Origin of the sequence: Serratia sp. CY47444 (assembly GCF_052168635.1) — a bacterium.
Classification (GTDB): Bacteria; Pseudomonadota; Gammaproteobacteria; order Enterobacterales; family Enterobacteriaceae; genus Serratia; species Serratia bockelmannii.
In genome coordinates this window covers 1-57,671 of the sequence record NZ_JBJNMH010000019.1, presented here as the reverse complement: position 1 = coordinate 57,671, position 57,671 = coordinate 1, and the positions used below count along the sequence as shown (strand labels likewise).

40 protein-coding genes and 1 pseudogene are annotated in these 57,671 nt (G+C 58.2%); 29 read left to right on the top strand and 12 right to left on the bottom strand.

The genetic code is table 11. The features are described 5' to 3' along the window. Positions 1 to 470 precede the first annotated feature (470 nt). The 5 genes from lrp (at position 471) to serS (ending at position 8,316) form a co-directional block, all read left to right on the top strand. A complete protein-coding gene (gene lrp / locus ACJ8IL_RS20555) occupies positions 471 to 965 on the top strand; it encodes a leucine-responsive transcriptional regulator Lrp (RefSeq protein ID WP_004928318.1) in 495 nt (164 codons plus the stop codon). Positions 966 to 1,085: 120 nt separating this feature from the next. After that, positions 1,086 to 4,751, top strand: coding sequence for a DNA translocase FtsK 4TM domain-containing protein (locus ACJ8IL_RS20550; RefSeq protein ID WP_442516799.1), 3,666 nt, complete (start codon positions 1,086 to 1,088; stop codon positions 4,749 to 4,751). 197 nt (positions 4,752 to 4,948) lie between these two features. Continuing rightward, a complete protein-coding gene (gene lolA / locus ACJ8IL_RS20545) occupies positions 4,949 to 5,560 on the top strand; it encodes an outer membrane lipoprotein chaperone LolA (protein ID WP_015377319.1) in 612 nt (203 codons plus the stop codon). Positions 5,561 to 5,627: 67 nt separating this feature from the next. Further along, positions 5,628 to 6,914 (top strand): replication-associated recombination protein A, encoded by a 1,287-nt coding sequence (locus tag ACJ8IL_RS20540; RefSeq protein ID WP_049204286.1) that lies wholly within the window; start codon positions 5,628 to 5,630, stop codon positions 6,912 to 6,914. A gap of 109 nt (positions 6,915 to 7,023) precedes the next feature. Continuing rightward, a complete protein-coding gene (serS, locus tag ACJ8IL_RS20535; RefSeq protein ID WP_025302270.1) occupies positions 7,024 to 8,316 on the top strand; it encodes a serine--tRNA ligase in 1,293 nt (430 codons plus the stop codon). 53 nt (positions 8,317 to 8,369) lie between these two features. Here serS and ACJ8IL_RS20530 read toward each other — a convergent pair whose 3' ends face one another. Next, positions 8,370 to 8,735, bottom strand: a complete 366-nt coding sequence (locus ACJ8IL_RS20530) for a DUF1801 domain-containing protein (protein ID WP_147823326.1) — start codon at positions 8,733 to 8,735, stop codon at positions 8,370 to 8,372. A 163-nt stretch (positions 8,736 to 8,898) separates the two neighbouring features. Here ACJ8IL_RS20530 and ACJ8IL_RS20525 point away from each other — a divergent pair, with 163 nt between their 5' ends. Next, positions 8,899 to 10,050 carry an MFS transporter gene (locus ACJ8IL_RS20525; protein WP_033637849.1) on the top strand — a complete coding sequence of 384 codons (1,152 nt, stop codon included), beginning with the start codon at positions 8,899 to 8,901 and terminating at the stop codon, positions 10,048 to 10,050. A 49-nt stretch (positions 10,051 to 10,099) separates the two neighbouring features. Here the strand turns inward: ACJ8IL_RS20525 and pflA are convergent, their stop codons facing one another. The 4 genes from pflA to ycaO form a co-directional block, all read right to left on the bottom strand. Further along, positions 10,100 to 10,840 (bottom strand): pyruvate formate lyase 1-activating protein, encoded by a 741-nt coding sequence (pflA, locus tag ACJ8IL_RS20520; protein WP_016928325.1) that lies wholly within the window; start codon positions 10,838 to 10,840, stop codon positions 10,100 to 10,102. A 279-nt stretch (positions 10,841 to 11,119) separates the two neighbouring features. After that, the gene (gene pflB, locus ACJ8IL_RS20515; protein ID WP_016928324.1) at positions 11,120 to 13,402 is read right to left on the bottom strand and encodes a formate C-acetyltransferase; all 2,283 of its coding nucleotides are present in this window, start codon (positions 13,400 to 13,402) and stop codon (positions 11,120 to 11,122) included. 54 nt (positions 13,403 to 13,456) lie between these two features. Beyond that, positions 13,457 to 14,317, bottom strand: a complete 861-nt coding sequence (focA, locus tag ACJ8IL_RS20510) for a formate transporter FocA (protein WP_004928284.1) — start codon at positions 14,315 to 14,317, stop codon at positions 13,457 to 13,459. Positions 14,318 to 14,778: 461 nt separating this feature from the next. Next, entirely contained in the window at positions 14,779 to 16,542 is a 1,764-nt protein-coding gene (ycaO, locus tag ACJ8IL_RS20505; protein ID WP_442516798.1) for a 30S ribosomal protein S12 methylthiotransferase accessory factor YcaO, read from the bottom strand. 148 nt (positions 16,543 to 16,690) lie between these two features. Here ycaO and ansB point away from each other — a divergent pair, with 148 nt between their 5' ends. The 9 genes from ansB (at position 16,691) to lpxK (ending at position 28,997) form a co-directional block, all read left to right on the top strand. Continuing rightward, on the top strand, positions 16,691 to 17,737 hold the full coding sequence (gene ansB, locus ACJ8IL_RS20500) for an L-asparaginase 2 (RefSeq protein WP_141969766.1): 1,047 nt from the start codon (positions 16,691 to 16,693) through the stop codon (positions 17,735 to 17,737). 302 nt (positions 17,738 to 18,039) lie between these two features. Then, the gene (serC, locus tag ACJ8IL_RS20495; protein ID WP_141969764.1) at positions 18,040 to 19,125 is read left to right on the top strand and encodes a 3-phosphoserine/phosphohydroxythreonine transaminase; all 1,086 of its coding nucleotides are present in this window, start codon (positions 18,040 to 18,042) and stop codon (positions 19,123 to 19,125) included. 113 nt (positions 19,126 to 19,238) lie between these two features. After that, entirely contained in the window at positions 19,239 to 20,525 is a 1,287-nt protein-coding gene (gene aroA, locus ACJ8IL_RS20490) for a 3-phosphoshikimate 1-carboxyvinyltransferase (RefSeq protein WP_442516797.1), read from the top strand. A 266-nt stretch (positions 20,526 to 20,791) separates the two neighbouring features. Beyond that, entirely contained in the window at positions 20,792 to 21,481 is a 690-nt protein-coding gene (gene cmk, locus ACJ8IL_RS20485; RefSeq protein WP_442516796.1) for a (d)CMP kinase, read from the top strand. Between the two features lie 184 nt (positions 21,482 to 21,665). Then, entirely contained in the window at positions 21,666 to 23,339 is a 1,674-nt protein-coding gene (gene rpsA, locus ACJ8IL_RS20480; protein ID WP_004928267.1) for a 30S ribosomal protein S1, read from the top strand. A gap of 62 nt (positions 23,340 to 23,401) precedes the next feature. Next, positions 23,402 to 23,686 (top strand): integration host factor subunit beta, encoded by a 285-nt coding sequence (gene ihfB, locus ACJ8IL_RS20475; protein ID WP_004928264.1) that lies wholly within the window; start codon positions 23,402 to 23,404, stop codon positions 23,684 to 23,686. Between the two features lie 282 nt (positions 23,687 to 23,968). Beyond that, the gene (locus ACJ8IL_RS20470) at positions 23,969 to 26,233 is read left to right on the top strand and encodes a ComEC family protein (protein ID WP_442516804.1); all 2,265 of its coding nucleotides are present in this window, start codon (positions 23,969 to 23,971) and stop codon (positions 26,231 to 26,233) included. Positions 26,234 to 26,268: 35 nt separating this feature from the next. Beyond that, positions 26,269 to 28,017 carry a lipid A ABC transporter ATP-binding protein/permease MsbA gene (msbA, locus tag ACJ8IL_RS20465; protein ID WP_025302279.1) on the top strand — a complete coding sequence of 583 codons (1,749 nt, stop codon included), beginning with the start codon at positions 26,269 to 26,271 and terminating at the stop codon, positions 28,015 to 28,017. Further along, on the top strand, positions 28,017 to 28,997 hold the full coding sequence (gene lpxK / locus ACJ8IL_RS20460) for a tetraacyldisaccharide 4'-kinase (protein ID WP_442516795.1): 981 nt from the start codon (positions 28,017 to 28,019) through the stop codon (positions 28,995 to 28,997). Before msbA ends, lpxK begins: the two co-directional genes overlap by 1 nt. A gap of 2 nt (positions 28,998 to 28,999) precedes the next feature. Here lpxK and hglS read toward each other — a convergent pair whose 3' ends face one another. Then, a complete protein-coding gene (gene hglS / locus ACJ8IL_RS20455) occupies positions 29,000 to 30,406 on the bottom strand; it encodes a 2-oxoadipate dioxygenase/decarboxylase HglS (RefSeq protein ID WP_025302281.1) in 1,407 nt (468 codons plus the stop codon). A gap of 525 nt (positions 30,407 to 30,931) precedes the next feature. Between hglS and cspE the strand changes: the two genes are divergently transcribed. The 6 genes and pseudogenes from cspE to ACJ8IL_RS20425 all read left to right on the top strand — a co-directional run bounded on the left by cspE (position 30,932) and on the right by ACJ8IL_RS20425 (position 35,197). Continuing rightward, positions 30,932 to 31,141, top strand: a complete 210-nt coding sequence (gene cspE / locus ACJ8IL_RS20450; protein WP_004928244.1) for a transcription antiterminator/RNA stability regulator CspE — start codon at positions 30,932 to 30,934, stop codon at positions 31,139 to 31,141. A gap of 222 nt (positions 31,142 to 31,363) precedes the next feature. Continuing rightward, positions 31,364 to 31,585 (top strand): cold-shock protein, encoded by a 222-nt coding sequence (locus ACJ8IL_RS20445; protein WP_004928241.1) that lies wholly within the window; start codon positions 31,364 to 31,366, stop codon positions 31,583 to 31,585. 113 nt (positions 31,586 to 31,698) lie between these two features. Beyond that, positions 31,699 to 32,925 (top strand): annotated as a pseudogene (locus ACJ8IL_RS20440) (winged helix-turn-helix domain-containing protein). 296 nt (positions 32,926 to 33,221) lie between these two features. Continuing rightward, positions 33,222 to 33,404 (top strand): Trm112 family protein, encoded by a 183-nt coding sequence (locus ACJ8IL_RS20435; RefSeq protein ID WP_004928237.1) that lies wholly within the window; start codon positions 33,222 to 33,224, stop codon positions 33,402 to 33,404. Further along, on the top strand, positions 33,401 to 34,150 hold the full coding sequence (kdsB, locus tag ACJ8IL_RS20430) for a 3-deoxy-manno-octulosonate cytidylyltransferase (RefSeq protein WP_025302283.1): 750 nt from the start codon (positions 33,401 to 33,403) through the stop codon (positions 34,148 to 34,150). The genes ACJ8IL_RS20435 and kdsB overlap by 4 nt, the downstream gene beginning before the upstream one ends. A gap of 150 nt (positions 34,151 to 34,300) precedes the next feature. Beyond that, positions 34,301 to 35,197: a YcbJ family phosphotransferase gene (locus ACJ8IL_RS20425; protein WP_261423680.1), complete on the top strand. Its 897-nt coding sequence runs from the start codon at positions 34,301 to 34,303 to the stop codon at positions 35,195 to 35,197. A gap of 7 nt (positions 35,198 to 35,204) precedes the next feature. On the opposite strand, the gene elyC is transcribed toward ACJ8IL_RS20425, so the two are convergent. Further along, positions 35,205 to 35,978 carry an envelope biogenesis factor ElyC gene (gene elyC / locus ACJ8IL_RS20420; protein ID WP_025302285.1) on the bottom strand — a complete coding sequence of 258 codons (774 nt, stop codon included), beginning with the start codon at positions 35,976 to 35,978 and terminating at the stop codon, positions 35,205 to 35,207. Positions 35,979 to 36,129: 151 nt separating this feature from the next. Here elyC and cmoM point away from each other — a divergent pair, with 151 nt between their 5' ends. The 7 genes from cmoM (at position 36,130) to ACJ8IL_RS20385 (ending at position 46,857) form a co-directional block, all read left to right on the top strand. After that, positions 36,130 to 36,915 (top strand): tRNA uridine 5-oxyacetic acid(34) methyltransferase CmoM, encoded by a 786-nt coding sequence (cmoM, locus tag ACJ8IL_RS20415; protein ID WP_025302286.1) that lies wholly within the window; start codon positions 36,130 to 36,132, stop codon positions 36,913 to 36,915. Further along, positions 36,912 to 38,234 carry a chromosome partition protein MukF gene (mukF, locus tag ACJ8IL_RS20410; RefSeq protein ID WP_004928228.1) on the top strand — a complete coding sequence of 441 codons (1,323 nt, stop codon included), beginning with the start codon at positions 36,912 to 36,914 and terminating at the stop codon, positions 38,232 to 38,234. The genes cmoM and mukF overlap by 4 nt, the downstream gene beginning before the upstream one ends. Further along, positions 38,215 to 38,943: a chromosome partition protein MukE gene (mukE, locus tag ACJ8IL_RS20405; RefSeq protein ID WP_004928226.1), complete on the top strand. Its 729-nt coding sequence runs from the start codon at positions 38,215 to 38,217 to the stop codon at positions 38,941 to 38,943. Before mukF ends, mukE begins: the two co-directional genes overlap by 20 nt. Further along, entirely contained in the window at positions 38,940 to 43,388 is a 4,449-nt protein-coding gene (gene mukB / locus ACJ8IL_RS20400; protein ID WP_043137650.1) for a chromosome partition protein MukB, read from the top strand. Before mukE ends, mukB begins: the two co-directional genes overlap by 4 nt. A gap of 219 nt (positions 43,389 to 43,607) precedes the next feature. Next, positions 43,608 to 45,416: a L,D-transpeptidase gene (gene ldtD, locus ACJ8IL_RS20395; protein ID WP_025302288.1), complete on the top strand. Its 1,809-nt coding sequence runs from the start codon at positions 43,608 to 43,610 to the stop codon at positions 45,414 to 45,416. A gap of 180 nt (positions 45,417 to 45,596) precedes the next feature. Then, positions 45,597 to 46,145, top strand: coding sequence for a YcbK family protein (locus ACJ8IL_RS20390; RefSeq protein ID WP_025302289.1), 549 nt, complete (start codon positions 45,597 to 45,599; stop codon positions 46,143 to 46,145). Positions 46,146 to 46,209: 64 nt separating this feature from the next. Further along, complete coding sequence (locus tag ACJ8IL_RS20385; protein WP_025302290.1) at positions 46,210 to 46,857, top strand: MBL fold metallo-hydrolase; 648 nt, start codon at positions 46,210 to 46,212, stop codon at positions 46,855 to 46,857. Positions 46,858 to 46,934: 77 nt separating this feature from the next. On the opposite strand, the gene ACJ8IL_RS20380 is transcribed toward ACJ8IL_RS20385, so the two are convergent. The 5 genes from ACJ8IL_RS20380 to ACJ8IL_RS20360 all read right to left on the bottom strand — a co-directional run bounded on the left by ACJ8IL_RS20380 (position 46,935) and on the right by ACJ8IL_RS20360 (position 54,557). Then, positions 46,935 to 48,125 (bottom strand): amino acid aminotransferase, encoded by a 1,191-nt coding sequence (locus ACJ8IL_RS20380; RefSeq protein WP_049204255.1) that lies wholly within the window; start codon positions 48,123 to 48,125, stop codon positions 46,935 to 46,937. Between the two features lie 245 nt (positions 48,126 to 48,370). After that, complete coding sequence (gene ompC / locus ACJ8IL_RS20375; RefSeq protein WP_060432824.1) at positions 48,371 to 49,480, bottom strand: porin OmpC; 1,110 nt, start codon at positions 49,478 to 49,480, stop codon at positions 48,371 to 48,373. A gap of 301 nt (positions 49,481 to 49,781) precedes the next feature. Further along, positions 49,782 to 51,182 carry an asparagine--tRNA ligase gene (asnS, locus tag ACJ8IL_RS20370; protein WP_004928205.1) on the bottom strand — a complete coding sequence of 467 codons (1,401 nt, stop codon included), beginning with the start codon at positions 51,180 to 51,182 and terminating at the stop codon, positions 49,782 to 49,784. Between the two features lie 213 nt (positions 51,183 to 51,395). After that, positions 51,396 to 52,601 carry a nicotinate phosphoribosyltransferase gene (gene pncB, locus ACJ8IL_RS20365; protein WP_043137639.1) on the bottom strand — a complete coding sequence of 402 codons (1,206 nt, stop codon included), beginning with the start codon at positions 52,599 to 52,601 and terminating at the stop codon, positions 51,396 to 51,398. Between the two features lie 255 nt (positions 52,602 to 52,856). After that, positions 52,857 to 54,557, bottom strand: a complete 1,701-nt coding sequence (locus ACJ8IL_RS20360) for a GGDEF domain-containing protein (protein WP_025302294.1) — start codon at positions 54,555 to 54,557, stop codon at positions 52,857 to 52,859. A gap of 337 nt (positions 54,558 to 54,894) precedes the next feature. Here ACJ8IL_RS20360 and pepN point away from each other — a divergent pair, with 337 nt between their 5' ends. Next, positions 54,895 to 57,513: an aminopeptidase N gene (gene pepN, locus ACJ8IL_RS20355; protein WP_025302295.1), complete on the top strand. Its 2,619-nt coding sequence runs from the start codon at positions 54,895 to 54,897 to the stop codon at positions 57,511 to 57,513. Positions 57,514 to 57,671: the final 158 nt, after the last annotated feature.

Below are 57,671 nucleotides of genomic sequence, written 5' to 3'. Positions count from 1 at the left end.
ACCGAATCGCCAACCGCGCAAAAACGGCGCATTCTGCGACTTCAGCCGCTCCCTGCCGGGGTTTATCTGCCAGCGATTCATAACCAAAAATGGGATGCAGACTTTTCATGACGGTACGTTGTTCTGATTTTGCTTCTTTTACTTTGACAATCCGCTGCGCATTTGCGAAAACATCATAGGAAGAAGAAATTATCCCCGTAACACCAGCAAATCGTACGTATTTACGCCGCAAGGCGACAATACGCGGTGGATGTGCGGAGCAGGGCGCGCAAGCGTTTGCTGATTTTTTCTCGACCGAAACGTCGTTACCGGCGTTGCGCGGGGTTGGACAGACAGGCTGCGCGGCGTGGAATGATGGTAGTGAAGAAGCATATGACAGGCATCGGGTCTTCGCTTGGAACGAACCCTTACACATTGACGTTGGCTAGGGTGTGGCAAGTGCACGGAAGAAAATAAGAGAGACAATAATAATGGCAGACAACAAGAAACGCCCGGGTAAAGATCTTGACCGTATCGACCGCAACATCCTGAATGAGCTGCAGAAGGATGGGCGTATTTCGAACGTCGAGCTTTCGAAGCGCGTGGGGTTATCCCCGACTCCATGTTTAGAACGCGTGCGCCGTCTCGAGCGCCAGGGTTTCATTCATGGCTATACCGCATTGCTCAACCCGCATTATCTGGATGCGTCCCTGCTGGTTTTCGTGGAGATCACGTTGAACCGCGGCGCGCCGGACGTGTTTGAGCAATTCAACTCGGCAGTGCAGAAGCTTGAAGAGATTCAGGAGTGTCATCTGGTTTCCGGTGATTTCGACTACCTGTTGAAAACCCGCGTACCGGACATGTCGGCTTACCGCAAACTGCTGGGCGAAACGTTGCTGCGTTTGCCGGGGGTTAACGACACCCGTACCTACGTAGTGATGGAAGAAGTGAAACAGAGTAACCGTCTGGTTATCAAAACACGGTAAGGTGCAGGTGCAAAACCTGATTAAATTGGTTACACTCCTGTTTATTCATACAGTTTCGGCGCCGGGGAAGCTTCTCGGCGCTGTTGCTATGTCAGCTAACAGGAACCTGGAGAGCCTTTCTTGAGCCAGGAATATACAGAAGATAAAGAAGTTACCCTGAAAAGACTCAGCAGTGGCCGGCGTTTGCTGGAAGCTGCGCTTATCGTGGTAGCGATTTTTGCCGTTTACCTCATGGCTGCGCTGGTCAGTTTCAACCCGTCTGACCCAAGCTGGTCGCAGACCGCGTGGCATGAGCCGATTCACAATTTGGGTGGCGGTGTTGGGGCCTGGTTGGCCGACACGCTGTTCTTCACCTTCGGGGTGCTCGCCTACGCGATACCGCCGATCATGCTGGTCCTGTGCTGGGCGGCCTATCGCCAGCGCGGCAACAGAGACTACATCGACTATTTCGCGCTCTCCCTGCGCCTGATCGGCACCTTGGCATTAGTGCTTACCTCCTGTGGGTTGGCGGCGCTGAACGTTGACGATCTCTATTACTTCGCTTCCGGCGGCGTGATCGGCAGCCTGCTGAGCAACGCCATGTTGCCGTGGTTCAACGGCATCGGCGCTACGCTGGCGCTGTTGTGCGTGTGGGCGGCGGGGCTGACGCTGTTTACCGGCTGGTCCTGGCTGGTGATCGCAGAGAAGATTGGCGGTGCGGTGTTGGGTGTCGCGACGGTGATGACCAATCGCTCACGCCGCGAAGATCGCTATTTCGAGGATGACGAGCGCTACGTTGACGACGAGCCTGAGCAGGCAGGGAAGGGCGCCGCTGCAGCGGTTGCGGCGACCGCCGCCGGAGCCGCGGCTGCCGATGACGACGTGCTGTTCTCCGCACCTTCGGTCACCGAAAGCGCCAAAGAGGCGGCGGAAGACGCCGCCGATCCGTTGCTCAGCGGCCTGCGAGCCGACGATAGTGAGGTTGAAGCCGACGCCGCGCCAATCGCGCCGGCGGCTTCGCCTGCACCGGCGGTGACGGCAGAGATCCACGAGCCCGTTGCTGCACCGATCGCCACACAGGCGCCGTCGATAACGGTGGCACCGACAGCGCCGGCCTCGGTCAATCAGCACCCGGTGAGCGCCCCGGCGCAAGACGCCACGCCGCCGCTGTATTCCTTCGAAATCCCGGAAGAAACGCCAGCGCCTAAGGCGACGCGCCCTGCCGATCCTTATCGGGACGATGATGAGCCGCGCCTCGGCAATTGGCAAGAGCCGACAGCACCGCAGCCGCCGGCACGTTCTCCCTTTGATTTTACCGCCGCGCAGCGCGACAGTGCCGACGTCAGCGGAGCAGGTGGTTTCAGCGCCACCGGCGCCAAGCCGCAGCTGGATACGGCAGCCGCTGCCGCGGCGGGCGCCGCAGCAGCGACCTTTATGCCGGCCTTCACGGCCACCAGCGACGGCAATTCGCAGGTTAAACAGGGTATCGGCCCTGAGTTGCCGCGGCCGAATCCGGTGCGTATTCCGACCCGCCGCGAGCTGGCTTCCTACGGCATCAAGCTGCCTTCGCAGCGCGCGGCCGAGCAGGAACAGCGCCAGGCGGAGCCTCAACAGCCGACGGCGATAAATCCGCAGGAAGAAGAGGCGCTGCAGGAAGCTGCGCTGCGTCAGGCGTTTGCCGAGCAGCAAAGCCAACGCTACGGCGAAAGCTACGCGCCGGAGCAAGATGACGAGAGCGCCCTGCAGGAAGCTGAGCTGAGCAAGGCGTTTGCCGAACAGCAGAGCCAACGTTATGGCGAAGGTTATCAACAGAACGACGAAGAGGCGCTGCAAGAGGCCGCGCTGCGCCAGGCGTTCGCCGAGCAGCAGCAGGCACGCTACGGCCAGCAAGAGACTGCCCCGCAGGCGCCGGCCGCCAGCCCGGTCGATACCCGTAATGCTTTCAGCTTCTCGCCGATGGCGGATTTAGTGGACGATGGCCCGAGCGAGCCGATGTTCACGCTGTCCCCACAGCTTGAAGAGCGCATTGAACAGCAAAGCGAGCAAGAGGACGACGTGCCGTTTGGCCAGTTTGAGCCTGCGGCGCCGGCTGCCCAGCAACCGCATGCGCAGCCGCAACAATACCAACAGCCGCAGCAGCAATCTTATCAGCAGCCGCAGCAACAACAGCAGTATCAACAGCCGTCGCAGCAGCAATATCAGCAGCCACAGCAACCGGTGCAGCAGCAGCCTCAGCAAGCTCCGGCTGAGCCGCACCCGGCGATGGACAGCCTGATTCACCCGTTCCTGATGCGCAACGATCAGCCGCTGCAGAAGCCGACCACGCCGCTGCCGACGCTGGATCTGCTGACCGAAGCGCCGAAAGAGGTGGAGCCGGTCGACTCCTTCGCGCTGGAACAGAAAGCGCGCTTGGTGGAGGCCAGTTTGGCCGATTACCGCGTAAAAGCCGACGTGGTGGATATCCTGCCGGGGCCGGTCATCACCCGCTTCGAGCTGGATCTGGCGCCGGGCGTTAAAGCGGCGCGCATTTCCAACCTGTCGCGCGATCTGGCGCGCTCGCTGTCGACTTCGGCGGTGCGCGTGGTGGAAGTGATCCCCGGTAAGCCTTATGTCGGTCTGGAGCTGCCGAACGCCAAGCGTCAAACGGTGTACCTGCGCGAAGTGCTGGACTGCCCGGCCTTCCGCGACAACCCGTCGCCGCTGTCCATCGTATTGGGTAAGGACATCTCCGGCGAACCGGTGGTGGCCGATCTGGGCAAAATGCCGCACTTGCTGGTCGCCGGTACCACCGGTTCCGGTAAGTCGGTCGGGGTCAACGCCATGATCCTGAGCATCCTGTATAAGGCCACGCCGAAAGAAGTGCGCTTTATCATGATCGACCCGAAAATGCTGGAACTGTCGGTTTACGAAGGTATTCCGCACCTGTTGACCGATGTGGTCACCGACATGAAAGACGCTGCCAATGCGCTGCGCTGGTGCGTGGGCGAAATGGAACGTCGCTACAAGCTGATGTCTGCCCTGGGCGTGCGTAACCTGGCCGGCTACAACGAGCGTGTCGATCAGGCCGAAGCGATGGGGCGTCCGATCCCGGATCCGTTCTGGAAACCGACCGACAGCATGGACATCACGCCGCCGGTGTTGGAGAAAGAGCCGTACATCGTGGTGATGGTCGACGAATTCGCCGACCTGATCATGACGGTTGGCAAGAAGGTTGAAGAGTTGATCGCTCGCCTGGCGCAAAAAGCGCGTGCGGCGGGCATCCACCTGGTACTGGCGACCCAGCGTCCTTCGGTGGATGTGATCACAGGTCTTATCAAGGCCAACATTCCGACGCGTATCGCCTTTACCGTGTCGAGCAAGATCGACTCCCGCACCATCCTCGATCAGGGGGGCGCCGAGTCCTTGCTGGGTATGGGTGACATGCTCTATCTGGCGCCGAACTCCTCGATCCCGGTGCGTGTACATGGCGCATTCGTGCGCGATCAGGAAGTGCACGCGGTGGTCAAGGATTGGAAAGCGCGCGAGCGGCCCCAATATAAAGAGGGCATTCTCAGCGGCGGCGAAGATGGCGAGGGCGGTGCCGGTGGCGGGATGGACGGCGACGAAGAGCTGGATCCGTTGTTTGACCAGGCGGTGGATTTCGTGGTGGATAAACGCCGCGCCTCCATCTCCGGCGTACAGCGCCAGTTCCGCATCGGCTATAACCGTGCCGCGCGCATCATCGAACAGATGGAGGCGCAGGGCATCGTCAGCGAGCAGGGGCACAACGGCAACCGCGAGGTGCTGGCGCCGCCGCGGCACGATTGATGCTCGCTTAGCCATTGCAATTCAATAAGAAAGGGCCGCTTAAGCGGCCCTTGTGCAAAGAAGCGTAAACCCGTTTCTTCTCGGAACATTGGCCTACCGGCCGATCGCCGGCTTCAGGTAAAGTAACGGAGTAAAGGGTTGATTGACCCGCACGGCGTCGCCCTGCGGTTAACGCATTTCATAAGGTATCTGGAATAATGAAAAAACTGTTAGTTGCCTGCTGTCTGCTTTCGGGATTCGCTTCTACCTCCGTGCTGGCCGATGCCGCACAGGATCTGCAAAGTCGCCTGGCGAAGGTGAACAGTTTCCACGCCAGCTTCTCGCAAACCGTGACCAGCGCCGAAGGCGCCGCGGTGCAACAGGGTGAAGGCGAGCTGTGGGTGAAGCGGCCGAACCTGTTCAACTGGCACATGACGTCACCCGATGAGAGCGTGCTGGTTTCCGATGGCCAGACCCTGTGGTTCTACAACCCGTTCGTCGAGCAGGTGACGGCGACCTGGCTGAAGAACGCCACCGGCAATACGCCGTTTATGCTGATCACCCGCAATAACGCCAGCGACTGGAAGCAGTACAACGTGAAGCAAAAGGGCGATGATTTCGAGCTGACGCCAAAATCCGCCAGCGGCAACCTGAAGCAATTCGCCATCAGCGTGACCAACAGCGGCACTATCCGCAGCTTTGCCGCGGTGGAGCAGGATGGCCAGCGTAGTGCTTATACGCTGAAAAGCCAGCAGAACGTTGCCGCCGATCCGGCCAAATTCAAATTTACCCCGCCGAAGGGGGTGACGCTGGACGACCAGCGCCAGTGAGGTGCAAGTGAGTAATAATCTGTCGCTCGATTTTTCCCAGAACGAGTTCCAGCCGCTGGCCGCGCGTATGCGCCCGACCACGCTGGCGCAGTATATCGGCCAGCAGCACCTGCTGGCCGCCGGCAAGCCGCTGCCGCGCGCCATCGAGGCCGGGCAGCTGCACTCGATGATTTTATGGGGGCCGCCGGGCACCGGGAAGACGACGCTGGCAGAGCTGATCGGCCGTTACGGTCAGGCGGATGTCGAACGGATCTCCGCCGTGACCTCCGGCATCAAGGAGATCCGCGAGGCGATCGAGCGGGCGCGGCAAAATCGCGACGCCGGCCGCCGCACCATCCTGTTCGTCGACGAAGTGCACCGCTTCAATAAGAGCCAGCAGGACGCTTTCCTGCCGCACATCGAAGACGGCACCATCACCTTTATCGGCGCCACTACCGAAAATCCGTCGTTCGAGCTGAACTCGGCGCTGTTGTCCCGCGCCCGCGTTTACCTGCTGAAGGCGCTGACCGCCGAAGATATCGGCCAGGTGCTGGATCAGGCGATGAGCGACAAGGCGCGCGGCTTTGGCAATCAGAACGTCGAGCTGCCCGCGGAAACGCGCCGCCTGCTGTCGGAGTTGGTGGGCGGCGATGCGCGCCGGGCGCTGAACAGCCTGGAAATGATGGCAGACATGGCGGAGCTCGACGCCAAAGGCGTGCGGGTGCTGACGCCGGAGCTGCTCAAGGAGGTGTCGGGCGAGCGCAGTGCGCGCTTCGACAACAAGGGCGACCGTTATTACGACCTGATTTCCGCGTTGCATAAATCAGTGCGCGGTTCGGCGCCGGACGCCGCGCTGTACTGGTATGCGCGTATCATTACCGCCGGCGGCGATCCGCTCTATGTGGCGCGCCGTCTGTTGGCGATTGCCTCTGAAGACGTGGGCAACGCCGATCCGCGCGGCATGCAGGTGGCGATCGCCGCCTGGGATTGTTTCACCCGCGTGGGGCCAGCAGAGGGCGAGCGCGCCATCGCGCAGGCGATTGTTTACCTGGCCTGCGCGCCGAAAAGCAATGCGGTTTACACCGCGTTCAAGGCCGCCATGCGCGACGCCAAAGAGCAGGCCGATTATGACGTGCCGGAGCACCTGCGCAACGCGCCGACCAAGCTGATGAAGGAGATGGGGCTGGGGGCGGAGTACCGCTACGCCCACGACGAACCCAACGCCTACGCCGCCGGTGAGAACTATTTCCCGCCCGAAATGGCCAAGACACGCTACTATCAACCGACCTCGCGTGGGCTTGAAGGGAAAATCGGCGAAAAGTTGGCATGGCTGGCTGAGCAGGATCAAAATAGCCCGACAAAACGCTACCGCTAGCGAGGCCGTTGCGGTAAGGTTAGCGGGTATCACTCTTCTTTTATGCGGCTATAAATCAGCCGCATAGAACAACAACACTTCTTTCAATAACAACAAGCACAGGATTAGCATGCTCGATCCCAATCTGCTGCGTAATGAGCTAGACGCAGTCGCCGTCAAACTGGCTCGCCGAGGCTTTAAACTCGATCTGGATCTGCTGCGTTCGCAGGAAGAACGCCGCAAAGTTCTGCAGGTAGAAACTGAAACGCTGCAAGCGGAACGCAACTCCCGATCGAAATCCATCGGCGCGGCCAAAGCGCGTGGGGAAGACATCGAGCCGCTGCGTCGCGAAGTGAACGAGCTGGGTGACAAGCTGGATGCCGCCAAGGCAGAGCTGGATACGCTGCAGAGCGAGATCCGCGATTACGCTTTGACGCTGCCTAACCTGCCGGACGACGCCGTGCCGGATGGTAAAGACGACAGTGAAAACCTGGAAGTCACCCGCTGGGGCGAACCGCGCCAGTACGACTTCGCGGTGCGCGATCACGTCGATCTGGGCGAAATGGCCGGCGGGCTGGATTTTGCCGCCGCGGTTAAGCTGACCGGTTCGCGCTTCGTGGTCATGAAGGGGCAAATCGCCCGCATGCACCGCGCGCTGTCCCAGTTCATGCTGGATCTGCACACCGAGCAGCACGGCTACCTGGAGGCCTACGTGCCTTACCTGGTCAACCACGCCACGCTGTACGGTACCGGCCAACTGCCGAAGTTCGGCGAAGACCTGTTCCATACCCGTCCGCTGGAAGAAGAAGCCGACAGCAGCAACTACGCGCTGATCCCAACGGCGGAAGTGCCGCTGACCAACCTGGTGCGCGACGAGATCGTCGAAGAGGAAACTCTGCCGCTGAAGATGACCGCGCACACGCCATGCTTCCGTGCGGAAGCCGGTTCTTACGGCCGTGACACCCGCGGTTTGATCCGCATGCACCAGTTCGACAAGGTCGAAATGGTGCAGATCGTCCGTCCGGAAGATTCGATGGATGCCCTGGAAGAGCTGACCGGCCATGCGGAAAAAGTGCTGCAGCTGCTGAATCTGCCTTACCGCAAGGTGCTGCTGTGCACCGGAGACATGGGCTTCGGCGCCTGCAAGACCTACGATCTGGAAGTGTGGCTGCCGGCGCAGAACACCTACCGCGAGATCTCGTCCTGCTCCAACATGTGGGACTTCCAGGCGCGCCGCATGCAGGCTCGCTGCCGCAGCAAGGCCGACAAGAAGCCGCGTCTGGTCCACACGCTGAACGGTTCCGGCCTGGCGGTCGGCCGTACGCTGGTGGCGGTGCTGGAAAACTACCAGCAGGCCGACGGTCGCATTCAGGTGCCTGAAGTGTTGCGTCCTTATATGGGCGGCCTGGAATACATCGGCTAAACGGCAAACTACGAGAAAAAAGCGCCTGCGGGCGCTTTTTTTATGTTGAGAATTCAGTCTGTCGTCAGTGCGTAAGCCTGTTGAATGTAGTCCGCAAGATGTTTGCTTTTCACCTCGCCGGACGAGTGGAGCTTGATGTGCCGCCGATACTGGCCGTTGCCTTCGAGCTGATGATGGCTGTCTGCCATCCGGTAGCCGTGGCCGAACTCCACCGTGACGTGATTGCGGTAGGCGAAAACGCCGCAGAAAAATTGAGTATGCGAGAACATGATGCCGCCGTATTTGACCGATTCGGTGACGCCACTGCCGCTCGTCGCGGCGATCCGACGTACCTGCTGCACAATGGCCAGCAGCTCACCGTGCGTGCTGCCGATATCCGCCAGCAGGGCTTCTACCGCCGCATCATTTGCGTGATCCATCTTGCCTCCTCATCGTTAAATCCGCTCTGCGCTGAGCATAGCGCTTTTTCAGCCGGTTAGCCGGAAACAAATCGTGCGGTGGAATGATAAGAGGCGATTGACTTTTTTATCGCCAGTGGCATGATGCGCGCACTCTCATTGCGCGTTCGGTCACAATTTCACTATGTCCGCATACTCCCGCCCAGTGCTCCTATTGCTCTGCGGCCTTTTGCTGCTCACGGTATCCATTGCCGTTTTGAATACGTTAGTGCCGCTTTGGTTAACCCATGCTCAGCTGTCAACCTGGCAGGTGGGAATGGTCAGCTCCTCTTATTTCAGCGGTAACCTGTTGGGCACGTTGGTGGCGGGCAAACTGATCCAGCGCGTCGGTTTTACCCGCAGCTATCATCTTTCTTGCCTGGTGTTCGCCGCCGCGACCGCCGGCATGGTGCTGTCGATCGATTTTTGGAGCTGGCTGGGCTGGCGTTTCTTCGCCGGCGTCGGCTGCGCCTGGATCTGGGTGATCGTGGAGAGCGCGCTGTTGCGCAGCGGTAACCTGAGCAACCGCGGCCAGCTGCTGGCGGCCTATATGATTGTCTATTACCTCGGTACGGTGACCGGGCAATTGCTGTTGAGCATGACCTCGACCGAATTGCTGCACGTGGTGCCGTGGGTGACCGCGATCGTGATCAGCGCCATGCTGCCAATGCTGTTTGCGCGGGTCAACCGCCATGAAGACGAGCCGCAGCAGGCGGCGGTGTGGACAATGTTAAGACGTCGCAGCGCGCGCCTCGGCATCAACGGCTGCATCATTTCCGGCATCGTGCTCGGTTCTCTGTATGGTCTGATGCCGCTGTATCTCTCCCATCAGGGCATGAGCGACGCCAACGTCGGTTACTGGATGGCGCTGCTGGTCAGCTCCGGCATCGTTGGGCAATGGCCGGTCGGGCGCTTGGCCGATCGTTATGGGCGCCTGCTGGTGCTGCGCATTCAGGTGTTCGTGGTGATCCTCGCCAGCGTGGCGATGCTCGGCAACTACGCCATGGCGCCTTCGCTGTTCATCCTCGGCTGCGCCGGCTTTACCCTGTATCCGGTGGCGATGTCCTGGGCCTGCGAGAAGGCGCTGCCGCACGAACTGGTGGCGATGAACCAGGCGCTGTTGATGAGTTACACCATCGGCAGCCTGCTGGGCCCGTCGATGACGGCGCTGCTGATGCAAAACTACTCCGACCGTGTGCTGTTCGTGATGATCGCCGCCGTAGCGCTGGTTTACCTGCTGATGCTGCTGAAAAAGCAGAAGCCGGATCACCACCACACGCCGTTCGCCGCCGCCTGAGCATAAAAAAACCGGCCATGAGCCGGTTTTTTCTTTTGGCGTGCGCCAATCAGTAAATCACTTTGTGACCGTAGCTTTCCAGGATGCCTTTGACGCGATCCATGGTCTCGGCCTTCGGCGGATGCACGCCGTCCAGTTTGTACTCTTCCCCCATCGCTATCCATTTGTGCTTGCCCAGCTCGTGGTAAGGCAGCAGCTCGATTTTCTCGATGTTGGTCATGTCTTTGGTGAACTCGCCCAGCAGGTGTGCCGATTTGTCATCATCTGACCAGCCCGGCACCACCACGTAACGGATCCAGGTGCGTTGGTTACGTTTCGCCAGGTAGCGGGCGAATTCCAACGTGCGGTGGTTGGAGACGCCGACCAGATTCTGGTGGATATCGTCGTTCATCTGTTTCAGATCCAGCATCACCAGATCGGTGGTGTCCAGCAACTCGTCGATCACCGGATCGTAGCGGCGCACGAAGCCATTGGTATCCAGGCAGGTATTGATGCCTTCGGCATGGCAGGCGCGGAACCAGTCGCGCACGAATTCAGCCTGCAGGATCGCCTCGCCGCCGGACGCGGTCACGCCGCCACCGGAAGCGTTCATGAAGTGGCGGTAGGCCACCGCGTCTTTCATCAGCTCTTCGACGGTCACTTCTTTGCCGCCGTGGGTGTCCCAGGTGTCGCGGTTATGGCAATAGAGGCAGCGCATCAGGCAGCCCTGGAAGAAGACGATAAAGCGGATCCCGGGCCCATCGACGGTGCCGCAGGATTCGAAGGAGTGGATGCGACCAGTTACTGACATTGCGGGGTTTTCTCCAATATTGACTGTCAAACGCAGTCTAAAAATAGGCGCGTGGCCGCCGGCCAGGTATCTGCGATGCAGCAGCGGGTGGAGCCGCCACCGGGGGTAATGATGCCTGTCGGCCGGTCAGTTGCCGGATAACTGTTTTGCCGGCTATCCATTCAGTATAGATGTCCGGCAAAACAGACTCTACAGAGTCAGGGGAGAGCGGTGGGAGAAAAGGGCCGGCAGAACCGGCCCTGACGTTGGCACCGGGCGGTTTCCCGCCCGGTTGGCGCATTACATCGTTTGAGTGAAGGTACGAGTAATGACGTCCTGCTGTTGCTCTTTGGTCAGCGAGTTGAAGCGCACGGCGTAACCGGAGACGCGGATGGTCAGCTGAGGGTACTTCTCAGGGTTTTCCATCGCGTCCAGCAGCATTTCGCGGTTCATCACGTTGACGTTCAGGTGCTGACCGCCTTCGATGGAGGCTTCATGGTGGAAGTAACCATCCATCAGGCCTGCCAGGTTGGCTTTACGCACGTCGTCGTCTTTACCCAGCGCGTTAGGCACGATGGAGAAGGTGTAGGAGATACCGTCTTTCGCGTAGGCAAACGGCAGTTTGGCTACCGAGGTCAGGGAGGCTACTGCGCCTTTCTGGTCACGGCCGTGCATCGGGTTGGCACCTGGGCCGAACGGTGCGCCAGCGCGGCGGCCATCCGGGGTGTTACCGGTTTTCTTACCGTACACCACGTTGGAGGTGATGGTCAGTACGGACTGAGTCGGTACCGCGTTGCGGTAGGTGCGCAGTTTCTGAATTTTCTTCATGAAACGTTCCACCAGGTCGCAGGCGATGTCATCGACGCGGGCGTCGTTGTTACCGAACTGCGGATATTCGCCTTCCACTTTGAAGTCGATAGCCAGGCCGTCTTCGTCGCGAATGGTGGTGACTTTCGCGTACTTGATGGCGGACAGGGAGTCGGCCGCAACGGACAGACCGGCGATGCCGCAAGCCATGGTGCGATAAACGTCACGGTCATGCAGCGCCATCAGCGCAGCTTCGTAGCTGTACTTGTCGTGCATGTAGTGAATGATGTTCAGCGCGGTCACGTACTGCTTGGCCAGCCAATCCATAAAGTGATCCATGCGCGCCATGACTTTGTCATAGTCCAGCACTTCGTCCATCATCGGCGCTTCTTTCGGGCCGACCTGCATTTTCAGTTTTTCGTCAACGCCGCCGTTGATGGCGTACAGCATGGTTTTCGCCAGGTTGGCGCGGGCGCCGAAGAACTGCATTTGTTTGCCGACGATCATCGGGCTGACGCAGCAAGCGATGGCATAGTCATCGTTGTTGAAGTCAGGGCGCATCAGGTCGTCGTTTTCGTACTGAACGGAAGAGGTGTCGATGGACACTTTCGCCGCGAATTTCTTGAAGTTCAGCGGCAGCTTCTCAGACCACAGGATGGTCATGTTCGGCTCCGGAGACGGCCCCATGGTGTACAGGGTGTTCAGGAAGCGGAAGCTGTTTTTGGTGACCAGGGTACGGCCGTCGACGCCCATACCGGCCAGGGACTCAGTCGCCCAGATTGGGTCGCCGGAGAACAGCTCATCGTACTCAGGGGTACGCAGGAAGCGCACCATACGCAGTTTCATCACCAGGTGGTCGATCAGTTCCTGCGCTTGTTCTTCGGTCAGTTTGCCCGCCTTGATGTCGCGTTCGATGAACACGTCGAGGAAGGTGGACACGCGGCCGAAGGACATGGCGGCGCCGTTCTGGGATTTCACCGCGGCCAGGTAGCCGAAGTAGGTCCACTGCACCGCTTCTTGCGCGCTGGTGGCCGGGCCGGAGATGTCGTAGCCGTATTTGGCGGCCATCTCTTTGATCTGAGCCAGAGCGCGGTGCTGTTCAGCGATCTCTTCGCGCAGCTGGATGGTCATTTCCAGGTCTTCGCCGTTTTCCAGTTTTTCCTGCAGCGATTTGAACTGGTTCAGTTTGTCGGCCATCAGGAAGTCGATGCCGTACAGCGCCACGCGGCGGTAGTCGCCGATGATGCGGCCACGGCCGTAGGCATCTGGCAGACCGGTCAGCACGCCGGATTTACGGCAGTTCAGGATGTCTTTGGTGTAAACGTCGAATACGCCCTGGTTGTGGGTTTTACGGTATTCGGTGAACACTTTTTTCAGCTGCGGATCCAGCTCGCGGCCGTACACTTTGCACGAACCTTCGACCATTTTGATGCCGCCGAACGGGATCAGCGCGCGTTTCAGAGGGGCGTCGGTCTGCAGACCCACGATGGTTTCCAGCTCTTTGGCGATGTAACCCGCGTCGTGAGAAATGATGGTTGAAGCAACGTTGGTGTCGAAATCAACCGGCGCATGAGTGCGGTTTTCCAGTTTGATCCCTTCCATAACCTTGTCCCACAAGGTGGTGGTGGCTTGAGTTGCGCCAGCCAGGAAGGATTCGTCACCTTCATAAGGCGTGTAGTTTTTCTGGATGAAGTCACGAACGTTGACTTCATTCTGCCAGTCACCCTTGCTGAAACCTTCCCAAGCGTTGGCTAATTTCTCGTTAAGTTCGGTCATTGTACACCTACCTTTGATTGTGGATTTCTAACTCTGCGCGCGGTAACTCACAGCTTAGTGCTGCTCGCGGCCCCCGCGCAGATAAATTACCCAGTAAGTCAACCCAACCAGCAGACCGCCGCCGATGATGTTACCGAGGGTGACCGGAATCAGGTTGTCGATGATGAAGTTGCTTACTGTCAGATGAGCGAATTGCTCAGGTACCGCCCCTACGGCTTGCCAGAACTCCGGCGTGGCGAAGTGTTTGACCACGATGCCCATAGGGATCATAAACATGTTGGCGATGCTGTGTTCGAAGCCGCTGGCGACAAACATCCCGACCGGCAGCACCATGGCGAGCATCTTGTCGGTCAGGGTGCGGCCGGAGTAGCTCATCCAGACCGCCAGGCAGACCATCAGGTTAGCCAGAATGCCGAGGCAGACGGCTTCGATGAAGGTGTGATGCAGCTTATGGTCTGCGGTTTGCAGGACATTCAGGCCCCACTGGCCGTTGGCGACCATATACTCGCCGGAGAACCAGATCAGCGCCACGAAGAACAGCGCGCCGACCAGGTTGCCGAGATAAACGTTCAGCCAGTTGGCGCCCAGCTGGCCCCAGCTGATGCGGCCGCTGGCCTTGGCGATGACGATAAGTACGGTAGAAGTGAACAGGTCGGCGCCCGACACCACCACCAGCATTAACCCGAGAGAGAAGCAGATGCCGCCGACCAGTTTCGCCAGCCCGAAAGGTACGCCGGCGGTGCCGGTGGTCGCCGTGATGTAGAAGACGAAGGCGATGGAAATGAAGACACCGGCGGTGATCGCCAAATAAAACGTTTTCAGCGGATGTTTGGTGGCTTTATACACGCCGGCATCTTCAGCGATTTTCGCCGTTGCTGCAGGTAAAATCAGATCGAAGGGGCTGTCAGTTTTCAAACTAACTCTCGCTCTTAAGGGTTAAAACAACGCAATGAGATACTAGCAAAGCAGTATAGGGGAAAATTTGATTTGGATCATAAGGCGGGGAAGTAGAGCGGCGAAATGACGTGTTTTTTGTGTGGTTTTTATGATTAATTTACTGATTTTTAAAGAAAAACATTTTTTTAATGTTTGCAAATTTTTTTGAATCCACCGAATGGTCGGCATAGAGTAAAGTTAAATTTTTAGGCGTTTTGTCGCCGCGCGGCGCTGAAAGTTTAATTATCGGTTAATTATTATTTCACCGTCCGGCAACAATTGACGGTTTATTTATTTTTATGGCCGTTTAACCGCCTATTTCCCGGCGAAAAAATAAAACCGAATGCGTTGAAATAAACCGCAAAAATGAAAACGCCGCAACGGAGTGCGGCGTTTGGCAACAGGGGTACTCCCAAAGTGGTGGCACCCCCTGATGATGCTTAGGCCTTGGCCCAGTGGCGGCGTTTGGCTGCCTGCAGCTTCTCGTAAGCCGCCAGCAGCGCCTGATGCGCCGGCAGCGCCTTCAGATCGGCATCGACGGCGAACAGCCCGTTGAAGCGCTCTTCACCGCTGATGGCGGCGGAGGCGGCGTCGACCGCTTCCTGGCCGTACATTTTCACGAACGCGGTATAGTATTGCGCCGCTTCGCGTTCAGGCTCCTGCGCCAGCAGCAGCAGCGTTTGCAGGCAGCGGTAGTAGTTGCTGCGCGCCGGGCTCAGCACCGAGGCGTTGAAGTCCTGCGTCCATTCGGTCCAAATCAGCGCCTGATCCAGATCGCCGCCCGCCAGCGCCAGCATCGACTTCAGCTCGCCCACGCGCAGGGTATGCCAGGCGTTGTCTTTGCCGCTGGCAATGCCCAGCAGTTCGCGTACGCGGGTGAAATCGTCCAGCCCTTCGTCGTCCAGCTGCTCGATCAGCGCCAGGTATTCTTCCGGCTCCCACTCGCTGCCCGGCAGCGCCAGCAGCGTATCGCGCAGGTGCGCGCCCATGCTGTTGTTGGCCAGCAGCAGGTCTTCCGCCGGGTAGATATCGGACATGCCCGGCACGATGATGCGGCAAGCGTAGACGCCCAGGTGCTCGTAGTCGGCGATGTACACTTCCGCGTCTTCCTTGTCGAAGATGCTCATCAGGGTGGCGAACTCTTCCTGCGTGCTGCCGCTGAAGTTCCAGTCAACGAACGGGTAATCGGCATCCTGTTTGAACAGATCCCAGGAGATCAGGCCGCTGGAGTCGATGAAGTGCGTTTCCAGGTTGGTGTGTTCCGCCACTTCTTCGTCATCGAAGGTCGGCGCGGTGAACACGTCGAGATCTTTCAGGCTGCGGCCCTGCAGCAGTTCGGTTACCGTGCGCTCCAGCGCCACGCCGAAGTCCGGATGCGCGCCGAATGAAGCGAAGCAGGTGCCGTTGGTCGGGTTGAACAGCACCACGCAGATCACCGGGTAGTTGCCGCCCAGCGAGGCGTCATAGGAGAGGATCGGGAAACCTTCCTCTTCCAACTTGGCGATGGCCTCCACCACGCCCGGGTAGCGGTTCAGCACTTCGTCCGGGATCGCCGGCAGGCTGATGGATTCGGCGATGATGCGGTTTTTCACATAACGCTCGAACACTTCCGACAGGCCCTGCACCCGCGCTTCGTTGGCGGTGTTGCCGGCGGACATGCCGTTGGAAACATACAGGTTACCGATGATATTCATCGGGATGTACACGGTTTGCTGGTCGGACTGACGGGTAAACGGCAGCGCGCACACGCCGCGATCGGCATTGCCGGATTGCAGATCGACAAGATCGCTGGCGCTCAGCTCTTGCTGCGGATCGTAGAAGGCGTGCAGGCGTTCGTCGAGGATGCCGGTCGGCAGCGCGTCGTCTTCAGGGATTGAGAACCATTTCTCATTCGGGTAGTGCACGAAGTCGCCTTCGGCGATCTGCCGGCCCAGATAGAAATCGGCGAAGAAGTAGTTGGTGGACAGGCGCTCGAAATATTCACCCAGCGCGGAGGCCAGCGCGGCTTTTTTGCTGGCGCCTTTGCCGTTGGTGAAGCACAGCGGGCAATCGCGATCGCGAATGTGCACCGACCACACGTGCGGCACCGGGTTCAGCCAGGAGGCCTCTTCGATGTTGAAACCGAGATCGCTCAGTTTCTGCTGGAAACGGGCGATGGAGTCTTCCAGGGCGGCGTCTTTACCGGGGATAAAAGTTTGCGTCATTGTCTTCACTTTTTGCGCGTACTAAAAACGCGCAATGATACGGGGTTTTACGCTGGAGCTCCACGTATTCCTAAAGCGGCGGCAAAGTCACAGTTTTTTTAAGGATAAAGGCCATAATTCAGCGAGTTATCTGTCACGGAGAAATCTAATGAAATCAGTGAAACTCAGCGCGTTAACCCTCCTGTTGACCGGCTTCAGCGCCTCGGCGCTGGCGCTGCCCAACATCACTCTGCTGGCGACCGGCGGCACCATCGCCGGCGGCGGCGATTCGGCGACGAAGTCCAACTATACGGCGGGCAAGCTGGGCGTCGAGGCGTTGGTCGATGCGGTGCCGGCGCTGAAAAACATCGCCAACGTGCAGGGGGAGCAGGTGGTGAACATCGGTTCGCAGGACATGAACGATCGGGTCTGGCTGACGCTGGCGAAGAAAATTGACGCCGACTGCGGCAAGACCGACGGCTTCGTCATCACCCACGGCACCGATACGCTGGAAGAGACGGCCTATTTCCTCGATCTGACGGTGAAGTGCGACAAACCGGTGGTGCTGGTGGGGGCGATGCGGCCGGCGACGGCGATGAGCGCCGACGGCCCGTTCAACCTGTATAATGCGGTGGTGACGGCGGCAGATCCGCAATCGGCCAACCGCGGGGTGCTGGTGGCGATGAACGACAGCGTGCTGGACGCGCGCGACGTCACCAAGACCAACACCACCGCCGTGCAGACCTTCCAGTCGCCAAACTTCGGCCCGCTCGGGTATATCCATAACGGCAAGGTCGATTACCAGCGATCGCCGCAGCGCAAGCATACCCGGGATACGCCGTTCGATATCAGCAAGCTGAACGAACTGCCGAAGGTCGGCATCGTCTACAACTATGCCAACGCTTCCGATGCGCCGGCCAAGGCGCTGATCGCCGAAGGCTACCAGGGCATCGTCAGCGCCGGAGTCGGCAACGGCAACCTGTATAAAACGGTGTTCGACACCCTGGCGACGGCGGCACACAACGGTGTGGCGGTGGTGCGTTCATCGCGCGTGCCGACCGGCGCCACCACCGAAGATGCGGAAGTGGACGACGCCAAGTACGGCTTCGTCGCCGCCGGCACGCTGAATCCGCAAAAAGCGCGCATTCTGCTGCAGCTGGCGCTGACGCAAACCAAAGATGCGAAGCAAATCCAGCAGATGTTCAATCAGTACTGATCGCTTTCTCTTCTGCGGGGGCCGACCGGGCTTCCGCAGCCATCTTGGCTGAATACAGCATAAAACACCGCGTTAACCCGCTGAATTTCCCCATGTCGCAGGGTTTTATCGTCCAAATAATCGCGACGGCCGCAGAGCCTGTCATCACCCGGCGCGGCCGTTTGCCGCCGACGGGCGAATAAGCGTTGCAGCCATGGGGCGTGAGTGATAAAACCGATGGGTTGGTTAACGCGAGCGTTAACTTCGGGCGTCTTTTCGACAGGTCGCTTTTCTGCGGCGAACAGTGAATGTGGTGAGGGGAAATGACTCAGGTTTATAATTTTAGCTCTGGCCCGGCGATGCTGCCGGTAGAAGTGTTGCGTCGTGCGGAACAGGAACTGTGCAACTGGCACGGGCTGGGCACGTCAGTGATGGAGATCAGTCACCGCAGCAAAGAATTCATCGCCGTTGCCGAGCAGGCGGAACAGGATCTGCGCGATCTGCTGAAAGTCCCCTCCAACTATAAAGTGCTGTTTTGCCACGGCGGCGCCCGCGGGCAGTTCGCCGCGCTGCCGCTGAACCTGTTGGGCGACAAGGCCACCGCCGACTATATCGACGGCGGCTATTGGGCGCACAGCGCCATCAAGGAAGCGGAAAAGTATTGCACCCCGAACGTCATCGACGTGAAAACCCGTATTGATGGCCTGAGCGGCATCAAGCCGATGAAAGCGTGGCAGCTCAGCGACGACGCGGCTTATGTGCACTATTGCCCGAATGAGACCATCGACGGCGTGGCCATCGATGAAACGCCGGACTTCGGCGACAAGGTGGTGATCGGCGATTACTCCTCGACCATTCTGTCCCGCCCGCTCGACGTCAGCCGTTTCGGCGTGATTTACGCCGGCGCGCAGAAAAATATCGGCCCGGCCGGCCTGACGCTGGTGATCGTACGTGACGATCTGCTGGGCAAGGCGCGTAAAGAAGTGCCGTCTATCCTCGATTACACCGTGCTGGCCGAGAACGACTCGATGTTCAACACCCCGCCAACCTTCGCCTGGTACCTATCCGGGCTGGTGTTCAAATGGCTGAAAGAGCAGGGTGGCCTGGTGGAGATGCAAAAACGCAATCAGGCCAAGGCCGAGCTGCTGTACGCGACCATCGATAAATCCGACTTCTACCGCAGCCAGGTGGCGATCGCCAACCGTTCCTGGATGAACGTGCCGTTCCAGCTGGCCGATGCGGCGCTGGACAAGGTGTTCCTCAGCGAAGCCGAGGCTATCGGCCTGCAGGCGCTGAAAGGCCACCGGGTAGTTGGCGGCATGCGCGCTTCTATTTACAATGCCATGCCGCTGGCCGGCGTGCAGGCGCTGACCGACTTCATGACCGACTTCGAACGTCGTCACGGTTGATTCCGTCAGCCCGCCAGGCGCGGGCTGCTCAGGCTGTTGTCCTTTTGCATTAAAGCGGCTCCGGCATTATTCCGGAGCCGTTTCGTTTATCAGAATTGGAGAGTTTTGTTCACATGGTGGATTCCCTGACGTTACACCCGGTCGCCCTGGTCAATGGCACCGTCAACTTACCCGGCTCCAAGAGCGTTTCTAACCGCGCTCTGTTGCTGGCGGCGCTGGCGAAAGGCACGACCCGGCTGACCAACCTGCTGGACAGCGACGACGTGCGTCATATGCTGAACGCCCTGCAGGCGTTGGGCGTGAACTATCAGCTTTCCGCCGATCGCACCGTATGCGAAGTGACCGGCGTGGCCGGGCCGCTGGTGGCCGAGCAGCCGTTGGAACTGTTCCTCGGCAACGCCGGGACGGCGATGCGCCCATTGGCGGCGGCGCTGTGCCTCGGCGAAGGCGACGTGGTGTTGACCGGCGAACCGCGCATGAAAGAGCGCCCGATCGGCCATCTGGTGGACGCGTTGCGCCAGGGCGGGGCGCAGATTGATTATCTCGAGCAGACCGATTACCCGCCGATTCGCCTGCGCGGCGGCTTCCAGGGCGGCGACGTCACCGTTGACGGCAGCGTCTCCAGCCAGTTCCTGACCGCGTTGCTGATGACTGCGCCGCTGGCGCCGCAGGATACGCAGATCCACATCAAGGGCGAGCTGGTTTCCAAGCCGTACATCGCCATCACGCTGCATCTGATGCGCACCTTCGGCGTATCGGTGAGTCACGATAACTACCGGGTGTTCCATATCCAGGGGCGCCAGACGTATATCGCGCCGGGCGATTACCTGGTTGAGGGCGACGCATCTTCCGCCTCTTACTTCCTGGCGGCGGCGGCTATCAAGGGCGGCACCGTGCGGGTGACCGGCATCGGCCGCAAAAGCGTGCAGGGCGACACCAAATTTGCCGACGTGCTGGAGAAAATGGGCGCGCGCATTACCTGGGGTGACGATTTCATCGAGTGCAGCCGCGGTGAACTGCGCGGCATCGACATGGACATGAACCACATTCCGGACGCGGCGATGACCATCGCCACCGCAGCGCTGTTCGCCGAGGGGCCGACCACCATCCGCAATATCTACAACTGGCGGGTGAAGGAGACCGACCGCCTGGCGGCGATGGCCACCGAGCTGCGTAAAGTGGGGGCGGAAGTGGACGAAGGCGAAGACTACATTCACGTCGTGCCGCCGGCCAAACTGCAGTTTGCCGAGATCGGCACCTACAACGATCACCGCATGGCGATGTGTTTCTCGCTGGTGGCGCTGTCGGATACTCCGGTCACCATTCTCGATCCGAAATGCACCGCGAAAACCTTCCCGGACTATTTCGAACAGCTGGCGCGCATCAGCCAGCCGGCGTAACCCGTCAAATCGTTTATTTTAAGGCCCCTTTGTGGGCCTTTATCGTTTTTAACCTTTGGCGACCGGCGTTTCTTCTATACTTTTTCGCGGTTGTGCGCTTATTTTCAACAACCGGACAGTTCCAGGGTAACAGATCGCCGTAGGGCAGCGTATAATACGCCACCGTATTTGCCCCTGATTGGGCGGGTGGCAGAGAGTGCGGCGCGCGGGCTGTGAGCCAAAGCGCGCCGTGTCTCTGTGAGGTTTTCTACCTGAAGGAGAGAGAAATGACGGCTACAGCCCCGGTGATAACCGTTGATGGACCAAGTGGCGCAGGCAAAGGCACGCTGTGTAAAGCGTTGGCCGAGTCCCTTGGTTGGCGTTTGCTGGACTCCGGCGCGATCTATCGCGTGCTGGCGCTGGCGGCGTTGCATCATCAGGTGGATATCACTACTGAGGAAGCGCTGGTTCCGCTGGCCGCACATCTCGATGTTCGCTTCGTTGCCCAGGACGGCAAGCTGCAGGTGATTTTGGAAGGTGAGGACGTCAGCAATGAGATCCGCACCGAAACCGTCGGCAACACCGCGTCGCAAGCGGCGGCGTTTCCGCGCGTGCGCGAGGCGTTGCTGCGCCGCCAGCGCGCATTCCGCGAGGCGCCCGGCCTGATCGCCGATGGTCGCGATATGGGCACGGTGGTGTTCCCGGACGCGCCGGTCAAGATTTTCCTCGACGCCAGCTCGGAGGAGCGCGCACACCGCCGCATGCTGCAGTTGCAGGAGAAGGGCTTTAATGTTAACTTTGAACGTCTTTTAGCCGAGATAAAGGAGCGGGACGACCGTGACCGTAATCGGCCTATCGCGCCTCTGGTGCCCGCTTCTGACGCCCTCGTGCTGGATTCTACCAGCATGTCGATCGAAGAAGTGATCCGGCAGGCGCTGACGTATGCACAGAAAGTGTTGGCGTTGCCGCAGCAATAAGCGCGGCGGCGCTATTGGCTTTTTGTCATATTTGTCATAGCGGTATCGCAATATATCGGGTAAAATTTTACCCCTGTAACCTTAAACCCTGTCGGCATGGAGCCAATGGCGGGGTATGTGAAACAACCCCATTCGGCGGGACGCTAAATGGACGTTAAACTAAAGAACCCTGAAGATTAACAACATGACTGAATCTTTCGCTCAACTCTTTGAAGAATCCTTAAAAGAAATCGAAACCCGCCCGGGTTCCATCGTTCGTGGCGTCGTTGTTGCTATCGACAAAGATATCGTACTGGTTGACGCCGGTCTGAAATCTGAGTCTGCCATTCCGGCTGAGCAATTCAAAAACGCCCAGGGCGAGCTGGAAATCCAGGTTGGTGACGAAGTTGACGTTGCTCTGGATGCTGTTGAAGACGGCTTCGGTGAAACCCTGCTGTCCCGTGAGAAAGCTAAGCGTCACGAAGCTTGGATCACGCTGGAAAAAGCCTACGAAGAAGCTGAGACTGTAACCGGTGTTATCAACGGCAAAGTGAAGGGTGGCTTCACCGTCGAGCTGAACGGCATCCGCGCGTTCCTGCCAGGTTCCCTGGTTGACGTGCGTCCGGTACGTGACACTCTGCACCTGGAAGGCAAAGAGCTTGAGTTCAAAGTCATCAAGCTGGATCAGAAGCGCAACAACGTTGTCGTTTCTCGCCGTGCGGTTATCGAATCCGAGAACAGCGCTGAGCGCGATCAACTGCTGGAAAACCTGCAGGAAGGCATGGAAGTCAAAGGTATCGTTAAGAACCTCACTGACTACGGTGCATTCGTTGATCTGGGCGGCGTAGACGGCCTGCTGCACATCACTGACATGGCTTGGAAACGCGTTAAGCACCCAAGCGAAATCGTCAATGTTGGCGATGAAATCACTGTTAAAGTGCTGAAGTTCGACCGCGAGCGTACTCGTGTCTCCCTGGGCCTGAAACAGCTGGGCGAAGATCCATGGGTTGCTATCGCGAAACGTTACCCAGAAGGCACCAAGCTGACTGGTCGTGTAACCAACCTGACTGATTACGGCTGCTTCGTAGAAATCGAAGAAGGCGTTGAAGGTCTGGTACACGTTTCTGAAATGGATTGGACCAACAAAAACATCCATCCGTCCAAAGTTGTTAACGTGGGCGACGTAGTGGAAGTGATGGTTCTGGACATCGATGAAGAACGTCGTCGTATCTCCCTGGGCCTGAAGCAGTGCAAATCCAACCCATGGCAGCAGTTCGCAGAGACCCACAACAAGGGCGACCGCGTTGAAGGTAAAATCAAGTCTATCACTGACTTCGGTATCTTCATCGGCCTGGACGGCGGCATCGACGGCCTGGTTCACCTGTCTGACATCTCCTGGAACGTTGCAGGCGAAGAAGCAGTACGTGAATACAAGAAAGGCGACGAAATCGCTGCGGTTGTTCTGCAAGTTGACGCAGAGCGCGAGCGTATCTCCCTGGGCGTGAAGCAGCTGGCTGAAGACCCGTTCAATAACTACCTGTCTATGAACAAGAAAGGTGCTATTGTTACTGGTAAAGTCACTGCAGTTGACGCCAAAGGTGCTACAGTTGAATTGGCAGGCGGCGTAGAAGGTTACCTGCGTGCATCTGAAGCCTCTCGCGACCGCATTGAAGATGCAACTCTGGTTCTGAACGTAGGTGACGAAGTTGAAGCTAAATTCACCGGCGTTGACCGTAAGAACCGCGTTGTAAGCCTGTCCGTACGTGCTAAGGACGAAGCTGACGAGAAAGACGCCATCGCAACTGTTAACAACAAACAGGAAGAAGGCAACTTCTCTAACGCAATGGCTGAAGCTTTCAAAGCGGCTAAAGGCGAGTAATGACGGGGGGCGGTTTCTGACCGCCCCGATACGGTAGTTTAGCTGCAAAGCTTGGAGGTACTATGACCAAGTCTGAACTTATTGAAAGACTTGCTGGCCAGCAATCTCATATTCCGGCGAAGGCCGTTGAGGATGCAGTGAAAGAGATGCTTGAGCACATGGCCGCTACGCTGGCCGAGGGCGAACGCATTGAGATCCGCGGATTCGGCAGTTTTTCTCTTCACTACCGTGCCCCGCGTGTAGGTCGCAACCCGAAAACCGGTGACAAAGTTGAGCTGGACGGCAAGTACGTTCCTCACTTCAAACCAGGCAAAGAGTTGCGTGACCGCGCCAATATCTATGGCTAGTCGCTGACTGCTCATAGCGTTGTTGCTTGAAAAGAATATAAAACGGTGCCTTTAAGGCGCCGTTTTTTTTCGCCTGCGGTTCTCCCTGCTCCGCTTAGGAATTGCGCACCGCGCCGCATTTACGATGTGGCTCCTGCATAGATCTCTCTTATCCTGCCATGTTCACCGCATCTTCATTAAAGCCCGCTGGCGGTGACATGTCGGCTGAATGATCCTGCTTGCTTGCCATGACGCGCTTTTGCTCATGGCGGAGCCGATGGGAGAAGAGCGATCAAAATTTCGCTGGATCTGGCGATATTCGCCGTTATCTGCGGCATCCTGCCGCTGCTGGTTTTACCGCAGTTGCCTGAGCAATGGCAGCTGTGGCCGATGCTGCTTGTTGCCGGTTTACTGCTGCGCATTCGTTGGCCGTTCTGCCGTTATTTGGCCTGCCTGGGGTTGGGGTTCACTTGGGCGGTTTTCAACGCCGGAAGCCTGATTGGGCAAATGGAGCGCTTAAGCCGCGGATCGGAAGTGACGGCGGTGGTGCAGGTTAGCAGCATCGCGCTGAAGCCCGCCGCCAGTAAACAGACGTTGATGCGCATCGAGCGTGTCAACGGCCATTGGTTGGCGCCTGCGCTGGCGTTTACCACGACGTGGGCCCCAGAACAGCAGCAGCTGTGCGCCGGGCAGCGTTGGCAATTGAAACTGCGTTTGCGGCCGGTACATGGCAAACTCAATGAAGGCGGCTTCGACAGCCAACGGTGGGCGATCGCACAACGCCAGCCGTTGACTGGGCAAGTCAGGCAGGCTCGTTTGCTGGATGGCGATTGCGGCCTACGCCAGCGCATAATCAGCCATGCGGAAACCAATATCGGCGAGCTGCGTTACAAGGCTGTATTGCTGGCGTTGGCATTTGGGGAGCGAACCGCGCTGGAGCAGGCTTTGCGCATGCTGATGTTGAAAACCGGCATCGCACACTTGATGGCGATCTCAGGGTTGCATGTGGCGATGGTCGCCATCTTGTTCTGGGTTACATTGCGTGCGCTGCAGTTTTTTCTTCCTTCTCATCTAATTGGCTATCGCTTTCCGCTGGTCGCGGGCTGGGTAGCGACGCTGATCTATGTCTGGTTGGTAGGCGCCCAGCCGCCGGCGGTACGCACCGCGTTGGCGATGACGTTGTGGATGCTGCTGCGCTTGCGCGGCGTTCATTGTTCTTCCTGGCAGGTGTGGCTGTGGTGTGTCGGGCTTATTTTGCTGTGCGATCCGCTGGCGGTCTTGTCAGACAGTTTCTGGCTGTCGGTACTGGCGGTGGGGTGCCTGATTTTTTGGTTCGAATGGGCACCGCTCGGCGAGCGATTCCGATCGGCCTGGTATTGGGCACCGGTGCGTTGGCTGCATATTCAGCTCGGTATGACGTTGCTGCTGGTGCCGATGCAGGCCGCGCTGTTTCTGGGCCTGACGCTGACCTCGCTGCCGGCCAATTTGTGGGCGGTACCGATTGTCTCATTGGTGACGGTGCCGCTGATTTTGCTGGCGGTGATGTTCGGTTTCTTCCCTTCGTTAAGCTACGGACTATGGTGGCTGGCGGACTTCACGCTGCAGTGGGTATTTGTACCTCTGAATTACCTGCAACGTGGTTGGGTGGATTTGGGGGCGGCTTCGCTGTTGGCCAGCGCAGCGGGATGGCTCATCGTCGTCTGTTGGCGCTTTCATTGGTGGTGGCGTTATGCGTCGGGACTGGCGACGATAGCGATATGCTGCGTGCTGTGGCGGGAAAAAGAACCGACTTACCGCTGGCGAGTCGATATGCTTGATGTCGGGCACGGTTTGGCGGCGGTCATTGAACAAAACGGTAAGGGAGTACTGTATGATACCGGCGATCGTTGGCCGGGTGGCAGTGCCGCCGAGCGGCATATTTTGCCAATGCTGAACTGGCGGGGTATTGAACTGGAACAGATCATTATCAGCCATGACCACCTCGATCATACCGGTGGGGTGCCTGCTGTGCGGCGGGTGTTTCCACAGGCTACGGTGCGCAGCCCGATGCGCGGGGAGGGGCACTTGCCCTGCGTCGCCGGTGAGCGCTGGCGCTGGCAGGGGTTGCAATTCGAAGTGCTGTGGCCGCCGAAAACGCGTAAAAAGCCGGGTAATGACGACTCTTGCGTGATCCGTATCGACGACGGGAAACACAGCATGCTGCTTACCGGCGACGCGGAAAAAAAGGCGGAGGTGCAGCTGCTCCGGTTACGGCGCGATCGCTTGGCGGCTACGGTGTTGCAGGTGGGGCACCATGGCAGCAGAACCTCTTCCACGCCGCCGTTTCTGCGCGCGGTCAATCCTCAGGCGGCATTGGCGTCAGCATCTCGTTACAACAAATGGCGTTTGCCGGCGCGTAAAGTGGTCGCCAGATACCGGGCAAATGGCATTATATGGCGCGATACGACGCGCTCCGGCCAGTTATCGGTACTTTTTTTCGACAACGATTGGCAAATTAAAGGCTTTCGCGAACAATTAATGCCCCGTTGGTACCATCAGCGGTTTGGCGTAGAGGGTGATAATGAGTAAAATAGGCCGCTATTTCTTCCGATGCTGGTATTTGCATGATGAATGATAAAGATCTCTCGACCTGGCAGACATTCCGTCGACTCTGGCCGATGATCACTCCTTTTAAGACCGGGCTGATTGTGGCCGCCATTGCGTTGATTATGAACGCAGCGGGGGACACGCTGATGCTGTCTCTGCTTAAACCGCTATTGGACGATGGGTTTGGAAAAACCGACAGCAGCGTGCTGGTGTGGATGCCGTTGGCGGTCATTGCGCTGATGCTGATGCGCGGCGTCACCAGCTTTGTTTCAAGCTACTGCATTTCCTGGGTTTCCGGCATGGTGGTGATGCAGATGCGCCGCCGCCTGTTTGGCCACATGATGAGAATGCCGGTGGCCTTCTTCGATCAGCAGTCCACCGGGACTTTGCTGTCGCGCATTACCTATGATTCTGAGCAGGTGGCTTCCTCCTCGTCCAGCGCGCTGGTGACCGTGGTGCGTGAAGGGGCTTCGATCATTGGCCTGTTCATCATGATGTTCTACTACAGCTGGCAGCTGTCGGTGATCCTGATCGTGCTGGCGCCGATCGTCTCCATCGCTATTCGCCTGGTCTCCAAGCGTTTCCGCAACATCAGCAAGAACATGCAGAACACGATGGGGCAGGTGACCACCAGCGCCGAACAGATGCTGAAAGGCCATAAAGAAGTGCTGATCTTCGGTGGCCAGCAGGTGGAAACCGAGCGCTTCAACTCGGTCAGCAACCGCATGCGTCAACAGGGCATGAAACTGGTTTCCGCGTCTTCGATTTCCGATCCGATCATTCAGCTGATCGCTTCGCTGGCGCTGGCGTTCGTGCTGTTTGCCGCCAGCTTCCCAAGCGTGATGGCAACCCTGACCGCCGGTACCATTACCGTGGTGTTCTCATCGATGATCGCGCTGATGCGCCCGCTGAAGTCGCTGACCAACGTCAATGCCCAGTTCCAACGCGGGATGGCGGCATGCCAGACGCTGTTCTCCATTTTGGATATGGAACAGGAAAAAGACACCGGCACCCGCGAAGTGAAGCGTGCGAAAGGCGATATCGAATTCCGCAACGTCACTTTCTACTACCCATCAAAGGAAACGCCGGCGCTGCGTGATATCAACCTGAAAATCGCCGAAGGCAAGACCGTCGCCTTGGTGGGCCGTTCCGGTTCGGGTAAATCCACCATCGCCAACCTGTTGACGCGTTTCTACGATATCCAAGAAGGTGAAATCCTGATGGATGGCCACGATTTGCGCGAATATACCCTGGCCTCGCTGCGCAATCAGGTAGCGCTGGTCTCGCAAAACGTGCACCTGTTCAACGACACCATCGCCAACAACATTGCCTATGCACGCGAGAGTGAATACAGCCGCGAGCAGATTGAGAAAGCGGCCGAAATGGCGTACGCAATGGACTTCATCAACAAGATGGAGAACGGCCTGGATACGGTGATCGGTGAGAACGGCGTAATGCTGTCCGGCGGCCAACGTCAGCGTATCGCCATCGCGCGTGCGTTGCTGCGCGACTGCCCGATCCTGATCCTGGATGAGGCGACCTCTGCGCTGGATACCGAGTCCGAGCGGGCCATTCAGGCTGCGCTGGACGAGTTGCAGAAAGACCGTACTTCATTAGTGATCGCGCACCGCCTGTCGACGATTGAGAAGGCGGACGAGATCCTGGTGGTGGAAGATGGTCGCATTGTTGAACGCGGCGAACACACCGAGTTGCTTGAACGGCAGGGCGCCTATGCGCAGCTGCACCGCATGCAGTTTGGTCAATAATGATTGAGCGCATCTGGTCCGGCGGTTCGTTGCTTTATCTGGCGCTATTGCCGCTCTCGTGGCTGTATGGCCTGTTCAGCTGGCTGATCCGCCTCAGTTACCGCTGCGGCCTGCGTAAAAGTTGGCGTTCGCCGGTGCCGGTGGTGGTGGTGGGTAATCTCACCGCCGGCGGCAACGGCAAAACGCCGATGGTGATCTGGCTGGTGGAACACCTGCAGCAGCGGGGCTACCGCGTTGGGGTGGTGTCGCGCGGCTACGGCGGCAAGTCGGCGGTCTATCCTCTGGTGCTGGGTCAGAATACATCGACCCGCGAGGCGGGGGATGAGCCGGTGCTGATTTATCAGCGTACCGGGGCGCCCGTGGCGATCGCGCCCAAGCGCGCCGAGGCGGTGCAGGCTCTGCTGCAACAACAGCCGCTGGATGTGATCATCACCGACGACGGCTTGCAGCACTATGCTTTACAGCGTGACTTCGAGCTGGTGGTCATCGACGGTGTGCGTCGGTTCGGTAACGGCTGGTGGTTACCAGCCGGACCGATGCGTGAGCGTGCTGCGCGGCTTGGCAGCGTCGATGCGCGTGTCGCCAATGGCGGCGTGGCGCAGGCCGGAGAAATTGCTATGCGTCTGCAGGCGCGTGACGCAGTAAACCTGCTAAGCGGTGAACGTCGCCCGGCGGCCGAGCTGCCGCGCGTGGTGGCGATGGCGGGTATCGGCCATCCGCCGCGTTTCTTCGCGACGTTGGAAACGTTGAGCGTCGAAGTCGTGCAGGAAGTGGCGTTTGCCGATCATCAGGAATATCAGCAGGCGCAGCTGGCGGCGTTGGTTAATGCAGAGCAAACGCTGCTGATGACGGAGAAGGACGCGGTGAAATGCCGCGCCTTTGCCCAGCCTAATTGGTGGTATTTACCGGTTGATGCGGTGCTACCTTCCGCTCAGGCTGAGCAACTGCTGCAGGATATCGAGTCTCTACTGGCTAAGTAACCTCAGGACGCCAGCGTGACAAGCCCCAGGGCTTGCGCGCAGGCTTCCAGCGAACGCTGCTGGGTTTGTTGATACAGCGCCAGCTCGTCGATCACCTCACTACCCAACGCGTGTTCAAACGCTGCCCGGCTTGACGCCGCATTGTACTGTGTATGGCGGCTGTCCCCCAGATTCGATTGGAAAATCCCCGCCGCGCTGACCGGCAGAAAATCTTCATACACCAGTGGCTGGAAGCGAACGTGTTCTTTCTCGATCAGTTGCTCCAGGGTGCTGTGCTTATCCAGTGATTCTTTGGCCGCCAGGCCGCACTCGGTCGGGAAATAGCGGAACCAGGCCAGCTGTTGCTCGCGCAGCGTGGCGTAATCATCCGGAAACGCCCGGAAGTTTTCTTCCAGCAACTGATAATAGCGTTCGGCATTTTTCTCGCTCGGCGGCGCCTGCAGCGCATCGTTGGTGGCCTTCAGCAGACGGTCGTAGAGTTCGCGTCCTTTCGTCGTCAGCGCCACACCGCGCTGTTCGATCTCGCCGAACCGCGCGGTATGATGACCGGCGACGACGCGGCCGTCGCGCTCAACGAAATCGACGCGTTCTTCCAACGCCTTGAAGCTGGTCTGGCGCAGCAGGATCGCGCGACGGCGGCGCGGCGGGCCCTCGATGACCGCTTTGGGCGTAATACCGCGGGCGGGCATCGCCTGTTGAACGCGATCGATATCCAGCGTGCGCGGTGTCAGATGATTGATATGCGGCCCTTTAAACGCCACCACGTCGGCGATCAGTCGATGCTGATCGTGTAGCTGCCGGTATTCTTCTGCGCTGACCGTCGCCTGGTTGTGCCAGCGGAAGGTTTCCAGCGCTTGTTCGACAAATTCTTGCGCCTGTACTTCATTTAGCCCGCCTTGCGCTTCCTGCAACGCGATCAGTTCCAACGCGCGATCGGTAAAGATACGGCGGCGCGCCAGCAAGCGCTCAGCCAGCTCACGCAGCGCGGGATCTTCTATCAGCTCCAGGCGAAGCAAGGAGGTAAATACGCGGAACGGACTGACCTGCAGCGCGTCTTCGTGTACGGCGCGAAAGGCGGTCGAGTGCACGGGAACGCCCGCCACAGACAGATCATAGTAACCGACCGGCGCCATGCCCATCACCCGGAACAGACGGCGCAGGGTGGCCAGTTCGCCAGCAGTGCCGACCCGGATCGCGCCGTGGCGCTCCATCGCAAGGCGTTCGATCTCGCCGGTGATTTGCAGTTGATGAGCCAGTGCGGCATCTTCGCGCAGAACCTGTCGGTTGGTTTCCGCCACCAGCTCCAGCAGATCGCCGTACAGTGGTACCTCCTTTTGGTACATGTCCGACATCGCGTGAGAGAATCTGGCGCGGATTTCATTAGGTGAAACGAACTGCTGGGCGGTCATGCGCATAGCTCCTTGATTCAGCATAATCTGAAAAATCGTGTTTTTAGCGGCAAAAGTGCTGGCGAAAAAGCCGTCTGCCTTGTTTTCCCCTCAAGTTTAGCCATCTGATTTGGGATTTGTTATAGACGTGGCAAGCATATTAGAGTTTTATGCGTTAGCTCTCATTTGCAGCGCACGGACGGACAAATGATGCCCCGGTGAGCAGAGGAACGCGGTGGATCGGCCGCGGCGAGCGTTAAATTAAGTCATGCATATTCAGGGGGATAAAAATAAATTCGGCGTATTTATGAATTTAATGCAATAAACCCCTTGTGCATCCACCATTTTTATGAGTAAATGCAAGTCGGCCTGTAATCCAGACCTATTTATGTTCGAGTTTAGAGTTAAGCAGTTCCTCCAAAAACGTTATCATCCGATTCCGCTTCAAAGACGAACCTTCTAAGTACCTCCCATAAGTAATGTTTCTGACATGGCCACAATTGCCTCTTATGGCAGGTTTTGTAAATATATTTAAAGGTAAAAGTAATGTCTAAGAAGACGGGTCAAGTTAAGTGGTTCAACGAAAGCAAAGGTTTTGGTTTCATTGAGCAGCACGACGGCGGCAAAGATGTATTCGTACACTTCTCCGCTATCATGACCGACGGTTTCAAGACCCTGGCTGAAGGCCAGCGCGTCGAGTACACCATTCAGGACAGCCCGCGCGGGCCGGCTGCCGCTAACGTAGTTGCTCTGTAAGAAGACAGGGAACGCGTATAAGAGATCTTAATACAACCATGGTGATGCCTCAGCGCTGAATCATGCGGAAGATATTAAGTTCAACAAGCCCGCCTTCGTGCGGGTTTTTTAATTTTTTGCTCACGAGAGGTTTGTTACGAAAAACTTTAGGATGGGCTGGTAGCGTCCAGACAATATAAAAAATGACGTTGTCAAGGATGCTCAAGTAAAAGGATATAAGTTATGTTTAAAAATACTGTGTTAAAAATGGGCCGTGTGAAATGGTTTAATCAGGCCGAAGGCTATGGTTTTATTTCACCGGTAGATGGCAGCGACGAAATCTATGTCAATCGCAACGCTATCGCCAACACCAAAAATAAGTCGTTGAACGAAGGTCAGAACGTTGAGTTCTCGATCTATCGCAGCTCGCATGGGCTGTCCGCGGCAGACGTTATCGCGTTCTGATCGCACCCACCTTCCTCGCCAGTGCCGGTGTCGCCACCCGCAAGCACTGGCGAAGATAAATCCCGCGATATCCACTATTATCAGGCCATTGCCTACTCGCCACGGATATCAGGATGACCATCCCGACCCTTTCCCTTACCGCCGCTCGCGCGCTGCACCTTGCCGCCCAGGGGCTGCTTTCTCCGCTTAAACGCCAGGCTCGGCCCGATGACGTCTTGAGTGCGATCCAGCGCATGGGGTTGTTACAAATCGATACCATTAGCGTCGTTGCTCGCAGCCCGTATCTGGTGCTGTTCAGCCGTTTGGGAGCCTATCAGCCGGAGTGGCTTGAGCAGGCGCTCGCCGGCCGCAAGCTGTTCGAGTATTGGGCGCACGAGGCCTGTTTCCTGCCGATCGAAGATTTTGGCCTGCTGCGCCACCGCATGCTGGCGCCGCATGATATGGGCTGGAAATACTCCGCCGACTGGGTGCAGCAGCACCAGGCCGCGATGGACAACCTGCTGCGGCACATCGAACAACAGGGGCCGGTGCGCTCCGCCGATTTCAGCGCCGAGAAGAAGGGCAACAGCGGGTGGTGGGACTGGAAACCGGAGAAACGTCATCTGGAAATTCTTTTTACCGCCGGCAAGCTGATGGTGGCCGAACGTCGCAACTTCCACCGGGTTTACGATCTGACCGAAAGGCTGCTGCCGGCCTGGGACGATGCGCGCCATACGCTGCCTGTGGAGCAGGCGCGCCGGCAGATGCTGTGCCGCACCTGCCGCTATCTGGGCATTTTCCGCGCCGAGTGGTTGGCGGACTACTATCGGCTGAAGCGCGTGGCGCCAAAAGCCTTGCTGGCAGCGCTGCAGTAACAGGGCGAGATTACGCCGGTGCAGGTAGAGGGGCTGGAAGGACAATTCTATGTGCATGAATCACTGGCGGAATTGCTGCCGCTGGCGGAGCAGGGCAAACTCAAATCGACGGTCACCAGCCTGCTTTCGCCTTTTGATCCGGTGGTGTGGGATCGCCGTCGGGCGCTCGAGCTGTTCAACTTTGACTATCGGCTAGAGTGTTACACGCCGAAAGAAAAACGTCGCTATGGCTACTTCACCTTGCCGGTGCTGCATCGTGGCGAGCTGGTGGGGCGGATTGACGCCAAGGCGCACCGTCGCCAGGGCATCTTCGAGATCATCAGCTTCCATGCGGAACCGCAGGTGCGCTTCGGCAAACAGAGAACGCAAGATATCCGACAGGCCATCGCGCGCACGGCCAAATGGCACGGTGCACAACGCGTCGCGCTGGGCGACATTCCGGCGGTGTTGGCCGCTGAATGGGGTGCCGGCTGGGAAGTGGGATAACGAGCGACGCCGTCGGTGGGGTAAAACGAAGTTAAGCGTCGCTCGTTACAAAGGGGCTCAGTGGCTGAAGTTAGCGAACAGAGCGATGATTTTATGCAGACGTTTGATCACGTATTACTACCTTTTTGTGATTTGTATCACAAAATTCTACGCCGGGATGCGCCGCAGTTCAAGCTGTTGCGCCGGCGCGGTGAGGAAATATCGGCGGGTTGGTGCCGCCGATGATTAACCTGAGGCCGGGCGTTATGCTATCCTCACTGCCTTTCCCAGATGACCAATCCCCTTGCGGAGGATGCATGGACCACCGTTTACTCGAAATCGTTGCCTGCCCGGTATGCAACGGCAAACTCTATTTCAATAAAGAAAACCAGGAGCTGGTGTGCAAAGCGGACGGGTTGGCTTACCCGCTGCGCGACGGCATCCCGGTGCTGTTGGAAAATGAAGCGCGTGCGCTGTCGCTGGACGAGAAGCACGCATGAGTTTTATCGCTATTATTCCCGCCCGCTACGCCTCAACCCGTTTGCCGGGCAAACCGCTGGCAGATATTCACGGTAAGCCGATGGTGGTGCACGTGATGGAGCGTGCCCGTGAGTCCGGCGCCAGCCGCGTCATCGTGGCGACCGATCACCTTGAGGTCGCCAAAGCGGTGGAAGCCGCCGGCGGCGAAGTGTGCATGACCAGCCCGGATCACCATTCCGGCACCGAGCGTCTGGCGGAAGTGATCGCGCACTACGGCTTTGCCGACGATCAGATCATTGTTAACGTGCAGGGCGACGAACCGCTGATCCCACCGGTGATCGTGCGTCAGGTCGCAGAGAATCTGGCGGGCAGCCAGGCCGGCATGGCGACGTTGGCAGTGCCGATCGAGAGCGCGGAAGAGGCTTTCAACCCCAACGCGGTGAAGGTCGTAATGGACGCACAGGGCTACGCACTCTATTTCTCACGCGCCACCATTCCGTGGGATCGCGAACGTTTCGCTGCGTCGAAAGAGAGCATCGGCGACAGCCTGCTGCGTCACATCGGCATCTATGCGTACCGTGCCGGTTTCGTGCGCCGCTACGTCAGCTGGGCGCCGAGCCAACTGGAACAGATCGAGCTGTTGGAACAGCTGCGCGTGCTGTGGTACGGTGAAAAAATCCACGTGGCGGTCGCGAAAGCGATCCCGAGCGTGGGGGTCGATACGCCGGAAGATCTCCAGCGCGTGCGCGACAGCATTCAACCCTGAGCCTGATTTCGTCGGCGCGGCGCGCAACGCGCCGACGATGTAATACCTCCCCTATTGATCCCCGTTTTGTTGATCTGCGTTGAAGAATTTTTCCGCTCACCGTTCGATGATGTTACGCATCCCCCCATATTAGCCTGAGGTGAATGCCTTATGGAGCAGTTACGCGCAGAACTGAGCATTGTGCTGGGTGAGTCCATCAGCCGGCTGGAGCGGGTGAGCGAGCAGCCTTATGCGCATATGTATTCGCTGTACGATCGGCAGGGCAACGCCATCCCGCTGATGGCGAAAAGTTTTATCTGTCAGGGTATTGCCCAACAGGAGGCGTATAAGTTGTCGATGTTGGCGCGCGACGGGGATATTCGCCTGCCGACGGTGTACGGCGTAGTGTGCACCCACCAGGCGCCGTATACGGAAATCCTGCTGATCGAACGCCTGCGCGGCGTGTCGGCCGAAGCGCCAACGCGTTCGCCGGATCGCTGGAACATGTTGATGGAGCAGATCGTCGACGGGGTATTGGCCTGGCACCGCATCGACAGTCACGGCAGCGTCGGCAGCGTTGACAGCACGCAGGAGAACGACTGGTTTTGTTGGTATCAACAGCGGGTTGAAGTGCTGTGGGCGACGTTGGTCAATCTCACTACCCCGCAGCTGACCATGGCGGATCGGCGTTTGCTGTATCGCACGCGCGAAGCGCTGACTCATTTCTTCGTCGGCTTCGACGATCCCTGCGTCCTGGTGCACGGCAACCTGTCGCTGCGCAGTATGCTGAAAGATCCCAAAAGCGATCAACTGCTGGCGATGCTCAATCCCGGTGTGGTGCTGTGGGCGCCGCGCGAATACGATCTTTTCCGCCTTTGCGAGCCGGGCATGCCCAGCCAACTGCTGTTCAGCTATCTGCAGCGGGCGCCGGTCGCCGACGCTTTCCTTGCGCGGCGCTGGCTATACGTGGTGTGGGAAGCGGTAGGGCGTTTGATCCATACCGGCAAGTTGGAGCGGCGGCCGTTCGACTATGCGTCGCAACAGCTGCTGCCCTGGCTGGCCGGTTGAACGGGTTTTACTCGGCGCCGGCGCTATCCGCGCCTTTCAGCCACTGCCACAGGCTGCCCAGCGTTTCATACCAGGCACGTTCGGTATGGCCGAGGAACATCGACGACGGTGTGGCGCGATCCCAGATATTCAGCGGCGAGTCGATCGCCAACTGGTTGGCCGGTGCTGGGATCGGGTGCAGGCCTTTAGCCTTGAAGAAACGCATGGCACGCGGCAAATGGTTGGCGGAGGTCACCAGAATGAACGGTTGCTCGCCGACCAACTTGGCGACCTGAGCGGCTTCTTCCTCGGTATCGCGCGGTTCCCTCAAAATCACCATATCGCTGCGCGGCACGCCCAGGCTTTCGGCTACCAGCGCCGCCGTGGCGGCGTTGCTTTGCATGCGTCCGGCGGACGCGCCGGTAAACACCATCCTGGCGCCGGGATGCGCAAGGTAGAGCCGCACGCCTTCCGTCACGCGCGGCAGACTGTTGCCGAGCAGGTTCGAGCTAGGTGCCCAGTCGGGATTGTAGGTATAGCCCCCGCCCAACACCACGATGTAGCTGACCGGATCGTTGCCGCGATAAGTCTGGTATTCGGCTTCGATCGGCCGCAGCAGTCGGTCGGCCACCGGTTGCAGGCTGAAAAGCAGTAAAAACAGCCAGCTCAGCGTGAAAATCGTCTTACCGCTTTTTTGCCAACGGGTGAACCACAGCAGTAACAACGCCAGCCCCATCAGCAGCATCAACAGCGGTAGCGGCATCAGCAGGGCGCCAAAGAACTTTTTCAGGTTGAACAGCATCGAAAATCAGATCCTTTTGGGTGAAAAAGCGGCATCCAGGCATAAACAGGCCGCAAGAAGATACATTCTAAGCCAGTCTGTGCCAAAATAGCAGGTTTGAATGGGCGTGCGCTTTGCCGCCGCAAGAATGAGATCAGCGGAGCCGTTGTCCATGCAGGATCGCAATTTTGACGATATTGCTGAAAAATTTGCGCGTAATATTTACGGCACCACGAAAGGAAAAATCCGCCAGGCGGTGGTTTGGCAGGATCTGACCGGGCTGCTGGCGCAGTTGCCGCAGCGGCCGCTGCGCATCCTTGACGCCGGGGGCGGGGAAGGCCATATGGCCTGCCAACTGGCAGAATTAGGACATCAGGTGTTGTTGTGCGATCTTTCTGGTGAGATGATCCAGCGCGCCGCGCAGCTGGCGGAGCAGAAAGGTGTGAGCCAGAACATGCAATTCGTACAAAGTTCTGCGCAGGATATCGCTCAACATTTGGAACAGCCGGTTGATCTGATATTGTTTCATGCAGTGCTTGAATGGATCGCCGAACCCGAAGCGGCACTGCAGGCATTGTGCGACTGTCTGACGCCGGGTGGCGCGCTGTCGCTGATGTTCTTCAACGCTAACGGTCTCTTGATGCGTAACGTGGTGTTGGGTAATTTCCAACTGGTGGATCCCGAAGTCAGACGGCGCCGCAAGCGTTCGCTGTCGCCACAATATCCGCACGATCCGCTATTGGTCTACGGCTGGCTGGAACAACTGGGCATGCGCATCAGCGGCAAAACCGGTGTGCGGGTGTTTCACGACTACCTGCAGAGCAGACAGCTGCAAACACAAAAATTTGAAGAGTTACTGGCGCTTGAACAGCACTATTGCCGGCAGGAGCCGTACGTGAGTTTGGGGCGCTATATTCACGTCATGGCGCATAAACCAAACCTGAAGGACGAACTATGAGTGAATTTTCCCAGACAGTACCCGAACTGGTCGCCTGGGCACGGAAAAATGATTTCTCTATTTCGCTCCCTACGGAGCGTCTCGCATTTCTGCTTGCCATCGCCACCCTGAACGGCGAACGGCTGGACGGCGAGATGAGCGAAGGTGAGCTGGTTGATGCATTTCGCCATGTCAGCAAGGGTTTTGAACAGACGCATGAAACGGTGGCGATGCGCGCCAACAATGCGATCAACGACATGGTGCGCCAGCGCCTGTTGAACCGCTTTACCAGCGAACTGGCGGACGGCAACGCGATTTACCGCCTGACGCCGCTGGGTATCGGCATTACCGATTACTATATTCGCCAACGCGAATTCTCCACGCTGCGTCTGTCGATGCAGCTGTCGATCGTGGCGCAGGAACTCAAACGCGCCGCCGATGCCGCCGACGAGGGCGGCGACGATTTCCATTGGCATCGCAACGTGTTCGCGCCATTGAAATATTCGGTGGCGGAAATCTTCGACAGCATCGACATGACGCAACGTGTGATGGACGAGCAGCAGCAGAGCGTGAAAAACGACATCGCGGCGCTGCTGAGCAAAGACTGGCGGGCGGCGATCTCCAGCTGCGAAATGCTGCTGTCGGAAACCTCGGGCACCCTGCGCGAACTGCAGGATACGCTGGATGCGGCGGGCGACAAGCTGCAGGCCAATCTGCTGCGCATCCAGGACGCAACCCTCGGCAACGTGGAGCTCGGCTTCGTCGACAAGCTGGTGTTCGATCTGCAGAGCAAGCTGGATCGCATCATCAGCTGGGGTCAGCAGGCGATCGACCTGTGGATCGGTTACGATCGCCACGTACATAAATTTATCCGTACCGCTATCGATATGGATAAAAACCGCGTGTTCGCCCAACGCTTGCGCCAGTCGGTGCAAACCTATTTCGACCACCCGTGGGCGCTGACCCATGCCAATGCCGATCGTCTGCTGGACATGCGCGACGAAGAACTGGCGCTGCGCAGCGAGGAAGTGACCGGGGAACTGCCGCCGGATCTGGAGTTCGAAGAGTTCAGCGAAATTCGCGAACAGCTGGCGGCGATGATCGAAGAGGCGCTGAAGGTGTACCAGGAACAGCAGATGCCGCTCAATCTTGCAGCGGTGATGCGCGATTACCTGGCGCAATACCCGCGTGCGCGTCATTTCGACGTGGCACGTTTAGTGGTCGACCAGGCAGTGCGCCTCGGTGTGGCTGAAGCAGATTTCTCAGGGTTGCCGGCGGAATGGCAGGCAATCAATGATTACGGAGCCAAGGTCCAGGCCCATGTCATCGACAAATATTGAACAAGTAATGCCAGTCAAGCTGGCCAAGGCGTTGTCCAACTCGCTGTTCCCGGCGCTGGATAGCCAACTGCGCGCGGGTCGTCACATCGGTATCGATGAGTTGGACAACCACGCCTTTTTAATGGATTTCCAGGATGAGCTGGAAGAATTTTACAACCGTTACAGCGTCGAGCTGATTCGGGCGCCGGAAGGTTTCTTCTATTTGCGCCCGCGCTCCACCACGCTGATCCCGCGTTCGGTGCTGTCCGAGCTGGATATGATGGTCGGCAAGATCTTGTGCTACCTGTATCTCAGCCCCGAGCGCCTGGCGCACGAAGGCATTTTCAGCCATCAGGAGCTGTACGACGAGCTGCTGAGCCTGGCGGATGAGAACAAGCTGCTGAAGTTCGTCAACCAGCGCTCCACCGGTTCGGATCTCGATCGGCAGAAGCTGCACGAGAAGGTGCGCACCTCGCTGAACCGCCTGCGCCGCCTCGGCATGGTCTATTTCATGGGCAATGACAGCAGCAAGTTCCGCATTACCGAGGCGGTGTTCCGCTTCGGCGCCGACGTGCGCAGCGGCGACGATCCGCGTGAAGCGCAGCTGCGCATGATTCGCGACGGCGAGGCGATGCCGGTTGAAACCAGCCTGTCGCTGAACGATGAGAATGACGCTGAGGATCAGCAGGTTGATAACGCTCCTGACGGTGCAGAGGATGAACAGGAATGATTGAACGCGGTAAATTTCGCTCGCTGACGCTGGTTAACTGGAACGGTTTCTTCGCCCGTACCTTTGATCTGGATGAGCTGGTGACCACGCTGTCCGGCGGTAACGGGGCGGGGAAGTCCACCACCATGGCGGCCTTCGTCACCGCACTGATCCCCGACCTGACGCTGCTGCACTTCCGTAACACCACCGAAGCGGGCGCCACCAGCGGTTCGCGCGACAAAGGCTTGCACGGCAAGCTGCGTGCCGGCGTGTGTTACTCCACCCTCGACGTCGTCAACTCGCGCCACCAGCGCGTGGTGGTCGGTGTGCGCCTGCAGCAGGTGGCAGGGCGCGATCGTAAGGTCGACATCAAACCTTTCACCATCCAGGGCCTGCCGACCGCGGTACAGCCGACCGAACTGCTGACCCAGACCGTGGGCGATCGCCAGGCGCGCGTGCTGTCGCTGCAAGAGCTGAAAGAGCGCGTGGAAGAGATGGAGGGCGTGCAGTTCAAGCAGTTCAACTCCATCACCGATTACCACTCGCTGATGTTCGATCTGGGCGTGATCCCGAAACGCCTGCGTTCGTCCGCCGATCGCAGCAAATTCTACCGTCTGATTGAAGCGTCGCTGTACGGTGGTATCTCCAGCGCCATCACCCGCTCGCTGCGCGATTACCTGCTGCCGGAAAACAGCGGCGTGCGCAAGGCGTTCCAGGACATGGAAGCGGCGCTGCGCGAAAACCGCATGACGCTGGAAGCGATCCGCGTCACCCAGTCGGATCGCGACCTGTTCAAGCATTTGATCTCCGAGGCCACCTCCTATGTGGCGGCGGACTATATGCGCCACGCCAACGAACGCCGCATCCATCTGGACGGCGCGCTGGCGCTGCGCAGCGATCTGTTGGGCAGCCGCAAGCAGCTGGCCGCCGAACAGTATCGCCATGTGGAAATGGCGCGCGAGCTGAGCGAACAGAGCGGCGCCGAATCCGATCTGGAAACCGATTACCAGGCCGCCAGCGACCACCTGAATCTGGTGCAGACGGCGATGCGTCAGCAGGAGAAGATCGAACGCTATGAAGCCGATCTGGAAGAGCTGACCTACCGTCTGGAAGAGCAGAACGAAGTGGTGGCCGAGGCGAGCGAGCAGCAGGCCGAAAACGAGGCGCGCGCCGAAGCGGCCGAGCTGGAAGTGGACGAACTGAAGAGCCAGTTGGCCGACTACCAGCAGGCGCTCGACGTGCAGCAGACCCGCGCCATTCAGTACCAACAGGCGCTGCAGGCATTGGAGCGCGCGCGCGCGCTGTGCCAACTGCCGGACCTGACCGCCGACAACGCAGAACAGTGGCTGGACACCTTCCAGGCCCGCGAGCAGGAAGCGACCGAAGCGTTGCTGATGCTGGAACAGAAGCTGAGCGTGGCCGACGCCGCACACGGCCAGTTCGAACAGGCCTATCAGCTGGTGGGTAAAATTGCCGGCCAGGTCAGCCGCAGCGAAGCCTGGCAGTGCGCGCGCGAATTGCTGCGCGACTGGCCTTCGCAGCAACACCTCGCCGAGCGCGTTCAGCCGCTGCGTTTGCGCCTGAGCGAACTGGAACAGCGCCTGCGCTCGCAGCAGGACGCCGAACGCCTGCTGAACGAATTTTGCAAACGCCATGGCCAAGAGTACCAGCCGGACGATCTCGACATGCTGCAACAGGAGCTTGAAGAGCGCCTGGAAGCGCTGTCGCAGAACGTCAGCGAAGCCGGTGAACGCCGTATGGAGATGCGCCAGGAACTGGAGCAGATCCAGCAGCGCATCCGTGAGCTGACGGCGCGTGCCCCGGTGTGGCTGGCGGCGCAGGACGCCCTGGGCCAGCTCAGCGATCAGAGCGGAGAGCCGCTGGAAAACAGCCAGCAGGTGACCGAATACATGCAGCAGCTGCTGGAGCGCGAGCGTGAAACCACCGTCGAGCGCGACGAAGTGGCGGCCCGCAAACGTGAAGTGGAAGCGCAGATCGAACGTCTCAGCCAGCCGGGCGGCGCGGAAGATCAACGCCTGGTCACGCTGGCCGAACGTTTCGGCGGCGTGCTGCTGTCGGAAATTTACGATGATGTCACCATCGACGACGCGCCTTACTTCTCGGCGCTGTACGGCCCTTCGCGCCACGCCATCGTGGTGCCGGATCTGTCGCTGGTGCGCGAAATGCTGGAAGGGCTGGAAGATTGCCCGGAAGATCTTTACCTGATCGAAGGGGATCCGCAGTCGTTCGATGACAGCGTGTTCGCCGTCGAAGAGCAGGACAAAGCGGTGGTGGTGAAGATCGCCGATCGCCAGTGGCGTTATTCTCGTTATCCGGAAGTGCCGTTGTTCGGCCGCGCGGCGCGCGAAAACCGTCTGGAAGTGCTGCATGCCGAGCGTGAAACGCTGGCGGAGCGTTACGCCACGTTGTCGTTCGACGTGCAGAAAACCCAGCGTTCACACCAGGCCTTCAGCCGCTTTATCGGCACCCATCTGGCGGTGGCGTTCGACGCCGATCCGGAAGCGGAGATCCGCGGTTTGAGCGCCCGCCGTGGCGAAATCGAACGCGCGCTGAACAATCACGAAGCGCAGAACCAGCAGCAGCGTCAGCAGTACGATCAGGCCAAAGAGGGCATTTCCGCGCTCAACCGCCTGATGCCGCTGGTATCGTTGCTGAACGATGAAACGCTGCAGGATCGCGTCGACGAGATCCGCGAAGAGCTGGAAGAGGCGCAGGACGCCGCGCGTCATATTCAGCAGCACGGCGTGTCGCTGACCAAGCTGGAGCCGCTGCTGTCGGTGCTGCAGAGCGATCCGCAGCAGCATGAACAGCTGCAGCAGGACTACGCGCAGGCGCAAAGCGTGCAGCGCCAGGCCAAACAGCAGGCGTTCGCGCTGACGGAAGTGGTGCAGCGCCGCGCGCATTTCAGCTATACCGACTCCGCCGGCATGCAGAATGCCAACAACGATCTCAACGACAAGCTGCGTCAGCGCCTGGAGCAGGCAGAAGCCGAACGCGCCCGTGCCCGTGAACAGCTGCGTCAGTATCAAACCCAGTTCACCCAGTACAGCCAGGTGCTGGCCTCGCTGAAAAGTTCGTATGACGCCAAGCGCGACATGCTGAAAGAGCTGAGCCAGGAGCTGGTAGATATCGGCGTGCAGGCCGATGCCAACGCCGAAGCGCGTGCGCGCCAGCGCCGCGACGAGCTGCATACGGCGTTGAGCAACAACCGTGCTCGTCGCAATCAGTTGGAGAAACAGCTGACCTTCTGCGAAGCCGAAATGGATGGCCTGCAGAAGAAACTGCGCAAGCTGGAACGCGACTATCATCAGCTGCGCGAGCAGGTGGTGACCGCCAAGGCGGGCTGGTGCGCGGTGATGCGTCTGGTGAAAGACAATGGCGTGGAACGCCGCCTGCATCGCCGCGAGCTGGCGTATATGGATGGCGACGAGCTGCGTTCGATGTCGGATAAGGCGCTCGGTGCGCTGCGTCTGGCCGTGGCGGACAACGAACACCTGCGAGACGTGCTGCGCCTGTCGGAAGATCCGAAGCGGCCGGAGCGCAAGATTCAGTTCTATATCGCGGTGTACCAACACCTGCGCGAGCGTATCCGTCAGGACATCATTCGCACCGACGATCCGGTCGAGGCCATCGAGCAGATGGAGATCGAGCTGGGCCGTCTAACCGAAGAGCTGACCGCGCGCGAGCAGAAGCTGGCGATCAGTTCGAAAAGCGTGGCCAACATCATTCGCAAAACCATTCAGCGCGAACAGAACCGTATTCGCATGCTGAACCAGGGGCTGCAGGCCGTTTCCTTCGGCCAGGTGAAGAGCGTGCGCCTGAACGTCAATGTGCGAGAAGCGCACGCCACCCTGTTGGACGTGCTCTCTGAGCAACAGGAACAACATCAGGATCTGTTTAACAGTAACCGCCTGACCTTCTCCGAAGCGTTGGCCAAGCTTTACCAGCGCCTGAATCCGCAGATCGACATGGGGCAGCGCACGCCACAGACCATCGGCGAAGAGTTGCTGGACTACCGCAACTATCTGGAGATGGAAGTGGAAGTGTACCGTGGCTCCGACGGCTGGCTGCGTGCGGAAAGCGGCGCGTTGTCCACCGGTGAAGCCATCGGTACTGGGATGTCAATTCTGGTGATGGTGGTACAGAGCTGGGAAGAAGAGTCCCGCCGTCTGCGCGGCAAAGACATCTCGCCGTGTCGCCTGCTGTTCCTCGATGAAGCGGCGCGTCTGGATGCCAAGTCGATCGCCACGCTGTTCGAACTGTGCGACCGTTTGGAGATGCAGCTCATCATCGCGGCGCCGGAAAACATCAGTCCAGAGAAGGGCACCACCTATAAACTGGTGCGTAAGGTGTTCCAGAACCACGAGCATGTGCACGTGGTGGGGTTGCGCGGTTTTGCCGGCGAGCCGCCGGCGCTGGGCACTGCGTCGGTTGAAACGCAGTAAGGTAGAAAAACGCCCTAAAAATCCGAAAATAGCCGCCGTAGGGTGGCTATTTTTTTGTACGCGTGGATGATAGTCCTGCTTTTTTATCCGTTGAAAAGCGGTTAGTTTAATCAGATAAACAGTAATTCGACGCCCGCAGGGCGAAACGGCCTTTCTGTTTGTATACTGAAACTATATGCAGTTTTTGACGTTTTTTTGTGAGCATACAGGGGGCAAGGGATGTTGCTTAAAAAGGGAAACTCTCTACGACGTTTGGCGCTGAGTGGCGCTATCGCCTGTAGTCTTGTGTCGTCGTTTTCCGCATCGGCCACCGTAGCGGCGTTACCAGTGGCATCAGCAGGCATGTCCGTTGCGCAGAGCCGTTCTGAACTGCTGGCCGCGTTGCCGCGCGGCATGGATTTGCACTACCTGTCCACGCTGGCGCCGCTGTATGCGGCGAACCATATGCAGCCGATGTGGCAGGATCGCGAAGCCGTTCAGCAGTTTCAGCAGCAGCTGGCCGAGCTGGCGATGTCCGGCGTGCAGCCGCAGTTCACCCAGTGGGTGAAGATGTTGACCGATCCGGCGCTCAATGAAGTGGGCCGCGATGTGGTGTTGTCCGATGCGATGCTGGGCTATTTGCAGTTCGTGTCCGCGATCGGCGCCAACGGCAACAACTGGCTGTACAGCAATATTCCCTACAAGCTTGGCTTGCCGCCCACCGCAGTGATTAATCAGTGGCAGCTGGCGGTGCGCCAGGCGCGTACCCTGAGCTACGTGAATTCGCTCGCGCCGCAACATCCGCAATACGCCAAGATGCATCAGGCGCTGCGCGACTTGCTGGCGGACAATCGCCCTTGGCCCCAGGTGGGCAGTGGCCCGAGCCTGCGCCCAGGCCAAATGAGCAATGATATCCCGGCGCTGCGTGAGATCCTGACGCGCACCGGTATGCTGGCCACCTCGGCGCCGGAAGCGGAAGCGGAACCGGCGGTGGTCTCGGCGAAGAGCAATGAGCCCGACGACGGCGGGCTGACGGTAGACGAAGAGAAAAGCCGCGTGACGGTCAGCCCATCGGCGGCGCCGGTGACGGAGCTGACCGCGGAACAGACGCCGCCGCAGATCGGCAGCGTGGTGAGCGACAATCTCTATACCGACGAGCTGGCGGAGGGCGTCAAGCGCTTCCAGAAATGGCAGGGGCTGACGGCGGACGGCGTGATCGGCGTGCGCACTCGCGAGTGGCTCAACGTGTCACCGAAAACCCGTGCCGCGCTGTTGGCGTTGAATATCCAACGTCTGCGAATTTTACCGGGGCATGTCGGCACCGGCATTATGGTGAACATTCCCAATTACTCGCTGACCTACTATCAGAACGGCAACGAAGTGTTGTCCTCCCGCGTTATCGTCGGGCGGCCGAGCCGCAAGACGCCGCTGATGAGCAGCGCGTTGAACAACGTGGTGGTCAACCCGCCTTGGAACGTGCCGACCACGCTGGTGCGTGAGGATATCGTGCCGAAGGCGATGCGCGACGGTAACTATTTCCAGAAACACGGCTATACCGTGCTGTCGGGCTGGAGCAACGATGCAGAAGTGATCAACCCGTCTATGATCGACTGGAGCATGGTCTCTGCGCGTAACTTCCCGTATCGCGTTCGTCAGGCGCCGGGAGCGACCAACTCGCTGGGGCGCTTCAAGTTCAATATGCCGAGCTCGGACGCCATCTACCTGCACGATACTCCGAACCACAGCCTGTTCCAGAAAGACATCCGCGCGCTCAGCTCCGGCTGCGTGAGGGTGAATAAGGCGTCCGATTTGGCGAATATGCTGCTGCAGGACGCCGGCTGGAACAACAGCCGCGTGTCTTCCACGCTGAAAGAGGGGAATACCACTTATGTGAATATTCGCCAGCGTATTCCCGTAAAACTGTATTATCTGACCGCCTGGGTTTCGGATGACGGCCAACCGCAATTCCGTACAGATATTTACAATTATGATAATACGGTGCGATCGGGCGCACAAATTTTGGCTCAGGCCAAAAAATTAATGCAGTAAATGCAGTAATTATAAATAAATAACGGTCAGAATGTTTGGCTATACCGCAGGCCCCCGTAGCCGGGGGCCTGTAAACCTAGGCGTATCGCGGGTTGACTCAGCATACGCAGGCGGTTATGGTTCGGACAGTGCGCTGCTTTGTGCATTTATTTTGACATTCTTGCCGGGTTTAACAGAGTCATGGACAAAATTGATCATCACCGCCGTAAATGGCTGGCGCTAGGTGGCGCTGCTATGGGCATAGCGCTGCTTCCAGGGCAGGCGTTTGCCAGTCTTTCCACCGCTCGACCGCGTATTTTAGTGCTGAATAACCTGAATACCGGTGAATCTATTAAAGCCGAGTTCTTTGACGGCAAAGGTTACAATAAAGAAGAGTTGGTGCGGTTAAATCATCTGTTCCGCGATTATCGCGCCAACAAGGTTAAATCGATCGATCCCCGCTTGTTTGATCACCTTTATCGTCTGCAGGGGCTGCTGGGCACCAGCAAGCCGGTGCAGCTGATCTCCGGATACCGTTCCGTAGATACCAACAACGAATTGCGCGCACACAGCCGCGGCGTGGCCAAGCACAGCTACCACACCAAGGGCCAGGCGATGGATTTCCATATCGAAGGTATCCAATTGAGTAATATCCGTAAAGCGGCGTTAAAAATGCGCGCCGGTGGTGTAGGATATTACCCACGTAGCAACTTCGTACACATCGATACCGGCCCGGTTCGGACCTGGTAACCGCTGTGCCGTCAGTGAATAACGCCGCCCCTTGCGGAAGCGGCGTTATTGTCGTTGGAGCCTTATGAAATACCATCTTATTCCCGTTACCGCTTTTAGCCAGAACTGCAGCCTGATTTGGTGTGAAAACACGCAGCAAGCGGCGTTGGTCGATCCCGGCGGTGAAGCGGAAAAAATCAAAGCGGAAGTCGCGCAGCAGGGGGTGATGATCACTCAGATCTTGCTGACTCACGGCCATTTGGATCATGTTGGTGCGGCGGCGGAGCTGGCGGACCATTATCAGGTGCCGATTTACGGCCCGGATAAAGAAGACGCTTTTTGGCTGGATGGTTTGCCGGCGCAGAGCCGGATGTTCGGGCTGGAAGAGTGTGCGCCGCTGACGCCGACTCGCTGGCTATCAGAAGGTGATGAGATGCAGGTGGGCGAAATGACGCTCAAGGTGCTGCACTGCCCCGGGCATACGCCGGGCCACATCGTCTTTATCAATGAGCAAGCGCGTTTGGCGCTGGTGGGCGACGTGCTGTTTAACGGTGGCGTAGGGCGCAGCGACTTCCCGCGTGGAGACCATCAGGCGCTGATCGCCTCTATTCGCACCAAGCTGCTGCCATTGGGCGACGATATGCGCTTTATTCCTGGCCACGGCCCGATGTCGACCTTTGGCCACGAGCGCCAGACCAACCCGTTCCTGCGCGAAGAGCCGGCAGTGTGGTAGCGATTATTTCCCGGCAGAAATAATCAAGGGCGCATAGAGCGCCCTTTTTTTATGATTTATGACCTGTGTCGATGCATTTAGAGCACGGCGACGATGGCTTCACACAGCGGTGCCATGTTGTCCGGCGTCATGCCGGCCACGTTCACCCGGCCTGAGTTCACGGCGTAGACGCCAAACTCTTCGCGCAGACGCAGCACCTGTTCTTTGGTCAGACCGCTGAAGGAGAACATGCCATTCTGCTGGATGATGAAGCTGAAGTCCTGTTGGGCGCCTTTTTCCTGCAGAGTGTTCACGAACAGCTGACGCATGCGGTGAATGCGCTGGCGCATGTCGGTCAGCTCCTGCTCCCACATCGCGCGCAGCGCATCGTTACCCAAAATGGTGGCGACAACGGCGGCGCCGTGTGACGGCGGGTTGGAGTAGTTGGCGCGAATAGCCGCTTTTACCTGGCTGAAGGCGCGATCGGCGGTTTCGGCATCGGCAGCTACAATGGTGCAAGCGCCGACGCGCTCATTGTACAGACCGAAGTTTTTTGAGTAGGAGCTGGCGACAATCAGCTCTTGATGTTTGGCGGCGAAAATACGCAGGCCCTGCGCATCCTCTTCCAGACCCTTGGCGAAGCCCTGGTAGGCGAAGTCGAACAGAGGCAGCCAGCCATTGGCCACGGAAAGCTCAGCCAGCTGTGCCCACTGTTCCGCCGTTGGATCGATACCGGTCGGGTTATGGCAGCAGCCGTGAAACAGCACCACATCACCGGCCTGGGCCTGTTTCAGGCTGTTCAGCAGGCCGTCGAAATCCAATGCGTGGTTGGCGGCGTCGTAGTAGGCGTACTCCAGGACTTCCAGGCCCACGGCGCTAAAGACGTTCTTGTGGTTCGGCCAGCTTGGGTTGCTGATCCAGATGCGCTTGGCGCTGGTCTGGTTGGCGATAAAGTCTGCCGCCACGCGCAGGCCACCGGTGCCGCCTGGCGTCTGTGCGGTGCGCGCGCGACGATCGGCGACGATCGGGCTCTCTTTACCGAACAACAGCACTTGCGTGCAACTGGCAAACGCCGGGATGCCTTCAATGCCGAGATAGTTTTTGGTGGTCTCATTTTCCAGCAGATACTGTTCAGCTTTCTTTACGCTGGTTAACACCGGGGTTTTACCGGTTTCGTCTTTATAAACGCCAATCCCTAAATTGATTTTATTCGGGCGGGCGTCGGCGCGGAAAATGTCGGTCAGGCCCAGGATCGGGTCGGCGGGTGCGGCGGTGATTTTTTCAAACATGTCAGGTGCTTCCAAATCTCGGAGTTAAGCAGACAGAAGCATCAGGGTAGCGCCAGTTATCGGCTTTGCCAACCGTTTGCGATAAAAACACCGCGATCTTGTGAACGGGAAGGATTCGACAGAAAAAATGATGGGGAAGGGGAAATCTGCAGGATAAAACGTTACCGGAAGACACAAATAAAAACAGGGCCGAAGCCCTGTTTTTTTAACTTAGCCGACGGTAAACCGCCGTTAAGCGAGACAACTTAGAACTGATACACCAGACCAACAGCAACAGTATCGTCGGTTGCGACGCCGTTAGCTTTGGTGAACTCGTTGTCATCCAGCAGGTTGATTTTGTAATCAACGTAGGTGGACATGTTTTTGTTGAAGTAGTAGGTGGTACCAACAGAAACATATTTAACCAGGTCAGCATCGCCGCCGGTGAAGGTTGCGTTGTTTGCTGAACGACCGCGCAGGTTTTTACCTTTAGACTGCAGGTAAGACACTTCTGGACGCAGACCGAAGTCGAACTGGTACTGAGCGGTCACTTCGAAGTTCTGGGTTTTGTTTGCGATGGTGTTATCCGCTTCACCGTAAGGAGTCATGTTGCGGGTTTCTGCGTACATCGCCGCCAGGTAAACGTTGTTGGCGTCGTATTTCGCGCCCACGGTCCATGCGTCAGCCTTGTCGCCTTCGGCTGTAGAACGATACTGCTGATCGTCGGTACGGTCAGAAGAAGCGTATGCAGCGCCGAAGCTTACGCCTTCGCCGATGTCATAAGTAGAGGAAAGACCCCAACCATCGCCGTTTTGTTTCTTCAGCGCGCGGCTGTCGTTCTCGTTTTTACCCTGGTACTGAACGGCGAAGTTCAGACCGTCAACCAGACCGAAGAAGTTGTTGTTACGATAGGTCGCAACGCCGTTGGTACGGCCGGTCATGAAGTTGTCGGAGTAGGTGTAGGTATCGCCACCGAACTCTGGCAGCATATCGGTCCAGCCTTCCACGTCGTACAGTACGCCGTAGTTACGGCCGTAGTCGAAGGAGCCGTAGTCAGCGAATTTCAGACCGGCGAAGCCCAGACGGGTTTTGGTGCCTTCGGTGCCCTGAGATTCGGAGTGGTTAGCCTGGACGTTGTATTCCCACTGGCCGTAACCGGTCAGCTGGTCAGTAATCTGAGTTTCACCTTTGAAGCCGAAACGAACATAGGTCTGATCGCCGTCATCACCTTTGTTGTCGGAGAAGTAGTGCAGACCGTCAACTTTGCCGTACAGATCCAGCTTGTTGCCGTCTTTGTTGTAGATTTCAGCTGCGTTTGCTGCACCAGCAGCCAACAGAGCCGGGATAACCACTGCAAGAATGTTGCGCTTCATCATTATTACCCTCATTGGTGTTATTCGGACACCTTTGCCACTGCCGCCAATAATTCTTTGGGAACTATTGTTGATAGATTGGTGTCGTCCTGTGTCTGAACGCAGTGTTCCATTCACAGGCGGGTTAATCTAGGACGAAAATGATACCAATGTCCCAATCAGGTTGCAAAAGGAAAGTATATGTAACCAAATGTAATTTTTCGGGAACTTTGTGACGTGCGTCAATATTAAAAAATGCGAAAGGCCAGCGAGGCTGGCCTTTGTTTTGTAACGAAATCGTTTAAAAAACGAGTGATCGTATAAATTAGAAGCTTGCGTTACGTGGCGTGCGTGGGAATGGAATCACATCGCGCACGTTTTGCACGCCGGTGACATAGGCGATTAAACGTTCAAAGCCCAGGCCGAAACCGGAATGCGGCACGGTGCCGTAGCGGCGCAGATCGCGATACCACCAGTAGTCTTCTTTATTCAGACCCATCTCTTCCAGACGCTGATCGAGCACGTCGAGGCGTTCTTCACGCTGCGAGCCGCCGATGATTTCGCCGATGCCCGGTGCCAGCACGTCCATGGCTGCAACGGTTTTGCCGTCTTCGTTCATGCGCATATAGAACGCTTTGATGTCTTTCGGGTAGTTTTTCACCACCACCGGCGCTTGGAAGTGTTTCTCAGCCAGGTAACGTTCATGTTCGGAAGAGAGATCGATACCCCAGGAAACCGGGTTTTCGAAGGTTTGGCCCGAGGCCAGCAGGATCTCAATGGCGTCGGTGTAGTCCACCTGGGCGAAATCGGAAGAAACGAAACGCTCCAGACGAGCGATAGCGTCTTTATCCACGCGCTCGGCGAAGAATTTCAGATCGTCGGCGCGTTCATCCAGCACCGCCTGGAACACATACTTCAGCATGCTTTCGGCCAGGCCGGCAACGTCGTCCAGCGTCGCGAAGGCCACTTCCGGCTCGATCATCCAGAATTCCGCCAGGTGGCGGCTGGTGTTGGAGTTTTCGGCGCGGAAGGTTGGGCCGAAGGTGTAAACCTTCGACAGCGCGCAAGCGTAGGTTTCGCCGTTCAGCTGGCCGGAAACGGTAAGGAAGGCTTCCTTACCGAAGAAGTCTTCGCTGAAGTCGACGGCGCCCTTGTCGGTGCGCGGCAGGTTTTCCAGGTCCAGCGTGGACACGCGGAACATCTCGCCGGCGCCTTCGGTATCGGAGGCGGTGATCAGCGGGGTGGACACCCAGAAATAGCCATTTTCATGGAAGAAGCGGTGAATCGCCTGCGCCAGCGTATGACGCACGCGCGCCACGGCGCCGATCAGGTTGGTACGCGGGCGCAGGTGAGCCACTTCGCGCAGGTATTCGATGCTGTGACGTTTGGCCGCCATCGGGTAAGTGTCCGGATCGTCGACCCAGCCGACCACTTTGATCGCGGTAGCCTGCAGTTCGAAGCTCTGGCCTTCGCCCGGTGAAGCGACGACTTTGCCGGTGACTTCAACCGAACAGCCGGTAGTCAGATGCAGCACTTCATCCTGATAATTCGGCAGAGAATTATTAACGACGGCCTGTAACGGATCAAAGCAGGAACCGTCATAGACGGCCAGGAAGGAGATACCAGCTTTTGAATCTCTCCGGGTACGTACCCAGCCGCGTACGGTGACTTCACTGTCAACCGCAGCACGACCTTGCAGTACGTCGACTACAGGCACTACGCTCATAGATTTCTCTCTTTAATAATTTGGTTTAGAAATAGCTTACAACCCAAGAATATGGGGGTAATGGCTATGTTACTTGCCGCGGTGCAGAGCACAAGCAGAAATCATCGGATTGGCGCAACATTTATTGCGGCTGACTGAAAAGAGGGCGGTCGGGATAAAAACAAAAAAGCCGGCGCGTGAACCAGGCCGGCTTTCTTTCTATATAGAGGAGGTTCAGCTGGCTTTCTTCACCAGCGGCAGATCGAAGGCTTTGCGCAGGGCCCTGACGAAAGCCTGGTCCTGGCAGATGGTCTTGCCGGGGCTGTCGGAGAGTTTAGCCACCGGCTTGCCTTTGCATTCGACCAGCTTGATCACGATATTCAATGGCTTAACGCCCGGAATATCGCAGGTCAGGCGCGTGCCGATACCGAAGCTGAGATTGATGCGCTGATAGAAGTGGCGATAGAGCGCCAGCGCTTTTTCCAGATCCAGGTTGTCCGAGAACACCAGCGTTTTGCTCATCGGATCGATGCCCAGTTTCTGATAGTGGGCAATGGCTTTCTCACCCCACTCGACGGGATCGCCAGAATCGTGGCGCAGACCCTGATAACGCTCGGCGAACTGCGGGCCGAAGTCGCGCAGGAAGGCATCCATGGTAATGCAGTCGGTGAGCGCGATGCCGAGCTGATCCGGGTATTCATCCAGCCAGGCCTGCAATGCGGCGCGCTGGCTGTTGGCCAGCACCGGGCTTATCTGCTGATGCGCCTGGAACCATTCATGCGCCTGCGTGCCGACCGGCGCCAGGCCGAGCTGATGAGCCAGATCGTAATTGCTGGTGCCCGACAGGTACGGGAATTCGGCCTGCAAGGTGCTGACGATGGCCTGCTGCACGCCCTGAGAGAAACGGCGACGGGTACCGAAGTCCATCAGTTTGAAGCGCGAAAGGTCCAGATCGCCCGCCAGCGCCTTGAACTGCGCCAGCTTGGTTTGCAGATGTGCCACCGCCTGTTCCGGCGTCGCCAGCGGCGAGCGCCGGCGGTGCACCACTTCACTGATCACCGCCAGCAACGGCACTTCCCACATGATCACTTCACGCCAGGGGCCGGCGATGCGGATGTGCAGTTTGCCGTCGCGGTTGTCGATGGTGACCTGCTGCGGATCGTAGCGGAACGTGCGCAGCCAGTTCAGGTAATCCTGACGGAAGAAGGGCAGACCCGAAAGATAAGCGAATTCGGCGTCGGTCAGCGCCAGCCGGCTCATCAGCGCCACCTGCGCGCGGATCTCGTCGGCATATTCGCCCAACAGTTCGTCGCCGCGGCAGCGGAATTCCGCCGCCACGCTGATCGCGGGATAGCGATGGAACACTGCTTGCTGCATATGAAGCTTATAAGCATCGGTATCAAGCAGTGATGTCAAAATCGGGGAAGCGTATTGAGTCATAGCGCGTTACAGCATCCTCGTCAGGCGCGTGTCCAAATCCGGATAATCATAAAAGTGGGGGTGGAGTATACCCGGATTATCCTGTTATTGAAGCTGCATCACACCATAAATCACCAAAGCGGGTCGAGGATTAAACGTGCCTTTATGACGGCCTGGCGGCGACGGGGAGAAAAAAAAGCCAGATATGCCTGTAAGGTGAATGACTTACCCTAATTAGTCATAAAAATTATAATGTTAATTATTTTAAACAGCGAATCAGATAAAGCCGGCTTCGGTATGCACGCTGACCCGATCCTTGCCGCTCTTTTTGCAAAAATAGAGCGCTTCGTCCGCCTGTTTGATCGCCGCCTGCAGTGCGGTGAACGCGTTGACCGGCGCGATGCCGCAGCTGGTGGTGAAATGCACTTGCCGTCCGTCGGCCAGGTGTAGCGTCAGGCGATGAGTGCGGGCGCGCAATTGCTCCATGATGTCCCGCGCGTTGTCCAACGAACAGTTACCCAGCAGCACCGCAAACTCTTCGCCGCCGTAGCGGCAGAAAATGTCGCTGGCACGGAACGCGCGTTGCAGCAGGTGGCCGAATGCCACCAGCGCCCGGTCGCCCACGTCGTGGCCGTAGCTGTCGTTGAGCTGTTTGAAGTTGTCGATATCGATCAGGCAAAAGGCCTGCGGGTAGCTGCCGTCGCCCAGCAGCTGAGATTCAAGGAAGAATTTACGACGGTTGTAGATATTGGTGAGCGGATCGAGGAAGGAAGAGGCCTCGAGCTCTTTAATCAGCAGTTGTTTCTCGCTCTCCAGCGAGACCTTGTCCAACTGGTATTGCCTGAGCTGCTGAATGGCGTCGCTGATGGCGATCAGTTCCTGGCTGTAGAAGGCGTCGTTGCGATCGATATTCATCTCACCGCGCGACAGCCGTACGATATTGTTGTGGGTCTTGGTCAGCCAACGGTTGATGCTGGTGCAGAACACCAGCGCCGGCAAAATGAACAGCAATACCACCAGGCCGGCAAGTGCGATCATGCCGTAAATGGTCGTCTGGCTGTCGTAAATCTTGTGGCGCGAGGCGAGGGTTTCCAATTCGAAGCTGCGCTGATACAGCGCCTGCGAAAGCCCGCTCACATCGTCGACATAGCGCGAAATAAGCGCTGTGGGATAGGGCTTGTGGGTATCGATAGCGGTGTACAGCCCATCGGTAATCTGTTGAAGGCGTTCAGCGGACACCTGGGCGAGCAACGCATTGACGATGTCGGTGATTTGTCCATCGTCGTAGTTGATCTTCATGAAGATCAATCGGGTGCTCAGGGCGTTCAGCACGCCGGTCAGTTGAATGGACTTCAGATAGGCGTCTTTGCGAACCAGCGGGCTTACATTGACGTCGATAATCTGGTCGCTCAATTCCGTCAGTGACATATTCAGCCGGTTATTGAGACGGATGGCCTCGAGAAACATAAAGGAGTCGGTATCCACCATCCGGGTATCGTAGGTATAACGGTAATAGCTCTTGCTGGTTTGCGAGATGTAATAGGCGCTGTTGATGTTGAACAGATTAGCGTTGGTGTTATTGATCTGCGAAAGCTGCAGGTTGTCATTATCCAGCAACTGTTCCATCAGGCCGATCATCGACAGCGCGGCAATTTTTTGCCGAACCCCGAGCTGTCTGGCGACCTCATCGTCCAGATGTTCGCGGATCCGGGTGATTCTCTCGCGCGCCACCCGATCGGCGGCCAAACATTGCGCGCGGGTGATCTGAGGATCGATCAGGCTCAATCGTTTGAGACGGTGAGCCTGCAGCGCCGCCTGGAAGGCTTCGGAGATTTCTTTGGCGCGATCAATTTTGTACAGGTTGAGTTGGTTGTCGCGGTAATCGGTATGGGCTTCAAGCAGCTCATCGACGATGAACAGAGAGAAGGAGGTCATCAGGCACAGGGTAAAAAAATAGATTGCGTATTTGATTTTCATAGTGCGAGTCATCCCTGGGCCTGATGCCGCAATTATACCACCATGCCGCCTGAGCCGCCTCAACTATGCCGGCGCCCCCCGATGGTGGTTTTTTAGCATTAAATGCTGATTTTTATTTGGCCATTGGTCACCCGCGCTGCCGCCAGACGGACGATTTATGATTTGCCTCTGATTTCTCTATCGTGGTCGCCCGGCGGCTCTGGGCTTTTCGGCCAGCTGTGATACAGTTTATTCACAATTCAGGCCCGCCGCGCGCTGCCGGGAAACACACCGGCTGCGGTACGAAGGGGAAGAGCGGCCTGGCACCTATAACTCACTGAGATGTTTAAGGGTTTTTATGACACAACAGCCACAGGCAAAATACCGCCACGACTATCGCGCGCCCGATTACACCACGACCGATATCGATTTGGACTTCAGTCTGGACGCGGAAACCACGCGCGTGACCGCCGTCAGTAAAATCAAACGTCAGGGCACGGCCGGTGCACCGCTGGTGCTGGATGGTGAAGATCTGACGCTGGTGAGCATTCAGGTCGACGGCCAACCGTGGAGCGCCTACCGTCAGCAGGATAACCAGCTGATCATCGATGAGTTGCCGGCACAATTCACTCTTACCATCGTCAACGACATTCACCCGGCGAAAAACACCGCGCTGGAAGGGCTGTACCTGTCCGGCGATGCGCTGTGCACGCAATGCGAAGCCGAAGGCTTCCACCACATTACCTATTACCAGGATCGCCCGGACGTGCTGGCGCGCTTTACCACTCGCATCGTGGCCGACAAGGCGCGCTATCCGTTCCTGCTGTCAAACGGCAACCGCATTGGCCAGGGTGAATTGGCCGATGGCCGCCACTGGGTGCAATGGCAGGATCCGTTCCCGAAACCTTGCTACCTGTTCGCGCTGGTGGCGGGGGACTTCGACGTGCTGCGCGACAGCTTCACCACCCGTTCAGGCCGTAAGGTCGCACTGGAGCTGTTCGTCGATCGCGGCAATCTGGATCGCGCCGACTGGGCGATGACGTCGCTGAAGAACTCGATGAAGTGGGACGAGACCCGTTTCGGTCTGGAATACGATCTCGACATTTATATGATCGTGGCGGTCGATTTCTTCAATATGGGCGCGATGGAGAACAAAGGGTTAAATATCTTTAACTCCAAATATGTGCTGGCGAAGGCGGAAACCGCCACCGACAAGGATTACCTGAACATCGAAGCGGTGATTGGCCACGAATACTTCCACAACTGGACCGGTAACCGCGTGACCTGCCGAGACTGGTTCCAGCTCAGCCTGAAAGAGGGGCTGACGGTGTTCCGCGATCAGGAGTTCAGTTCCGATCTGGGATCGCGCTCGGTCAACCGCATCGATAACGTGCGCGTAATGCGCGGCGCGCAGTTCGCCGAAGACGCCAGCCCGATGGCGCACGCCATCCGCCCGGACAAAGTGATCGAGATGAACAACTTCTACACCCTGACGGTGTATGAAAAAGGTTCTGAAGTGATCCGCATGATGCACACCCTGCTGGGGGAAGCGAACTTCCAGAAAGGGATGCAGCTCTATTTCGAACGCCACGACGGCAGCGCCGCTACCTGCGATGACTTCGTGCAGGCGATGGAGGACGCGTCCAACGTGGATCTGTCGCGCTTCCGCCGTTGGTATAGCCAGTCCGGCACGCCGCTGTTGACGGTGCGCGACGAGTACGATGCGGAAACCCAGCAATATCGCCTGCATGTCAGTCAGAAAACCGCGCCGACCGCCGATCAGCCGGAGAAATTGCCGCTGCATATCCCGCTGGATATCGAACTGTACGACAGTGAAGGCAACGTCATTCCCTTACAAAAGGGGGGGCTGCCGGTCAACAATGTGCTGAACGTCACCGAAGCGGAGCAGACTTTCGTGTTCGACGGCGTGGCGCACAAGCCGGTGCCCTCGCTGCTGCGCGAGTTCTCCGCGCCGGTGAAACTGGACTATCCGTACAGCGATCAGCAACTGACCTTCCTGATGCAGCACGCGCGCAATGAGTTTGCGCGTTGGGATGCGGCGCAGAGCCTGCTTGCGACCTACATCAAACTGAACGTGGCGCGGCACCAGCAGAAGCAGCCGTTGTCGCTGCCGCTGCACGTGGCCGATGCGTTCCGCGCGGTGCTGTTGGACGAAAAACTGGATCCGGCGCTGGCGGCGCAGATCCTGACCTTGCCGTCGGAGAACGAAATCGCCGAGCTGTTCGCCACTATCGATCCAGAAGCGATCGCCGCGGTGCACGAAGCGATCGTACGCTGCCTGGCGCGGGAGTTGGCCGATGAGTGGCTGGCGGTGTATCACGCCAACAAGACCGACGGCTACCGCGTGGAGCATGGCGAGATCGCCAAGCGCGCCTTGCGTAATGTGTGCCTGGGCTATCTGGCGTTCGGCGAAGATGTGGTGCTGGCGGACCAGCTGGTGAGCGAACAGTATCGCCAGGCGGACAACATGACCGACTCGCTGGCGGCGCTGTCTGCTGCGGTCGCGGCCCAGCTGCCGTGCCGCGATGCGCTGCTGGCGGCGTTCGACGAGCGCTGGCATCAGGATGGCCTGGTGATGGACAAATGGTTCGTGCTGCAGGGCAGCAGCCCATCGGCAGACGTGTTGAGCAAGGTGCGCGCGCTGCTGCAACACCGCTCGTTCAGCCTGAGCAACCCGAACCGCACCCGCTCGTTGATTGGCGGCTTCGCTTCCGGCAACCCGGCGGCGTTCCATGCCGCGGACGGCAGCGGCTATCAGTTCCTGGCGGAGATCCTCAGCGATCTCAACCAGCGCAACCCGCAGATCGCCGCGCGCCTGATTGAACCGCTGATTCGTTTGAAGCGTTACGACGCAGGCCGCCAGGCGCTGATGCGCAAGGCGCTGGAACAGTTGAAAGGGTTGGAAAACCTGTCCGGCGATCTGTACGAGAAGATCAGCAAGGCGCTCGACGCCTGATCTTTTCGCGATGAAGACATCAAGGGACGGCCTGCGCCGTCCCTAATGAGATGGTCACCCCCACCCTGTGAGCGGTACGCTGACAGGGTGTTTTTCTTTCCGGAGGGGATCATCATGCAAAACATTACGCTCATCGGTATCGACCTCGGCAAACATAC

Bases quoted from the DNA above. Each gene is read 5' to 3' on its own strand.
- ACJ8IL_RS20360 (WP_025302294.1), bottom strand. From the start codon at position 54,557: ATGAAAATCAAATACGCAATCTATTTTTTTACCCTGTGCCTGATGACC.
- kdsB (WP_025302283.1), top strand. From the start codon at position 33,401: ATGAGTTTTATCGCTATTATTCCCGCCCGCTACGCCTCAACCCGTTTG.
- ACJ8IL_RS20385 (WP_025302290.1), top strand. From the start codon at position 46,210: ATGAAATACCATCTTATTCCCGTTACCGCTTTTAGCCAGAACTGCAGC.
- ACJ8IL_RS20380 (WP_049204255.1), bottom strand. From the start codon at position 48,125: ATGTTTGAAAAAATCACCGCCGCACCCGCCGACCCGATCCTGGGCCTG.
- ACJ8IL_RS20540 (WP_049204286.1), top strand. From the start codon at position 5,628: ATGCGCCCGACCACGCTGGCGCAGTATATCGGCCAGCAGCACCTGCTG.
- serC (WP_141969764.1), top strand. From the start codon at position 18,040: ATGACTCAGGTTTATAATTTTAGCTCTGGCCCGGCGATGCTGCCGGTA.
- ycaO (WP_442516798.1), bottom strand. From the start codon at position 16,542: ATGACGCAAACTTTTATCCCCGGTAAAGACGCCGCCCTGGAAGACTCC.
- pepN (WP_025302295.1), top strand. From the start codon at position 54,895: ATGACACAACAGCCACAGGCAAAATACCGCCACGACTATCGCGCGCCC.
- msbA (WP_025302279.1), top strand. From the start codon at position 26,269: ATGATGAATGATAAAGATCTCTCGACCTGGCAGACATTCCGTCGACTC.
- ihfB (WP_004928264.1), top strand. From the start codon at position 23,402: ATGACCAAGTCTGAACTTATTGAAAGACTTGCTGGCCAGCAATCTCAT.
- ansB (WP_141969766.1), top strand. From the start codon at position 16,691: ATGAAATCAGTGAAACTCAGCGCGTTAACCCTCCTGTTGACCGGCTTC.
- ompC (WP_060432824.1), bottom strand. From the start codon at position 49,480: ATGATGAAGCGCAACATTCTTGCAGTGGTTATCCCGGCTCTGTTGGCT.
- hglS (WP_025302281.1), bottom strand. From the start codon at position 30,406: ATGACCGCCCAGCAGTTCGTTTCACCTAATGAAATCCGCGCCAGATTC.
- aroA (WP_442516797.1), top strand. From the start codon at position 19,239: ATGGTGGATTCCCTGACGTTACACCCGGTCGCCCTGGTCAATGGCACC.
- mukB (WP_043137650.1), top strand. From the start codon at position 38,940: ATGATTGAACGCGGTAAATTTCGCTCGCTGACGCTGGTTAACTGGAAC.
- ACJ8IL_RS20525 (WP_033637849.1), top strand. From the start codon at position 8,899: ATGTCCGCATACTCCCGCCCAGTGCTCCTATTGCTCTGCGGCCTTTTG.
- cspE (WP_004928244.1), top strand. From the start codon at position 30,932: ATGTCTAAGAAGACGGGTCAAGTTAAGTGGTTCAACGAAAGCAAAGGT.
- ldtD (WP_025302288.1), top strand. From the start codon at position 43,608: ATGTTGCTTAAAAAGGGAAACTCTCTACGACGTTTGGCGCTGAGTGGC.
- pncB (WP_043137639.1), bottom strand. From the start codon at position 52,601: ATGACTCAATACGCTTCCCCGATTTTGACATCACTGCTTGATACCGAT.
- lpxK (WP_442516795.1), top strand. From the start codon at position 28,017: ATGATTGAGCGCATCTGGTCCGGCGGTTCGTTGCTTTATCTGGCGCTA.
- pflB (WP_016928324.1), bottom strand. From the start codon at position 13,402: ATGACCGAACTTAACGAGAAATTAGCCAACGCTTGGGAAGGTTTCAGC.
- cmk (WP_442516796.1), top strand. From the start codon at position 20,792: ATGACGGCTACAGCCCCGGTGATAACCGTTGATGGACCAAGTGGCGCA.
- elyC (WP_025302285.1), bottom strand. From the start codon at position 35,978: ATGCTGTTCAACCTGAAAAAGTTCTTTGGCGCCCTGCTGATGCCGCTA.
- ACJ8IL_RS20530 (WP_147823326.1), bottom strand. From the start codon at position 8,735: ATGGATCACGCAAATGATGCGGCGGTAGAAGCCCTGCTGGCGGATATC.
- ACJ8IL_RS20435 (WP_004928237.1), top strand. From the start codon at position 33,222: ATGGACCACCGTTTACTCGAAATCGTTGCCTGCCCGGTATGCAACGGC.
- ACJ8IL_RS20390 (WP_025302289.1), top strand. From the start codon at position 45,597: ATGGACAAAATTGATCATCACCGCCGTAAATGGCTGGCGCTAGGTGGC.
- asnS (WP_004928205.1), bottom strand. From the start codon at position 51,182: ATGAGCGTAGTGCCTGTAGTCGACGTACTGCAAGGTCGTGCTGCGGTT.
- mukF (WP_004928228.1), top strand. From the start codon at position 36,912: ATGAGTGAATTTTCCCAGACAGTACCCGAACTGGTCGCCTGGGCACGG.
- cmoM (WP_025302286.1), top strand. From the start codon at position 36,130: ATGCAGGATCGCAATTTTGACGATATTGCTGAAAAATTTGCGCGTAAT.
- ACJ8IL_RS20425 (WP_261423680.1), top strand. From the start codon at position 34,301: ATGGAGCAGTTACGCGCAGAACTGAGCATTGTGCTGGGTGAGTCCATC.
- lolA (WP_015377319.1), top strand. From the start codon at position 4,949: ATGAAAAAACTGTTAGTTGCCTGCTGTCTGCTTTCGGGATTCGCTTCT.
- lrp (WP_004928318.1), top strand. From the start codon at position 471: ATGGCAGACAACAAGAAACGCCCGGGTAAAGATCTTGACCGTATCGAC.
- rpsA (WP_004928267.1), top strand. From the start codon at position 21,666: ATGACTGAATCTTTCGCTCAACTCTTTGAAGAATCCTTAAAAGAAATC.
- pflA (WP_016928325.1), bottom strand. From the start codon at position 10,840: ATGTCAGTAACTGGTCGCATCCACTCCTTCGAATCCTGCGGCACCGTC.
- mukE (WP_004928226.1), top strand. From the start codon at position 38,215: ATGTCATCGACAAATATTGAACAAGTAATGCCAGTCAAGCTGGCCAAG.
- serS (WP_025302270.1), top strand. From the start codon at position 7,024: ATGCTCGATCCCAATCTGCTGCGTAATGAGCTAGACGCAGTCGCCGTC.
- ACJ8IL_RS20445 (WP_004928241.1), top strand. From the start codon at position 31,364: ATGTTTAAAAATACTGTGTTAAAAATGGGCCGTGTGAAATGGTTTAAT.